Source organism: Rhizobiales bacterium NRL2 (genome assembly GCA_001664005.1).
Lineage (GTDB): Bacteria > Pseudomonadota > Alphaproteobacteria > Minwuiales > Minwuiaceae > Minwuia.
Window position 1 is genome coordinate 1372402 of sequence record CP016093.1, and the last position, 55279, is coordinate 1427680.

Below are 55279 nucleotides of genomic sequence, written 5' to 3' on the forward strand. Positions count from 1 at the left end.
CCGATATCCTCGCCAACGAAGAGGACGTCGATCTGGCCAAGGTTGCCGCGAAGCTCAATCAGCAGCAGGTGGCCCTGGAGGCCAGCCTGCGCATGATCGCCCAGATGCGCTCCATGAGCCTGCTCAACTTCCTCTGATCCGTCGCGCGGCGCGCCTCGCGAGAAGAAGGCTTAACCCGGGCCGCTCCGGCGTCCAGAATGGCTGCGGGAGCATGACGTCCTGGGGAGGAAGACTTGGCCGCTGTCGCATTCGAACTGCCCGACGAGGTGAGAGACGTCGTCGAGGGCCTGAAGGCCTTCGCGCGCAAGGAGGTGCTGACGCGCCACGAGAAGCACCGCGACCTGCTGGAAGACGGCCGCCGCAAATATGCCGACGATGGCCGGATCGCGCCGGAGGTGGTCGAACTGATCCGCGAAGTGCGCATGGCCGCCTCCGAAGCCGGCTACTACCAGATGTGCGTCCCCGAAGCCCTGGGCGGCGGCGGTCTCGGCATGCAGGCCTATTACGCCGGCTGGGAAGCGCTGTTCCACATGTGTGGGCCGCACAACTGGCTGATGGTCTACGCCATCAGTCACTGGGCCTTCGGTCCCAGCCGATTGCTGGAAAAGGTCACCGACCGGGCGCGGGACGAGATGCTGGAGCCGCTGATGTCGGGGCGCGCGGGCATGTGCTTCGGTCTCTCCGAGCCCGGCGCCGGCTCCGACGCTTCCATGATCCGCACCCGCGCGACGCCGGACGGCGACGGCTGGGTGATCGAGGGCCGCAAGATCTGGACGACGAACTCGCCGGTCGCCGACTACTGCATCGTCTTCGCGGTGACGGACCCGGAGCGGGCGAAAGCGAAGAAGGGCGGTATCTCCGCCTTTCTCGTCCCCACGGATGCGACCGGCTTCGAGGTGCAGCGGATCGTCAAGATGTTCGGTCAGATCGGCGGCGACGAAGCGGAGCTTCGCTTCGAGGGTTTGCGCGTCGAGCCCTGGCAGCTCGTCGGCGAACTGCACGAAGGTTTCGCCACCGCGCTCTACGGCGTCTCCCTGGGCCGGGTCTACAACTCGGCCCGCGCGGTCGGTACCGGCCGCTGGGCGCTGGAGCTGGCGATCGAATACAGCCAGGCGCGCGAGTCCTTCGGCAAGACCATCTCCGAGTATCAGGGCGTGACCTTCCCGCTGGCGAGTTCGGCGATGGAGCTGCACGCCGCCCATCTGATGGGCCTCAACGCCGCGAAACTGCTGGACTCCGGCGCACCGGCGGTGAAGGAACTGTCGATGACAAAGGCCTTTTCCGTGGAGATCGGCGTCAAGGCGGTCGACCGCGCCATGCAGACCCACGGCGCCATGGGCTTCACCAACGAGGTCGGTCTGTCGGAAGCCTGGCACAATCTCAGGATCATCAACGTCGCCGACGGCACCAACGAGATCCTGCGCCGGACCATCGTGCAGCGGCTGATGAAGGGCGATCTCGATCTGTAGGAGGGCGGGGCGATGGCGGACTGGCAGGTAACAGCGGCGGACGGCGTGCGGCTGGGCGGGCTGCGCTGGGACATCCCCGAACCGCGCGGTCTCGTCTACATCGCCCACGGTCTGGCCGAGCATGTCGGCCGCTATGACCGCTTCGCCCGGCATCTGAACGGACTGGGATTCTCGGTCGCCGGCCACGACCACCGCGGCCACGGGCGCAGCGTCGCGGGCGATGCCGAACCGGGGCACATCGCCGACCGTGACGGTTTCCACCTCATGGCGGACGATCTCGCCCGCGGCATGGATGCGTGGCGGGCGGAGCATGAGGGGCTGAAGCTCGCCCTCTTCGCCCATTCGATGGGCTCCTTCCTGGCGCAGATGGGAATGTGGCGCTGGCCGGAGAAAGTCGACGCCGTGGTCCTGTCGGGCTCCAACGGCCCGCCGCCGCCGATCGCGGGCGTGGGGCGGCTGATTGCGCGTATGGAACGGCTCCGGCTTGGCCGGCGCGGTCGCAGCCTGCTGATCCACGGCCTCGCCTTCGACGCCAACAACAAGGCCTTTGCGGCGGACGGTCCCACGAAACTGGAATGGCTGAGCCGGGACCGGGAAGAGGTGGACGCCTATGTTGCCGATCCCTGGTGCGGCTTCATCGCCACGACCGCGAGCTGGATCGCGCTGCTGGACGCGCTGCCGAAGCTGACGGCGAAGGGCAATGTCGACCGGATCCCGACGGATCTTCCGTTGCTGATCGCCTCGGGCGACCGGGATCCCATCGGCGATATGGGCCGGGGCGTCCGCCGCCTGCACGCCATCTACGCCGACCACGGCATGTCCGATCTGAGTTTGAAACTCTACGAGGGCGGCAGGCACGAGATGCTCAACGAGATCAACCGCGACGAGGTCATGGCCGATTTCGGCGACTGGCTGGCCGCGCGCCTTGTGACAGGCCGCGGCGGCGGGGCATAATCGGCGCCTCGGCCGAGCGGCCATTCAACCTCGAGGTGCAGCGTGGACGCGCCGGAACGCCTGTCGATTCTCGTCGCCGACGACAATCCTGCGGCGCGTACCCAGATCGTCCGCATCCTGGAGGAGCTGGGCCATGACACCACGGCGGTCGGGGACGGCGCCGAGGCGGTTTCGGCCATGGCGGCGCTGCGTTTCGACCTTGCGGTTCTCGACTTCGAGATGCCGGGACTGCGCGGCGACGAGGTCGCCCGCCGCGCCGGCGCCGACGGGCCGGCCTCGATCGGGCTTTCCTCGGCCGGTCTCGGCCGCGCCGAGTGGGGCGATGCGCCGATCGCCGAATGGCTCGCCAAGCCGGTCGACGCCAGGGCCCTGGCGGAGGCGGTCCGCCGCGCTGCCGCGCGGGGCCAGGACAGCGTGGCCGCCGCACCGCCGGTCGATCTCACCCATCTCGCCACCTACACGGACGGCGACGCTGCCCTGGAGCGGGAGCTGGCGGCGCTTTTCGCCGAGTCCTGCGAACGCTATGCCGGTCAGATGGCCCGTGCGGAGGACAGCCATCAGTGGCGGGACGCGGCGCATGGGCTGAAGGGCGCGGCGCGCGGCATCGGCGCCACCGAAGTCGCGCGGCTCGCGGCGTTCGCGGAAACCCTGCTGGGCCGCGGCGCGGAACAGCGCCGACAGGATGTGCTGGAACAGATCCGGGCGGCGGCGGACGACGTCAGCGCCTTCTTCGCCCGTCACCTGCAGGGAAGCTGATCAGGTGCGGATGCGCAGGTCGTCCATCGCCTTCAGCGCGGCGGTGTCGCCGACCTGATGACGCACGCGGGCGACAGTGTCGCGCAGGTTCTCGTCGACCCTGCCGGCGACTTCCTTCAGCACCTCCTCGCCATCGTCGACGAACAGCGCCTGCAGGCGCGCGATCGCCTGTTCGATCATCACGGTCTCGTCGTGGGGGGCGTGGGGAAAGTCGTCCTTGCTGCGGACGACGTCAGCGAGATTCTCGGCGAGAGCGTCGATCCTGTCCGCTTCGGCCAGGACGCGCCGCGCCCGGTCGGTGTCGAGCCCATCGGCGGCGGCCCGCAGCCGGGCGACGCCATCCCGGGCCTCGACGATCACCTCGTTGATGGCGACGACTTCGTCACTGCGGATCAGTTCCATGCCCGTGTTCTCCGGTCTCCATACTCGTCATTTAGTGGCGGGAACGAAAACCTCCAAGGCTTTCGGCAGCACGGAGAAATCGGCGGGCGTTTCGGCGATCACGTCGCCGTCGACATTGATCTCCTGCGTCGGCGTGGTCTCGACGCGCACGGCGGCGGCGCGGAGGGTGCGGACGTCCTGACGCCGCTTCAGGGCGCCGAACTTCAGATAGGGCAGCAGTTTGAGCATGCCCCATGGTCCGAGCGGCTTGACGTAGTAGACGTCCAGCCAGCCGTCATCGATGGCGGCGTCGTCGGCGATGGTGAGGCCGCCGCCGTAATGGACGCCATTGCCGACGGCGATCATGGTCGATTTCGTCTTCTTGGTGTCGCCGTTCCAGGTGATCCGGGCCTCGAACGGCGTCATATCCCGCTGGGCGTCGAGCCAGCTCAGCGGATAGCTCAGCAGTTTGAGGCGCTTCTTGCGTTCACCGGTGTGGTAGTTGGCGACCTTCACGCTGAACCCCATGCTGGCGACATTGAAGAAGGGCCGGCCGTTGACCATGCCAAGGTCGATGCGGCGCAGGCCGCCGCGCAGCACAACCCTGGCCGCGCGCTCCGGCTCGTGGGGAATGGCGAAGGTGCGCGCCAGATCGTTGGCCGTGCCGAGCGGTAGGATGCCGAAGGGACGTCCTGCATCCAGCAATGCTTCCGCCGAATGGCTGAAGGTGCCGTCGCCGCCGCCGAGGACGATACGGTCCGAATCGGGACCCAGGCTGCGGATCAGGCCGGAGATCTCTGCCGGGTCGTCGGGCAGGTGATAATCGACCCTGTCGCCCCCCGTTTCGAGCGTGCGGCAGGCCCTGCGGCCCGCGTCGGCCGCGTCGCCGCCGCCCGGATTGACGATCAACAGGGTTCTCTTGCCGCTCACTGTCAGCCCGCCCTTCCCGAAACGCCGTGCCGGGGAGGCTTATCCCGCCTCGTTCCCGGGTATGAAAGAATAGCGGCTGTCGCCGTCCTTCGGCACCTTCATGATTCCGTTGGCGCGCAGCACGATTTCGCCGTCTGCCTCCAGCCAGGCGTTGCAGAAGACCATGCGCGGCGTGGCCCGCACCAGTTCGGTCCGGCCCTGCACCCATTGGCCGAGTTTCGCCGGCGCCACGAAGTCGCAGGTGAGATTGACGGTGGGATAGAAGCGGCGCTGGCCATTCGCGACAGCGGCGCCGAAACCGATCTGCACATCGACAAGGGTCGCCAGCATGCCGCCATGGCAGGTGCCGACCGGATTGAGGTGCTTGCGTTCGACGCGGAAGCCGAGACTGGCCTGACCGTCGACGATGCGGCCGTAGATCGGTCCGACCAGGCCGAACAGGCCGTCACGGACGCCGAAGGGCTTGAAGCCCTCGGGTATGGCTGTCGCCTCGGATTCGCTCACGAAAATGCCGCCCTCGGATCGAATGTGCCGTACTCGCTGCCGCCCAGCTTGAAGATGCCGCTGGCGCGGGCCATCAGTTCCCCGTCGCCGCGCCGGATCCGGCAGTCGGCGAAGATCGTGCGCTTGCCGCGCCGCAGGATCTCCGTGCGGCCCTCGACCCAGTCGCCCTCGGCGGCCGGTGCGAGAAAATCGATGGTCGCGGCCATGGTGGGAATGAACTGGTCGGTGTCCAGTTGATAGCTGAGCGCGCAGTTGAGCTGCATGTCGACCAGCGTCATCAGCATGCCGCCATGCAGGTTGCCGGCCGTGTTCAGGTGCCGCTTCTCGACGCGGAAACCCAGGATCAGATCGCCGTCCGCGTCGCGCCAGTGGAAGGGGCCGCTTGCCTCGACGAACGGCGCAGGAATTCTTGCGGGGCGAAAGCCCTCCGGAATGTCGCTCATCAGGCCTTCGCGACCACGTCGGCCATGAACTGCTCCATCCGCCCGATGCTGTTCGCGGCGTCGCGGGCGGCCAGGTTGAGCATCAGGTGGTTGAAGCCGGCTTCCTTCAGGCGCGCCACATCCTCCGCCACGGTCGCCGCCGAGCCGGTCAGGATCATCCGTTCGCCGTCCTTGTTCTTCACTTCCTCGCCGATGGTGTTCCAGTGGCTCCAGTAGGCGAGGTCGATGGTCGACATGTCGCGGCCGGCCTCGTCGGCGAAGCCCTTCAGCCGATCCAGCCGCTTCGCGATCCGGGCATGCGTGTCCAGCGGGAATTTCGGGTTGTTGCCGATCGGGTACCAGCCGTCGCCATGGCTGACCACGCGCTTCAACGCCGGCGCGCTCTCGCCGCCGATCCAGAGCGGCGGATGCGGCTTCTGCACGGGCAGGGGACGGGTGCCGACATTGTCGAAGCGCACGTACTTGCCCTGGAAACTCGCCTGCTCGTTGGTCCAGACGGTGCGGAAGACCTCGAGATATTCGTCGGTCACCGCGCCGCGCTCGTCATAGGGCGGTACCTGCAGGGCTTCGAACTCCTCCTCCATCCAGCCGGCGCCGCAGCCGATGGTGATGCGGCCGTTGGAGAGCTGGTCGATGGTCGCGATGATCTTCGCCGTCAGCAGGGCGGGGCGGTGCGGCACCACCATCACCGATGTCAGCATCCGCAGCTTCGTCGTCGCCGCCATGGCGAAGGCGATGGCCGTGAGCTGGTCCATGCATTCGCCCGTCGCGGTGCCGGGGAAGGAGCCGTCGGGACTGTAGGGATAGGTGCTGTCGATCTGCGTCGGGATGACGACGTGATCGGGCACCAGCATGTAGCTGTAGCCGAGCCGCTCGCCGGCCGCCGCGAGGGTCTTCAGCCCGTCGGCGTTGGCCATCGGCCCGCGGGTAAACCAGGCGAAGCCGAAATCCATGACATCCTCCCCATGCGCACTATCCTCAGGGCCGAAGATAGCGGGCGTGGCGTCCGGGTCAAAAGGCATTGGTTGCGACATGATCTCGAACGAGGAGCGGGAATTCGTTCTGCGCCGGCCGCTGGGGCATCTGGGCACGGCGGACGCCGGAGCCGCGCCCCATGTCATGCCGGTCTGTTTCGCGCTGGAGGCGGAGGAGATATTCATCCCCATCGACGAGAAGCCGAAGGGGGGCGATATCCGCCGGCTGAAGCGGCTGCGCAACATCGCCGACAACCCGCGCGTCTGCCTGATGGTCGACCGCTACGATCCGGACTGGTCCGGGCTCGGCTGGGTCATGCTGCGGGGCGCCGCGGCGATCAAGGAGAGGGCGGCGGACCGCGCCGGTGCGATCGAGCTTCTCCGCGCGCGCTATGTGCAGTACCAGAGCATGGACTTGGAGACGCGGCCGCTGATCGTCATCCGGGTCGACAATGTCAGCAGTTGGGGCGACCTGAGCCGTTAGGGTCCGTCCGCCGGGGGGAGAAGCACGATGTACACGCCCGCGCATTTCGCCGTCGAGGACAGGGCCGCCTGTCACGACATCATTGATGCCAACGAGTTCGGGCTGCTGGTGACGGCTACCAGCGGCGCGCCCGAGGCCAGCCATCTGCCCTTCGTGCTGGATCGCGGCGAAGGCGAGCAGGGCGTGCTCTACGCCCATATGGCGCGCGCCAACCCGCAATGGCGCGATTTCGGCGACGCCGAGGCCCTCAGCATCTTCGCCGGTCCTCACGCCTATGTCTCACCGACCTGGTATCCCGGTGACGGTCCCGCCGTGCCGACCTGGAACTATACCGCCGTGCATTGCCATGGCCGACCGGAGATCATCGAGGATGCAGCGGAACGCGACCGCCTGATGGAGCGGCTGTCCGCGCGCTACGAGGGCGGTGGGCCCTGGTCCTATGGCGGCCTGCCCGAGAAGTTCCGCGCCGCGATGGTGAAGGGAATCGTGCCCTTCCGCATTCCCATCGCGCGCATGGAAGGCAAGGCGAAGCTGAGCCAAAACAAGTCCGCCGCCGACCGCGAGGCGCTGGCCCGCGGCCTGGCGGAAAGCGGGCGGGCCATGGAGGCCGAGATCGCCGCCGCGATGCGGGAAATCGAATGATCCGCCGGGCCAGGTGAAACGCCGCGCGGCCTCCGCTATCCTTTGCCGCGGCGCATTGCGGTCACAATTCGGGACGAAAAGTGCATGTCACCAATCGAACGGAGGCCGTCATGAACCGATTCCTGCTCGCCGGCGCCATGGCGCTGCTGCTGGCGCTGCCGGCGGCGGCCCAGAGCCAGAAGGCGGAAGACGGGCCGGCGGCGGATGCGAACCCGGCCCCGGAGATCATCAAGGTCTATGACGAGAACACGCTGAAGCCGGAGGATATCCGGGCCTGTCTGAAGAGCGACCTGGCCATCGCCGACATGGAGACCAGGGTCGCCGACTATGAGGATACGCTGACCAGTTTCCGCCAGCAGATCGCCGATCTCGGCGAAGACCTCGACCGCCGCCGCAAGCAGATCGACGGCACCGATCCGGAGGCGGTGGCCGAGTACAACCGCCGCGTCGACCGCCATGCGGATATGATCGACCGCTACAACGAGAAATTCGTACCCAACCTCACGGACCGGCGGAAACGGTTGAACGAGGCCATCGACACCTACAATCGTGACTGCGCGGAGAAGGCCTATTTCGAGGAAGACTGGCTGGAGGCGGTCGCGGAGCTCGGCATCGAGGATCCGCGCGCAACCGCCGGCGGCGGCAAGTAGACCGCGGCGCCAGCCGTCAGGGCATTCCGATGTCCGACGCAACCGCCCGGACTTGCCGCCCTTGGACTCGATCCAAGGGCCCAACCAACCGAAGAACCGAGACCTGGGTCCTGGGGTCAAGCCCCAGGACGCCAGGTGATTCCATCCCTTCCTGGAAGGATCCTAGGCCGCCAGCTGCTGCAGCCGTTCCTCGACCATCCAGAGGCGGTCGCCGCCCCAGAACAGCTCGCCGTCGATGGCGAAGGTGGGCACCCCGAACACGCCCATGTCGATGGCCAGCTGCCTTTCGCGTTCGTGACGCTCGGCCCCCTCGCCCGTGTACCAGTCGTCGAAGCCGGCGGTGTCCGCGCCGACTTCCGCCAGCACCGCCTTCACCTCCTCGACCACGCCCAGATCCAGCTCGCGGTGAAAGAACTTCTCGAAGGTGCGCCGCGCATAGGCGTGCAGCAGCCCCTGTTCCTCGGCGTAGGTCAGCCCGATTCCGGCGGGCCGGGAATCGAAGATCTTCTTCGGTCCCAGCACCGTCAGTCCCTTGCGGTTGGCCAGCCGGCGGGCGTCCATGTAGGCGTACTTCACCTTGCGCCATTCGTTCTCGGAGCGGGTTTCCACCGCGCCCAGGAATTCGGGGATGTGCAGCGTGAAGTGGACCCAGCGGAAGGTGACGCCGTAGCGCTCCTCCAGCGCGAGCAGGTCATCCATCACCAGATAGGCGAAGGGACTCTTCAGGTCGGTGAAATAGATCAGTTCCGCGTTCATGCGCCCCTCCCCAGGTGGCCGGTCTTGACATAGAGCAGGCAGCCGGTCTCCGACCGCGGCCGATGGCTCGAACCGTCCGGCAACCGCATCCACGTTCCCGCGCCATAGCGGCCGTTCTCGTCGGCCAGCTCGCCCGAGACCACGAAGACTTCCTCCCCGCCCTCATGGGTGTGATGCGGCGCTTCCGCGCCCGGCGCAAGTCTTGACAGGTAGATGCGTTCCGCATGGCCCGGCTCGTCGAACAGGTCGAAGACCTCCCGACCGGGCCAGGTGGCGTGCCAGCCTGCCGGATCGCTGGTGTCGATGCGGCGGGTGGGCCGGTCGGTTCCGGCGTACTGGCAGAGCTTCACGAACAGCGTGCAGCCGTGCTCGGTCCAGGGACGGTGGCGCGTGCCGGTGGGCAACAGGGTCATCGTTCCGGCCGGATACTCGCCGAATTCGTCTGCGAAGACGCCGTCCAGCACCAGCACCTCCTCGCCGAAGGGGTGGTCGTGTTCGGGGAAGCCGCAGCCGGGATCGAAACGCACGACCGAAGTCACCATGCCCTTTTCGGTATCGCCGATCAGTTCCAGGCGTTTGCGCCACACGCCGGGCGCGGGGCTCGCCTGCCAATCCATCTGGTTGGTGTCGATGACGACGGTCTTGCGGCGGTCGGCGTGCAGGTCGGACATGCGGCGGGCTCCTCTGGCTGGCGACGGGCTGGGAAGGTTCAGGCGCGCTCGAGAACCTGATCCGCCAATACGTGCCGAAGCACCTTGCCCGCGGCGTTCAGGGGCATCTCATCGACGAAGTATATCCGTTCCGGGCAGCGATAGCTCGCCAGGCGGGTCTTGCAATAGGCGATGATATCCTCGGGCGTCGCCTTCTCGTTTTCCGGGACGACGACTGCGGCGACGATCTCGCCCCAGGTTTCGTCCGGAAGACCGATGATCACGGCGTCGCGTACACCCGGCGCGTCCAGGAGGACCGGCTCCACCTCCGAGGGGTAGACGTTCTCACCGCCCCGGATGATCATGTGCTTCTTGCGTCCGGACAGATAGACATAACCGTCCGCGTCCTGACGGCCGAGATCTCCCGAATGCACCCAACCGTCCTTCAGGGTGGTTGCCGTTTCTTCGGCCATGTTCCAGTAGCCGCTGAACGCCGTCCCGCCCCGGGTCACGATCTCTCCGATCTCCCCCTGAGGCAACGGCTGGCCCTCGTCGTCGCAGATCATCAGATCGACCCCCTCAGAGGGCCGGCCGACCGATTCGAGTCGGTGATGGTGACCGGTCAGTGCGCTTCGATGGTCTTCCGGCGTCAGCACCGTCTGCGGGAGATCTTCGGTCTGGCCGAGAAACTGCACGAGTTCACCCTGGTAGACATCCATCAGTCGCCGCAACAGCGGCAGGCTCATCGGTGCGGCCGTGTACATGATCAGCCGCAGGCCCGAAAGCTGCTCGGGCCGGAAATCCTCGCGGGACAACGCCATGCTGAGAATGGTCGGCACCGTGTTGATGAATGTAACGTGGTGCTCGGCGATGGCTGCCATGGTGGTCGCGTAGTCGAACTGCGGCAGGATCACCTGGGTCGCGCCGCGCTGTATGGCTGCCAGACTGAGGATCAGGCAGGAGATGTGAAACATCGGCGTTGTCATGTGCATGACATCGTCGCTGCCCAGTCTGAGGTCGTACATCAACTTGATCGCGCGCACGTTCGCAGTGAACTGATCGATCATCGCGCCCTTCGGCCGGCCGGTCGTGCCGCTTGTGTAGCAGACGGCCAGCGTGCTCGCCGGATCGGGATCGCCAAGGCGGACCGGTGCGTCGCCGACACGCCCGGGCAGCCCCATCGCATCCGGTTGGTCGATCGGCAGCCAGCCAAGCTCAAGGACGTTCCGGAGTTCCTCGGCCTCCGACTCGTAGCGGCTGTCCGCGAGCAGTAGCACCGAGCCCGAATCCTCGATCTGAAAGCGGAATTCCGGCAGGCGCTGGCGATAGTTGAGCGGGACCGCCACGGCCTCGAGTGTTGCCAGTGCGCAAAGGGACTCGAGGAAATTCAGGCTGTTCACGTCGAGGATGGCGACCCGGTCGCCCCGCCGGACCCCCAGTTGCTCCAGGCGCCGGGCGATTGCCATCGTATCGGCGGCGAACTCGCGGAACGTGACAGTCCGCTCGGGCGCGATTGCGCAGATCTTGTCACCGAATCCGTTCGCCGCCGCCTGAACCAGCGCCGCAACGCTGTAGGCCGCCTGGTTGCTCATTGGAACGACATCCCGGCATGTGTCACGAGGAAACCGGTCATGTTCTCAGACCTCATAGAGTGATTGCGCCCACTTCACCGCGGCGGCGAAACCGTCACGGTCAAGACGCTGCATGAACTCGGTCTTCAGCTCATTCGGCGTGATATTGGTTGTCACGAAAGCTTCCTTGCCCATCTCCACGCAGGACTGGAAGCCCATGATTTCGTAGGATCGGTTCACCGCCGACTTGTTCAGATGCCAGGTTTCCGGGGCAAAACCCGAAAGACGTCTGGCCATGCGCCGGACCCTGTCTTCCAGCTTGCCGGTTTCGCAGACCTCGTTGACCAGGCCGTAGCGCAGAGCGGTATCCGCATCCACCAGTTCGCCGGTAAGCAGGATGTGCTTGGCGTGACGCATGCCCATGATCCAGGGACTGATCAGGAAGGGCGGGGCGTCAGAGAGCAGGATCTCGGGTTCGCCGAACCGGCCGCTGTCGTCCGTGAAGGAGAAGTCGCAGGCCATCGCCAGTTCGAAGGCCCCACCCAGGCAATAGCCCTGGACCATCGATATGACCGGCTTCTTCAGGTTCCATACGGCCCAGCACGTAGCGTTCCCCACGTCGACGTAGTCGCGGAAGGCGTTCGGCAATGGCTCGGCCAGATCGCCGCCAAGCGCTGCCGTGAGATCGTAGCCTGCCGAGAAGTTGCCGCCTGCGCCGCGCAGGGCGACAACACGGATCCCGTCATCTTCTGCTGCGTGGTCCAGAGCGGCCTTCACTTCCCGCCACTGGTCGAGACTGAAGGCGTTCAGAACCTTCGGACGGTTGAGTGTTATCCAGAACAGACCGTCTTCGTTGCTGGTTTCGATCGTTTGAAAGTTGGACATCTCGCCTCCCCCTGAGCGCCGCCTTGCCTCCCGCGCGGCTGCAGCTCCATCTCAATGCAGGTCGGATGGCAGCGCAAGTACCTCGGGCAGGTCGGGCCTGGCGAGCGCTGACACGTCAGGAGGTCCGGACGCTCCGGATCGCGGTCGACAATGTCGGCAGACGCCCCTTAGAGTCGAGGCAAACACGGCGCGTGCACGCGCCGTTCTCGGAGAGGACATGCCATGCCATATGCCGAAGGCCGCATCATCCACGATGCCGACAGCCACCTGATGGAGACGGCGGATTGCCTGGACCCGTACCTGGAAGAGCGCCTCAGGTTGCGTCTGCATGCGACGCCCGGCTATCTGAGGCGCAGGACCCAGCAGGAGGCGGCTGTCGAGGCCGCGAAGGCGAACCACGCCGATCCCGAGTTCCGCGCCGCCGCGAACGAGAACGTGATGCTGCGCAAGAACTACGACGCCCACGGCGCCTTCATCCGCAACGACCGCGGTGAGGCGCTGGACTACATGGGCTTCGCCAGCCAGCTTGTTTTCACCACCTTCTGCCTCGGCAATTTCGAACTCGACCAGTCCGGCGACATGGAGCTCTGCTACGCCGCCGCCAGCGCCCACAACAGGATGATGACGGATTTCTGTTCCGTCGACCGCCGGCTGCTGCCGACGGCCTATATCCCGCTGGAGGATTTCGAGCGCGCCCGCGCCTGCATGGCCGAGGCGATCGAACTGGGCGCGAAGGGCCTGATGGTGCCGTCGAAGTGCCCGCAGAACCACAGCCCCAGCCACATCGCTCTGGATCCGCTGTGGGCGATGGCCCAGGAAGCCGGCCTGCCGGTCCTGTTCCACGTCGGCGGCGAGCAGAAGCTGAACCCGGCCTACAAGGAGAACGGCCTGCCGCCGGTCAAGGACTTCCACGGCGGCGACGACAACTTCACCTCGGTCAGCTACATGCCGATCCCGGAGGCGGTGATGCAGACCGGCGCGACGCTGATCTTCGACGGCGTCTTCGACCGTTTCCCCGATCTGAGATGGGGTGCGATCGAACTGGGCGCCAACTGGGTGCCGGGCTGGATGCGGGCGATGGATTCGGCCGCGCACGCCTTCATCCGCAACGAGGAGCGGCTGCAGAAGCTGAGCGCGAAGCCCTCCGAGATCGTGCGCCGGCAGTTCCGCGCCGCGCCCTATCCGCACGAGGATGTGAGCTGGATCATCGCCAATGCGGGCGAAGAGGTGGCGGTGTTCTCGTCGGACTTTCCGCACATCGAAGGCGGCCGCAATCCGCTCAAGCGCTTCGGCGACTCGCTGGCCGACACGCCGAGGCGTGCGGTCGAGCGGTTCTACTGCGACAACTTCATCGATCTCATGGGGCGGGGCCTCGCGGAAGACCTGCGCCGTCCGGCGCAGATCTCGGCGGCCTGAACCGCGAGCGTCAGGCGACGCGTTCGTAGAGGGTCAGGATGTATCGGCGGTCTTCGGGGTCGAGTTCGCCGCGCTCCAGTTCCTCGCGGTGTTCGCGCAGGTCCTCGGCGGTGCCCTCGTAAAGGCCGGGACGCGCCAGCAGGGCGTCGATGGCCTTGAGAACCGACCTGTCGTCCTCGCCGATGTCGAGCTTCGGCGCGGCCTCGGCCTGCTGGCCCAGCTTCGGGTCGATGATCTCGTCCCAGCTCAGCTCGGCCGCCTCCAGCATCGACTGCGCCTCGCGCCCCGCCGCGGCGGCTGCCGCGTCATCGGCGTCGCCCATGCGCTCCAGCGCGTCGATCAGTGCATCGCGGTCGATAGCCATGTTGACGGTCTCCGGTTCTTCAGTTCACTTGGCGGCCGGACCGCGCCATATCACGAAGCGCGGGCGAAAGACAGTACATGCGGGACGGAAGCGTATGATCGACCTCTATTACTGGCCGACGCCGAACGGCTGGAAGATCTCCATCATGCTGGAGGAATGCAGACTGGACTATCGCATGGTCCCGGTGAACATCGGCGCGGGGGAGCAGTTCGAGCCGGATTTCCTGAAGATCAGCCCCAACAACCGCATGCCCGCCATCGTCGACAATGACGGCCCCGAAGGCGCGCCCTGGCACCTGATGGAATCGGGCGCGATCCTGATCTACCTGGCGGAGAAGACCGGCCGCTTCCTGCCCGCCGATCCCGGCGGCCGCTACCGCGCCATCGAGTGGCTGATGTGGCAGATGGGCGGCGTCGGCCCGATGTTCGGCCAGAACGGGCATTTCCGTCTCTACGCCACCGAGGACATTCCCTACGCGAAGCAGCGCTATCTGAACGAATCCAACCGCCTCTATGGCGTCCTCGACCGGCGTCTGGGCGAGGCGGAGTACGCCGCCGGCGACTATTCCATCGCCGACATGGCGCTGTTCCCGTGGTTCATGGTGCACCGCCAGCAGGGCGTGGCCATGGACGACTATCCGAATGTCCGCCGCTGGTACGAAGCGATCAAGCAGCGACCCGCGGTGCGCCGGGGCGTGGATCTCGGCCGGGAACTGCGCCGCAAGCCCGACGAGATGGGCGAGGCGGAGAAGAAGAACCTGTTCGGCGACAACCAGTTCGCCAAACGCGCATGAGCGGCGGTTCCGACAAGCCGGCGACCTACCTGGCCCAGGCGCTGGGTCATGTCGAGCCGACGAGCCGCGGTCTGGCGCCGGCGATCTATCCGGCCACGACCTACGAGCGCGACGCCGACCTGACCCTGCCCGGCGGGGCGGAATATGCCCGCGACGACAACCCCGGCTATACCCTGGCCGAGGAGATGCTGGCGAAGCTGGAGGGCGGCACGGAAGCCATGCTCTACGCCTCCGGCATGGCGGCGGCGGTGGCGCTGTTCCAGTCGCTGAGGTCGGGTGATTCCGTTATCGCGCCGGAGGTAATGTATTTCGGGCTGAAGGCCTGGCTGCAGGATTTCGGCGAACGCTTCGGCCTGGACGTCCGCTTCGTTGCCAACGACGCCGATGCCTACGCCGCGGCGCTGAAGGAACGGCCGGCGAAGCTGGTCTGGGCGGAGACGCCGGCCAACCCGCTCTGGCAGGTGACGGACCTCGCCGCGGTGGCCGAGGCCTGCCGCGCCTGCGGCGCGAAGCTGGGCGTCGACAACACCGTGCCCACGCCGCTGTTCACCCGACCGCTGGAGCTTGGCGCGGATTATGTCATGCATTCGGCGACGAAGTCGCTGAACGGCCATTCCGACGTGGTCGCCGGCGCGCTGGTGACCGGGAACGCCGATGACCCGCTCTGGCAGGGCGCGCATGTGCAGCGCCACAAGGGCGGCGCCATCGCCGGGCCGTTCGAGGCATGGCTGCTGGCCCGCGGCATGCGGACGCTCGCCGTCCGGGTCGAACGCGCCGCCGCCAACGCCATGCGCGTCGCCGAGGCTCTGGAGGTCCGCGGCGACGTCACGGTTCTCTATCCCGGGCTGCCAAGCCATCCGGGCCATGCGATCGCGAAGCGGCAGATGACCGGCGGTTTCGGATCGATGATGTCGGTGCTGACCGGCGGCGGGCGAGAGAGGGCGTATCGGGCGAAAGCGGGGCTCAGGCTGTTCCGCCGGGCGACGTCGCTGGGCGGGGTCGAGAGCCTGGTGGAACACCGCCGCATGGTGGAGGGGTCGACGTCGATGGCGCCGGACGACCTGCTGCGCCTCTCGGTCGGGATCGAGGACGCAGACGACCTGATCGCGGACCTGATGCAGGCGCTGGACGGCGCATAGAGGTAATAAGAAGGAGGGGGCGGAGCGATGATCGAACTCTACACCTGGGGTACGCCCAACGGTCGCAAGGTCTCCGTGATGCTGGAGGAATGCGGGCTCGACTATCAGGTCTATCCCGTGAACATCGCGAAGGACGAGCAGTTCGATCCGGACTTCCTGAAGATCAGCCCCAACAACAAGATTCCGGCGATCCTCGACAGCGACGGACCCGGGGGCGAATCGATCTCCGTCTTCGAGACCGGCGCCATCCTGATCTACCTGGCGCAGAAGACCGGCAGATTCCTGCCCGCCGAGCCGCGCGCCTTTCAAGAGACCATGCAGTGGCTGATGTGGCAGATGGGCGGCGTCGGGCCGATGATGGGCCAGGCCCACCATTTCCGCCGCTTCGCGCCCGAGAAGATTCCCTACGCCATCGACCGCTACACCAACGAGACGGCGCGGCTCTATGGCGTTCTCGACAAGCGGGTATCGGAGAGGGATTGGCTGGCGGCGGACCAGTACACCATCGCCGACATCGCCACCTTCCCCTGGATCGCGCGTCACGAATGGCAGGGAATGGAACTCACCGACTTTCCCAATCTGAAGCGCTGGTACGACCGCATCTGGGCGCGCGACGCGGTGAAGAAGGGCTTCGAGGTTCCCTGAGGCTGAGGCGATGAACCGTCTGCTCTTTGCTTTGGCCCTGTGGCTGGCGGTTATCGCACCGGCGGCCGCGGACGACATTGCGGCCCGGTTCGCAGGTCACGCCGGGGAGCAGACGCTGAAAATGGACTACGGCGTTTATGCCGGGATGCTGGCGAAGCACGTCGCCGAGGCACCGGACGGACTCGACACCTTCGACTACGCTGCCGTGGGCGCGGTCGAACGCCAGTCGCTGAAACGCCACATCGACACCATGGCGGCGATCGATCCGCTGACGCTGACGCGGGACCAGAAATTCGCCTACTGGGCCAATCTCTACAATGCGTTGACCCTCGACATCGTGCTCGACTCCTGGCCGGTGAACAGCATCCGCGATATCCGCCCTGACGAAGTCCCGCGCCGCATCGGCTCGGTCGGCTTTTTCGAGGGGCTTTCCGCGGCGGTGACCGGCGGGCCATGGAAGGCCAGGGTCGTCGAGGTCAATGGCGTCGCGCTGTCCCTCGACGACATCGAGCACCGGATCCTGCGTCCGATGGGCGACAACCGGGTGCATTACGCGGTCAACTGCGCCTCGGTCGGCTGCCCGGACCTGGGCGCCGAGCCCTGGCGGGCGGAGAGGCTGGACGCCGACCTGGACCGCGCCGCCGCCCAGTATGTCAATCATCCACGGGGCGTCCGGAGGCGGGCTGACGGGGGACTTGTCGTCTCCTCGATCTACGACTGGTTCGAGGAAGATTTCGGCGGCTCGGAGGCCGGCGTGCTGCAGCATCTGCGACGTCATGCCGATGCCGGAACGAAGGCGTTGCTCGACGGTGCCGAGGGCATCGAGGGATACGAATATGACTGGGCGGTCAATGCGCCCGGCGCGAGGGGAGAGGGGCGATGAGCGAGAAGCTGCTGCAACGCGAACCGGTGCAGCGGGTGCAGAACGCGCTGCGGGAGGCCGGGCTGGACACGGAGATTAGGGCGCTTTCGGAGACCGCGCGGACGGCGCAGGACGCGGCGCGCTCCCTCGATTGCGAACTGGGCGCGATCGTGAAGTCGCTGGTCTTCCGCGCCGGCGACAAGGCGGTCATGGCTCTGATCGCGGGCGACCGCACCTGCGACACCGATGCGCTGCGGGAAGTCCTGGACCTGCCCGACGGACTGGACCGGGCGACACCGGAGTTCGTCCGTGCCGAGACGGGCTTCACCATCGGCGGGGTCGCGCCTCTGGGTCATGTAAGTCGGGTTCCCATCGCCATCGATGCGTCGCTGGCCCGATTCGCGACGGTCTACGCCGCCGCCGGCCACCCGCACTGCGTCTTTCCGGCCACGTTCGACGATCTGGTGCGGGCGACCGGCGGGTCCGTCTCGGAAAAGATCGCGAATTAACCTTTCGGTGACGTTAGGAATACCGCGCGTTAACCTTTTCGGGCCCACGATCCTCCCGATGACGCGGCGGAAGCCGCATCGATCGGGAAGGAACCAACGACATGGGACGCTTTGATCCGAATCTCGCCGACGACCTGATGATCCGCGCCGAAACCGGTGACCGCGACGCGCAGTACCGACTGGGCCTCGTCTACGCTACCGAGAACGGCCCCGACGCGCTGGTCATGGCGCACAAGTGGTTCAATCTGGCCGCGATGTCGGGCGATACCCGCGCCCGCGCCGAGCGCCAGGAAATGGCCGAGATGATGAGCGCCGCCGAGATTGCCGAGGCCCAGCGCCGCGCCCGCGCCTGGATGGCCCGGCGCCAGAGCGCGCAGGCGGCCTGAAACAGACGGTTACCGGCCGGCGCTTGACCGGCCGCTGACATTGCCGCCTGATCGGCGGCATGAACGAATTCGTCGACGCCTATTGCGAGCGCACGGCCTACGGCTTCTGGAACGAACCGCTCAACGCCGTCACCAATCTCGCTTTCATCATTGCCGCCATATGGCTCTGGCGCATCGCCGGGCGGCGTGGCGCACGAAGCGATCCGTATTTCCTGATTCCCGCAGCCTTGCTGGTCGCGACCGGCGTCGGCAGCTTCCTGTGGCACACCACCGCCCAGGGCTGGGGCGGCGCCCTGGATACCGCGGCGCTCTCGCTCTGCCTCCTCGCCACCGTCTACGCCGGCGCGCGCCGGTGGCTGGGCATGCGCTGGTACACGGCGCTGGTCTGGCCGGCCTTCATGATCGCCGCCGCCATGGCGCTGGGACGGCTGCCGGCGCCCGGCGCGTTCTATCTCGGGCCCTTCGTCACCGGCCTGGCCCTGTCGTTCTGGCTCTGGCGGCGCGGTCATCCGGCCTGGGGTTGGATCGCCGCCGCGGTCGCCGTCTTCGTGCCGTCCTTCATCTTCCGCTCCATCGACGAGTCGGTCTGCCATCTCTGGCCTGTCGGAACCCACTTCCTTTGGCATATTCTGAACGGCGCGGTCCTCGGCCTGGCCATCGCGCCGCTGGCAAAGGGACTGAAACGGGGAGAGGGAGGACACAACGATGGCGCTGGTCGAGCGGACCGATGACGACGGTCTCTGCATACTCACGCTGAACCGGCCGGAGGCGCTGAACGCGCTCTCGCCGAAACTGGTCATGGAACTGCGCGCCCATGTCGACGCCCTGCACCGCCAGCAGGAAGAGATCGGCGTCGTCATCCTGCGCGCCGAAGGTCGCTCCTTCTGCGCCGGCAACGACCTGAAGGCGATCCAGTCGGGCGAGGAAGCGCCGGCGCCCAACTACCAGTCGGACACGGTCGACCTGCTCGAGACCCTGCCGCAGCCGGTGATCGGTGCGGTGCAGGGGCATTGCTACACCGGCGGGCTGGAACTCGTGCTGGCCGTCGACATCATCGTCGCCGGGTCGTCGGCGAAGTTCGCGGATACGCACGGAAAGTGGGGCATGACACCGCGCTGGGGCATGAGCCGCCGGTTGCCCGACCGCGTCGGCGTGCAGCGCGCCAAGGAGATGATGTACTCCGGCCGCGCGGTGGGCGCCGAGGAGGCCGTCCGGATCGGCCTCGCTGTCGAATGGGTGCCCGACGAGGAACTGCAGGATCACGCGGTGAAGATGGCCCGCGGCTTCCTGGCCAACTCCTGGCACACGCTGCGCGGCGACAAGATGCTGGTCAACGAGGGCCAGAACCGCGGCCACAGCGACGCGCTCGCCTTCGAGCGCGTGCACAGCCCGGGCCGGTCGCCGGACGTCGCCGAACGTGTGAAGAATTTCGGAAAGGGCTGAGCCATGGCGCTGCTCAAGGTTTCCATCAGCGTCGGCGGTTACGACCGCAGCGGCATGGGCGCGGTGGCCGAATTCGTGAAGGCGGCCGAATCCATGGGCGTCGACTGCGCCTGGTCGGCGGAGGCCTGGGGACAGGACGCCGCCACCTCGCTCGCCTATCTCGCCGCCCGGACCAGCCGGATCAGGCTCGGCACGGGCATCATGCAGATCAGCGCCCGCGTCCCCTCCATGACCGCGATGACCGCGCTTTCGCTCCACAGCCTGTCGGGCGGGCGCTTCATTCTGGGGCTGGGCGTCAGCGGCCCGCAGGTCGTCGAGGGCCTCCAGGGCCGGGACTACCGGAAGCCGCTCACCCGCCTGAAGGAAACGGTCGACGTGGTCCGCATGGCTTTCCGGGGCGAGAAGCTGAAATACGACGGCGAGACCATCACCCTGCCGCGACCCGGCGGGGAGGGGAAGGCGATCCGGCTCGACTTCCCGCCGACGGATATCCCGATCTATCTCGCCACCCTGGGGCCGAAATCGCTGGAGTATACGGGCGAGGCGGCGGACGGCTGGCTCGGCACGTCCTTCTCGCCGGACCATCCGGAAGCGCACCTGGCCTATATCCGCGAGGGCGCGGAACGCGCCGGGCGCAGCCTCGCCGACATTCACCTCAACGCGGCCTGCTCGGTCGGCATCGGCGAGGATGTCGAGGCGCTGATCGACGCCCGCCGGCCCGGCATCGCCTTCCAGATGGGCGCCATGGGATCGGCGCAGACCAATTTCTACAACGAGGCCTTTCAGCGTTCCGGTTTCGAGGACGAGGCGAAGGAGATCCAGCGGCTCTGGATCGAGGGCCGCCGCGACGAGGCGGCGAAGATCGTCCCCGACGCGATGATCACCGAGTTCGGCGCCGTCGGCACGCCCGAGATGGTGCGCCGCCGCTTCGAGACCTATGCCGCCGCCGGCGTGGGCGGCGTTACCGTCCGCTTCGATCCGAAACTCGACGCTGCCGGCCAGCTCGCCCAGCTCGAGAAGGTGATGGAACTGGTGGACTGAGGCTGGCCGACCCGGCACAGAACCCGTCATGGAAGCCCTGATCGTCTCCGCCGGCGTGGTCGCCCTGGCCGAGATCGGCGACAAGACCATGCTGCTGGCCCTGGTGCTCGCCGCGCGTTTCCGCGCGCCGGCGCCGGTGATCGCCGGCATCCTCGTCGCCACCCTCGCCAATCATGGTCTGGCCGCGCTGGTCGGCGTCTCGGTCGCCGAGCTGCTCGAAGGGTACTGGCTCAGGTGGATCGTCGGGCTCTCCTTTCTCGCCATGGCCGCCTGGACGCTGGTGCCCGACAGGGATGATGGCCTGGACGAGGCGCCGCGCCGCCGTTTCGGGCCGTTCCTCGCCACGACGATCGCCTTCTTCCTGGTCGAGATCGGCGACAAGACCCAGATCGCGACCGTGGTGCTGGCTGCGCGCTTCGATTCGATCCTGCTCGTCACGCTGGGGACCACGGCGGGCATGCTGGCGGTCAATGCGCCGACGGTGCTGCTGGGCGGGGCGCTGGCGGAGCGCTTGCCGCTGGGCGCCATCCGCGCCGCTGCGGCGGCGATCTTCGCCGTCCTCGGCGTCCTGACTCTCGCAGCGCCGGAGACGATCGGGGCGTAGCCGGACGTTGTTGTCATGGCGTGCTCGGGCTTGACAAGCCTGCCCCGGACCCCGTTCCGGGGAGCACCTGTGAAACGGAGACGACGCGGCACAGGCCCTCGGATCGAGTCCGAGGGCTGCAGGATACTCACCCCCGTCCGATCTCGAAGCGGGTCTCGTAGCCGCCGACCGTCTCGCGGATACGTTCCTCGGTTTCCGGCGGGCCATCCTTCACCGTGATGGCGGCGAGCGTGCCGTGGACCTTGTCCTGCCGGACCTCGACCATGATCTCGGCGCCCAGTTCGTTGGCGAGCACACCGATATCGCGGTCGAAGACGCGCTGCGCCGCCTCGATCCGGAGCGAGGGCTTGAAGATCTTGCCGACGCCGGTGAGCGGCATCTCCTCGATCGGGATGATCTCGACCGGGTTCGCCGCGCGTTCGGTGATGCGTTCGGCGACGAAGCCCTTCAGTTCGTCCTCCGTGGCCGAACGGCCCTTCGCGAACTGCACGAAGACGACGGGCAACTCGCCCACGCGCCGGTCGGGCCGGCCCACGGCCGCGGCCAGCTCGATGGCCGGGTGCTGGTAGAGGATGTCCTCGATTGTCGCCGGATCGATGTTGTGGCCGCCGCGGATGATCAGGTCCTTCGACCGGCCGGTCAGCCAGATATAGCCGTCGGCGTCGATGCGGCCCAGATCGCCGGTGTCGAACCATTCGCCGTCCAGCCAGGCCTTGCCGTCGTGGACCGGATCGAGATAGCCGCCGAAGATCTGCGGGCCGCGGCAGACGACCAGGCCGATCTCGTCGGTCTTGCAGTCGCCCTCGATATGGCCGTCATCGTCGGTGCGCACCACGCGGATCTCGTTGAAGGGCAGGCGGAAGCCGATCGAGCCCACGCGGACCTCGCCCTCGAACGGGTTCGAGGCCGAGAAGCCATGGGTCTCGGTCATGCCCCAGCCCTCGACCAGCGGGACGCCGAGCCTGCGGGTCGCGAGATTGGCGACCTCCACCGAGAGCGTCGAGCCGCCCACCGCGCCATAGCGCAGCGACGACAGGTCGTGCTCCTCGATCGGCTGCTGCAGCAGCATCGACCATATGGCCGGCACGACCGGGATCAAGTTCCACTTCAGCCGCGCGGCGTTGGCGAAGAAGTCGCGGGCCACGTTCGGGTTCCGGAACCCTTCCGCGCCCAGCAGGGTGATGGTGTGGCCCCACAGGAACGGCATCGCGCCCCAGGCGGTGGCGCCGCCCACATGAAACAGGGGCAGACCCATGGGTGCGTGCAGGTCATCCAGCGGGATGGCGTTGCCGTAGTTCCAGCTCTGCAGCATCAGACCCTTCTGGGTGTGCCGCGCCAGCTTGGGCACGCCGGTGGTGCCGCCGGTGTGGAACAGCGCCGCCGTGCCGTGCATGTCGAAATCGCGGGCAAAGGTCAGCCGCTCGGCCTCGACGCCATCCATGGCCTGCTCGTAGAGGATGACGTCCCCGTCGACATCGGCGCCCGTGCCGCCGACCTGGACCACCTTCAGGCCGGGGATTTCCTTCCGCACCGCCTCGATCCGCGGCCAGGGGTCGGGGCTGATCGAGGGATGGCAGCCAACGATCACCTTCGTGCCCGCCGCCTTGCAGATGGAGACGATGTGCTCCGGCTCCAGGAAGGGGTTCACCGGATTGACGATGCCTGCCGTCTCCGCGCCCCACAGCAGGTAGTGCGTTTCCGGTACGATCGGCATCAGCAGGGTGACGACGTCTTCCTCGCCGACGCCCAGGCCGCGCAGCATGTTGGCGGTCTGCGTCACGCGCCGGAACAGGTCGCGATAGGTGATCTTCTCGGGCTCGTCGGCCAGCTCGCCGCGCGCCAGGTTCCATATCGCAGGCCGGTCCGGATGGCGCTCGGCCGAGTGGCGGAGCGCAGCGTAGATGTTGTCGGCCGGCAGTAGTTCGGCGAACGGCGTCTTCTCGATCTCGACGACGTCCGCCAGCGTATTCGCGGGTTTCTTCTGCATCACGGTCCTCCCCGCGCAGGAGGTTAGAGCATTCCGGCGGGGAGTGAAATCGCGCCTGCGCCTACCATTCGAGCTGCGTCATGGCGGCGACGGGCCAGAGATCGGCCTCGGTACAGATGCGGGTCAGCGCCGCCTCGTCCAGCCGCCCTTCGGCCATCACTTCGCGGGCGTGGATGCCGCCGGTCACCAGCACGCCCTCGATGCCGGCGGCGGTGGCGCCGGCAATGTCGGTGCGCAGCGTGTCGCCGACGGCCAGGATCCGGTCCGGGGCGATATCGCCCAGTTCGTGGCGGCAGTAATCGTAGGCGACCCCGTAGGGCTTGCCGAACCAGTGCACCCTGCCGCCGATATCCTGATAGGCCTGCGCCAGCGCCCCCGCGCAGGGCAGCATCTCGTGGCCGCGCATCACCTCGTAGTCCGGATTGGCGCAGACCATGGGCAGGCCGCGGTCCTTCGCCTGGGTCAGCGCGTCGGCGTAGTCGCCGACGGTCTCGGTCTCGTCGTTGTTCAGCCCGCCGCAGAGGATGAAGTCGGCGTCTCCCAGGCTGTCCGTCTCCTCCAGTTCGAGCCCCTCGGTGATGGTGCGGTCCGGGCCCTTGCCCCAGTAGAGAAAGCGCCGGCCGACGTCGATCACGCCGCTTTCCAGCGCCGCCCGCACCAGGTCGCCGGAAGCCACCACGCGGTCGTAATGTTCCCGCGGGACGCCCATCCTGGCCAGGAAGGGATCGACCACGGTGCCGAGCCGGGGCGCGTTGGAGAGCAGCAGCACGCGTTTGTCCTGCGCCGTCAGCGCCGCCAGTGTGCGCAGCGCGCCGGGATAGGCCTCGATCCCGTTGTGGACCACGCCCCACAGGTCGAAGAGAAACGCGTCATGGCGCTCGGCCAGCGGCGCGATATGATCGATCACGTCAACAGTCATGGCCGCTCCGTTAGCCGAAGGCGGGGGGCGGTTCAACGAAGAACTCGGGGGAGGGGAAAGATGGATCTCGATCTCAAGGGAAAGACCGTGCTGATCACCGGCGCGAGCCGCGGGATCGGCTTCGCCTGCGCCGAGGTCTTCGCGCAGGAGGGCGCGAGCCTGCACCTCGTCTCGCAGGACCCGGACCGGCTGGCCGAGGCGAAGCGCATCATCGACATGACCTATCATGTCCCCGTGGCGACCAGTGCCCTCGACCTTTCCGACAGCGCCGCCATTGCCAAACTCGCGGCCGAGTGCCCCGAGCCGGACATCCTGATCAACAACGCCGGCGCCATTCCCGCGGGCACGCTGGATCGCGTCGACGAGGCGACCTGGCGCAAGGCCTGGGACCTGAAGGTCTTCGGCTACATCAACATGATCCGCGACTACTACGTCCGCTTCGCCGCGCGGGGCCGGGGCGTGATCGTCAACGTCATCGGCATGGCTGGCGAGAATCCGGATTCGTCCTATGTCGCCGGTTCGACCGGCAACGCGGCGCTGATGGCCTTCACGAAGACCATGGGCGGGACCAGCCTGGCCGACGGCATCCGCATCATTGGCGTCAATCCGGGCGCGGTATTGACCGAGCGTATCCGCACCATGCTGCGCACGGTCGCCGAGCAGGAGCTTGGCGACGCGGAACGCTGGGCCGAAATGATGGACAAGCTGCCGCTGGGGCGTGCCGCGACGGTCCGCGAGACGGCAGACGTGGTCGTCTTCCTCGCTTCGGCGCGGGCGTCCTACGTCTCGGGCACCATCGTCACCGTCGACGGCGGTCACGCGTCGAAGAACTCGAGCTTCCGGTAAAAGCCCGGCGCGGGGGGGGTGCTAGATCGTTCCACTGTTTGATTGAACCACCCGATATTGTTGCCCTCGGGCTTGACCCGAGGGCCTGTGCACTGATCCGCGCCACGACACAGGTCCTGGGGTCGAGCCCCAGGACTTCAATGGATTCAATGTACTCAAGGATTGCTCTAGGACTGGCTCGCGCGCCGACGGAATTCCGTCGGCGTGAGTCCGCCACGGCGGCAGGCGTTCTCGGTGTCGCCTACAGGAAGCGCCGGTAATCGTATTCGCCGACATGGCTGTCGGCGGCCGTCCCGGCCATGGCGCGCAGTCTCTCGTGCTGATCCGATTTCTCGCAGGCGGGGTCGGTCGCGGCGGCGTCCCCGGCGATGGCCAGCGCCTGGCAGCGGCAGCCGCCGAAGTCGATCTCGCGCCGGTCGCAGCTCCGGCAGGGCTCCGGCATCCAGTCCGTGCCGCGGAAGGCGTTGAAGGCCTGGCCGCCGCGCCAGATCTCCGCCAGCGGCTTTTCGCGGACGTTGTCGAATGTCAGCCCCGGGATCGTCTCGGCAGCGTGGCAGGGCAGCACCTTGCCCGAGGGCGTGACGTTCAGCGAGCGGCGGCCCCAGCCGCCGACGCAGGGCTTCGGCCGTTTCGCGTAGTAGTCGGGGACAACGGCGTCGATGACGATCTGGCCCTTCAGGCTCTCGCGCAGGTCATCGACGGTCGCCAGCGCCCGCTCGACCTGGGCGATAGTCGGCATCAGCGCGTTCCTGTTTCGCAGCGCCCAGCCGTAGTACTGCGCGTGGGCGATCTCGACCCGGCGTGCACCGAGGCCGACGGCGAAACGCACCATGTCGCCGACCAGATCGATATTGGCGCGGTGGATGACGGCATTGACTGTCAGCGGCAGGCCGAGCCGGACGACTTCTTCGGCCAGGGCGAGCTTGGCGCGGTGGGCGCCGTCCAGCCCGGCGATACGGTCCGCCGGGGCCTCGTGCACGCCTTCGAAGGATATCTGGACATGGTCCAGGCCGGCATCGGCCAGTTCCTCGAGACGTCCGGCCTTCACGCCGACGGCCGAGGTGATCAGGTTGGTGTAAAGACCGGCGGCGGCGCAGTGGGCGACCAGGTCGACGAGGTCGGTGCGGGCGGTGGGCTCGCCGCCGGACAGATGCACCTGGAGGACGCCGAGTTCCGCCGCCTCCGAGAAGACGCGGCGCCAGTCCTCGGTCGATAGCTCCGCCGAACGCCGGTCCAATTCCACCGGGTTCGAGCAATAGGGGCAGTGCAGCGGGCAGCGGTGGGTGAGTTCGGCCAGCAGGCCGATGGGCGGATCGATGTTTGTCCCGGCGTTCACAGGTCCAGGAACCGTTTCTCGGCCAGGCTGGCGAGCATGGCCTTCACGTCGGTGTCGATCCGCTCGCGCGGGGCGTCGAAGCTGGTGCAGAGGTCGTCGACGATGTCGGCGACGGAACGTTCACCGTTGACGCGCTCGAGGATCTCGACGGCGATCGGGTCCAGCTTGATCACGCGCTCCGGCGCCATCAGCGTCCAGCCGCCACGCGCCTTGTCCTCGCGCAGCTTCACGCCGCGGGGCAGCACGGGCACGGCGCTGTCGGCCGGCCCGTTCACCGTGCGCTGTCCGGCGTGAAGGCGTCGGGCGGGATCATGCCGGGCTCGACATAGGCGAAATACAGCGCGTCAAGCTGCGACCAGAGCACGTTGCACTTGAAGATCAGCGCCGCCAGCACGGCCTGCTGCTGGTCGGGGCGGACGGCATGGCGTTTGACGTAGTCGAGAGCGAAATCGGAATCCCGCGGCGCCTGGGTCAGACGCTTGTTGAAATAGGCCAGCGTCGCCTCGTCAACGAAGTCGTAGTTGGCCAGCATGCCGGAGACCCGTTCGGAGATGATTGTCGGCGAGAACAGTTCGGTCAGCGAACTGGCGATGGCTTCCAGCAGGGGCTGATCGCGCACGAAGTGGACATAGGCTTCCACGGCGAATCTCGTCGCTGGCAGGATGCCGCGCATGCTTTCGACATAACCACGGTCGAGCCCCAGCCCCCCGCAGAGGCCGAGCCAGCGCTCGATGCCGCCATCGCCTTCCGTCTCGCCGTCATGGTCGACGATCCGGCGGCGCCATTCGCGCCGCAGCGCCGCCGTCGGCAGGCGGGCCATCAGCGTCGCGTCCTTCGCCGGGATGTGCGCCTGATAGCAGTAGCGGTTCAGCGCCCAGGCCTGCACCTGCCCCTTGTTCAGCTCGCCGCCGTGCAGCAGCTTGTGGAACGGATGCAGGTTGTGATAGCGGCGGGCGCCGATATCGCGCAGCGCCGCCTCCAGGGCGTCAGGGGACATGGCCTCGTTCATGATCGGCTCGTTCCTGACGAAAATGGCCGGCCCGTCAGGACCGGCCGGCCATTCTCACTTCGACGATGTCGAAAGGTTCAGATCTCGGCGGGGAAGTAGCCGTTGATTTCCATGCCGATGCAGATTTCTTCGATGACGGGCGTCGTCCAGGCCATGGTTGCCTCCCATAGAGTTTCGTGACCGGTTTGTAACTCGGTGACGCAGCGTAACGAAGTTGCGCGAGCGGGCCAAATCTTTTTCGCGTCAGTCGCCTGCGTTGGGGAAGAAGAGTTGCTGACCCTGCACCCGGAATTCGGCGATGGCCTGCTGGCCTTCGGGGGAGAGCAGCCAGTCGATGAACGCCTGGCCCTGCTTCGCCTTGACGTGCGGGTGGCGCGCCGGGTTCACCAGCATCACCGCATACTGGTTGAACAGCGCGGGATCGCCCTCGACCAGGATTTCGTGTTCGCCGCGGTTGGCGAAGCTGATCCAGGTCGCGCGGTCGGAGAGGGTGTAGGCGCCCATGCTCACCGCCGCATTCAGCGTCGCGCCCATGCCGGAGCCCATCTCGCGATACCAGCTCTGGGTGCCGCCATGGGGCTCCTGTCCCGCCTTGCGCCAGAGTCCCCGCTCCGCCTTGTTGGTGCCGCTGTCGTCGCCGCGGGAGGCGAAGGGCGCCTCCGCGCCGGCGATCTTCGCCAGAGCCTCCCCCGCCTTGGTCATGCCGCGCACGCCTGCCGGGTCGGCGGCAGGGCCGACGATGACGAAATCGTTGTACATCACCTCGTGGCGCGCGACGCCGTGGCCGGCGGCCACGAATTTCTCCTCGCTCGGCTTGTGGTGGACGAACAGGACGTCTGCATCGCCATTGCTGGCCAGCCGGATGGCCTGGCCGGTGCCGACGGCGATGACGCGGACCTCGATCCCGCTCTTCGACGTGAATTTCGGCAGGATATGCCCGAACAGACCCGAATTCTCGGTCGATGTGGTCGAGGCGAGCGTGATGAAGCGGTCCGCGGCATTCGCCGCGCCGGCAACCAGCGTCATGGCGGCCGCCAGCCCGACTATCGTGCGCCGGATGGTCATGATCGGTCTCCTTGTCGTCACCAGAGAAGTTCGCCCGCGAGATAGGCCCGGGCTTCGGGGCTTTCGGGGGCGGCGAAGAAGTCGGCGGCGGGCCGCCGCTCCACAACGCGGCCGGCATGCAGGAAGATGACCTCGTCGGCCAGCCGCCTGGCCTGTGCGAGGTCGTGGGTCGTCATCACGATCTTGGCGCCGGATCGGTGGATCTCGTCGATGATCCGCTCCACGGCCCCGGTGGCGCCGGGATCGAGGCTCGCCGTCGGTTCGTCCAGGAACAGGATGTCGGGCCTCAGCGCCCAGGCCCGGGCAAGGGCGAGACGCTGCTGTTCGCCGCCGGAGAGCTGCCTGGCGGATTGTTCGGCGCGGTCGGCCAGTCCGGTGCGCTCCAGCGCCTCCCGGGTCCGTTCCCGGCGGTCGTCCGGCAGCAGGCGCCTCAGTTTCAGTCCGTACTCGACATTGGCGCGCACCGAGCGGCGCAGCATCACCGGCTTCTGGAACACCATCGCCTGCCGTCGCCGGGCCGCGCCGGCGTCCGGGCCCTTCCAGGCGGCCGTGCCCTCGAAGCCGCCCAGAAGCCCGTGGCAGATCCGGAGCAGCAGGCTCTTGCCCGCGCCATTGGGACCGAGGATGACGGTGCGCGGGCCTTCGCCGATCTCCAGCGAAATGCGGTCCAGCAGGGTCCGCCCGCCGGCGCGGAAGCTCACTTCGCTGAGTTCCAGCGGCAGCACGCCCATCGTTTCAGCCCCGTCCGTGTGCGGTCGCGCCGCCCAGCATCGCCACCGCCGCGTTCACGCCCAGTGCGATGGCCAGCAGAATGAAACCCAGCGCGAGCGCCAGGGCGAGATTGCCCTTGGAGGTCTCCAGCGCGATTGCGGTGGTCATCACGCGCGTCACGTGGGCGATGTTGCCGCCGACGATGAACACTGCGCCGACCTCCGCCGTCGCCCGGCCGAAGCCGGCCATCACCGCGGTCATGAGCGCCAGCCGGCCGTCCCACAGCAGGGTCCGCACCATCTGCGCCGGGCGGGCGCCGAGCGAGCAGAGCTGCTCGCGGTACTCCTCGAACAGGTCGCGGACGATCTGGCGGGCGAGGGCGGCGATGATCGGCGTGATCAGCACGGTCTGGGCGATTACCATGGCCGTCGGCGTGAACAGCAATCCCAGCGCCCCCAGCGGACCTGAGCGCGAAAGCACCAGATAAACCATCAGGCCGACGAACACCGGCGGCAGCCCCATCAGGGCGTTGAGCAGGATGACAACGCCGCGGCGGCCGGGAAAGCGGTAGACCGCGACCACCGCGCCGAGCGGCAGGCCGATCAGGGAGGCGAAGAAGACGGCGGTCAGGCTGACCTGCAGGGACCGGACGACGATGCCGACCAGTTCGGCGTCGAAGCCGAGCACCAGGCGGGCCGCAAGCAGCAGCGCTGAGCCGATGTCGGACATGTCGCCGGGCTCCGAACGACGGGGGCTCCGGCAGCGCACCCCGCGCCGCCGTTCTCAGGCCATCAACCCTATCGGCGCGCTAAAGGATTGCCCATCCGCGCCGGGCGACGCCCCGGCCCGCGACATGGGGCGGGCCGGGTGTCTGGCGAAGGGGTGGATCAGCCGGCGGCCTGCACCGCCCGGCGGGTCATCACGGTGACCAGATGCGCGCGGTAGTCGGCGCTGGCGTGGATGTCGGAGTTGAGGTCGTCCGCCGAGACCGCGCCCTCGGGGATCGCGTCGGCCGCGAAGTTCGACGACAGCGCTTCCTCGTAGGCCGGCACCCGGAAGACGCAGGGACCGGCGCCGATCACCGCGACGCGGACGCCGCCCGAGGTTCTGGCCACGAAGCTGCCGACCAGCGGATAGCGCGAGGCCGGGTTCTCGAACTTCTCGTAGCCCGCCTTCTCCGGGATGGGGAAGGAGACCTGCACGATGATCTCATCCTCCTCCAGCGCCGTGTCGAACATGGCGGTGAAGAAGTCTTCCGCGGCGATCTCGCGTTTCGTGGTCTTCACGGTCGCGCCCAGCGCCACCAGCGCCGCCGGGTAGTCGGCGGCCGGATCGTTGTTGGCGATGGAGCCACCGATGGTGCCGCGGTTGCGCACCTGCGGGTCGCCGATGCCGCCCACCAGCCTGGCCAGCGCGGGGATCGCCGACTTCACCTCGCCGGAGCCGGCGACGGCGGCGTGGGTCGTCATGGCGCCGACGACGATGTTGTCGCCTTCGCGCTTCACGCCCTTCAGGTCCGCAATGCCCCCGAGATCGATGACGTCGCTGGGGCTCGCCAGGCGCTGCTTCAGGGTCGGGATCAGGGTCATGCCGCCGGCCATGATCTTGCCGTCCTCGGCCGCCGCGATGGCCTTCGCGGCCTCGTCGACGCTGCTCGCCTTCCTGTATTCGAATTCGTACATGCTGATCCCCCTTATTCGGCCGCCGCGGCCATGCCGCCGTTCACGATCCGCCAGATTTTTGCCGGCGTGGCCGGCATGTCGATGTGGCTGACGCCATAGTCCTTCAAGGCGTCGACGATGGCGTTGATCACCGCCGGCGGGGAACCGATGGCCCCTGCCTCGCCGCAGCCCTTCACCCCCAGCGGATTGTGGGTGCAGGCCGTGACCTGATGGTCGACGGTGAAATTCGGGAAGTTGTATGCGCGCGGCATGCAGTAATCCATGTAGGTGCCGCTGACCAACTGCCCCTCATTGTCGTAGACGGTGTTTTCCAGCAGCGCCTGGCCGATGCCCTGGGCCAGACCGCCATGCACCTGACCTTCGACGATCATCGGATTGATGACGTTGCCGAAATCGTCGGAGGCGTGGAAGCTGACGATCTCCACCCGGCCGGTCTGCGGCTCGATCTCGACCTCGCAGACATAGGTGCCGGCCGGGAAGGTGAAGTTCTTCGGATCGTAGAAGGCGGTCTCTTCCAGACCCGGCTCCAGCTCGTCCAGCGGGTAGTTGTGCGGCACATAGGCCGTCAGGGCCACGTCGCCGAAGGCCACCTGCTTGTCGGTGCCGGTGACCTTGAAGCTGCCGTTCTCGAAGACGACGTCGTCGGCCGAGGCTTCCATGAGGTGAGCAGCGATCTTCGTCGCCTTGTTGACGATCTTGTCGCAGGCGTTCGACAGCGCGGCGCCGCCGACGGCGATCGAGCGCGAGCCGTAGGTCCCCATGCCGAAGGGAATCTTGTTGGTGTCGCCATGCACGATGTCGATCTGGTCGAGGCCGATGCCGAGGCGGTCGGCCACCACCTGCGCGAAGGTGGTCTCATGGCCCTGGCCATGGCTGTGGCTGCCGGTCATCACCTGGATCGATCCGGTGGGATTGACGCGGACGGTGGCGCATTCATACAGCCCCGCCCGGGCGCCCAGCGCGCCGGCGATGTTCGACGGCGCGATGCCGCAGGCCTCGATGTAGCAGGCGATGCCGATGCCGCGCAGCTTGCCCTGGCGTTTCGCTTCCTCGCGCCGCGTTTCGAAGCCGTCCCAGTCCGCCGCCTTCAGCGCCGCGGTCAGCGTGGCCTCGTAGTCCCCCGTGTCATAGGTCAGCGCCACCGGCGTGGCGTAGGGGAACTGGTCGGGCTGAATGAAATTCTTCCGCCGGATCTCGACCGGGTCCATGCCCATTTCGTCGGCGGCGAGGTCGATCACCCGTTCCAGCAGATACGTCGCTTCCGGGCGGCCCGCGCCGCGATAGGCGTCGACGGGGACGGTATTGGTGAAGACCGCCTTCACCTCGGCCAGGATCGCCGGCGTGGTGTACTGGCCCGCCAGCAGCGTGGCGTGCAGATAGGTCGGGATCGACGGCGCGAAGGTCGACAGATAGGCGCCCATGTTCGCCAGCGTGTGCTCGCGCAGCGCCAGGAACCTGCCTTCCTTGTCCATGGCCAGTTCGACCTTCGTGACGTGGTCGCGGCCGTGGGCGTCGGAGATGAAGGCTTCCGTGCGGTCGGAGGTCCATTTCACCGGCCGGCCCAGCACCTTGGCGGCGACCGTGACGATCGCCTCCTCGGCGTAGTGATAGATCTTGGAGCCGAAGCCGCCGCCGACGTCCGGGGAGTAGACCCGGAGCTTGTGCTCCGGAATCTGCAGCACGAAGGCGCCCATCAGCAGGCGGATGACATGCGGGTTCTGGCTGGAGGTGTAGAGCGTGTGTTCGCCCGAGGCGTCGTCGAAGTCGCCGATGGCGCAGCGGGGCTCCATGGCGTTCGGCACCAGCCGGTTGTTGATCAGTTCCAGGGTGGTGACGTGGTCGGCCTTCCGGAACGCGGCCTCTACCGCGTCGCGGTCGCCCAGTTCCCAGTCGTAGCAGAGATTGTCGCCGGCCTCGTCATGGACCGAGGCGCCGCCCTCCAGGGCCGACCGCATGTCGACCACCGCCGGCAGCGGCTCGTAGTCGATGTCGACCAGTTCCGCCGCGTCGCGGGCCTGCGCGCGGCTCTCCGCGATCACGACGGCGACCGGGTCCCCGACATGCCGGACCTTGCCCTCGGCCAGGATCGGGTGCTTGGGCTCGATCATCGGCTGTTCGTTCTTGCCGGTGACCTGCCAGCCGCAGGGCAGTCCGCCGAAGGCCGCGAAATCCTCGGCCGTCAGCACGCCGACGACGCCCGGCGCGGCCTTGGCCGCCGAGGTGTCGATGCGGTTGATCTTCGCGTGCGCGTGCGGCGAGCGCACGATCGCCGCATAGCTCATGTCCTGCAGCACGATGTCGTCGGTGTACTTGCCGCGCCCCTTGATGAAGCGGAGGTCTTCCTTGCGGCGTACGCTGGCCCCGATACCCTGGTCCGTCATGACGTTTCCTCCCTGAAAATCGCCGACGTTGATGGGAACTCCGTCAGCCGCGCATCGCCTCGGCGCCGGCTTTGATCGACTTCACGATGTTGTGGTAGCCGGTGCAGCGGCAGATGTTGCCTTCCAGCCAGTCCCGGATCTCCTTTTCGCTGGGGTCCGGATTGGTCCTGGCCAGATCCACCGCCGACATGATCATGCCGGGCGTGCAGAAGCCGCACTGCAGACCGTGGTTCTCGCGGAAGGCCTCCTGCATCGGGTGCAGCTTGTCGCCCTGGGCCAGACCCTCGATCGTCTTGACCTCGGCGCCGTCGGCCTGGACCGCCAGCATGGTGCAGGCCTTCACCGACTCGCCGTCGACGTGCACGACGCAGGCCCCGCACTGGCTGGTGTCGCAGCCCACATGGGTGCCGGTCAGGCGCAGCTTTTCCCGCAGATATTCGACCAGCAAGGTGCGGCCTTCGACGTCGCCGCTCACGGCCTTCCCGTTCACCGTCATCGAGACGCTTGGCATGTCCCCCCGTCCTCCCTGTCTGGAACATTGGCAATTGGGCGCATCCTGCGCCGGGTATGGCGTTAACTCAAGAGACGAGCGCAATGAGCACCAGAATCAGTGCGACCGCGCCGATGAACCAGACCCAGACCGGCAGGGCGCCGGCGGCGCCGGCCCTCTCGTCGCCTGCGGGCGCGGGCTTGGGCGGGATCGCGTGGGCCGCCTCGGGTGCGACGCTCGCCGCCGCGGCGGCGTTGCCGCGCGCCTCTTCCTTTTCTTCGACGCTCTCGTCCACGGTCTTCGCCTCCGCGTCGGCCGACGGCGCGGCGCGCTTCTCGGCGATGGACGGATCCTGGGTGCCTTCAGCCTCGTCGATCCGCACGCCGCCGTCCGCTTCGGAACTGACCGGCGACTCGCCGGCGGGCACGCCCGCGCCCTCGGTCGAGGGCGGCGCATCCTTGTCGTGCGGCGGCATTGCCGTCTCGGCGGCCGCGGTCTTCGTCTCCCCGGCCGAGGATTCCTCGACCGTGCTGCCCGGCGCCGCGGGTTCCTGCGGGGTGGCGCGCGCGGCCTCGGCGCTGCTGCTCTCCACATGGTCGCGGAACCTGGCGAAGAACTGGTCGGCCATCTTCCTGGCCGTGCCGTCGATCAGCCGTCCGCCGACCTGCGCCAGCTTGCCCCCGACCTGAGCGTCCGCCTCGTAGGTCAGCAAGGTGCCGCCGTCGTCCTTCTCCTCCAGGCTGACATCGGCGCCGCCCTTGGCGAAGCCCGCCGCGCCGCCCTTGCCGCTGCCCTCGATGCGATAGGAGGAAGGGGGATTGAGATCCTTCAGCTCGACCGAACCGTTGAACTTGGCCTTCACCGGACCGACCTTCGCGGTCACTGCGGCGGTGAGTTCGTTCTCGCCGGTCATTTCCAGGCTCTCGCAGCCCGGAATGCAGTCCTTGAGCACCTCGGGATCGTTCAGCGCCTTCCAGACCGTCTCGCGGTCCGCGTTGATGTCGTAACTGCCGGTAATCTTCATCTGAAAGGCACTCCCGCGGATGTTGGCGCGCCGGGCAGTAGCAGCCGGCCGCCACTTCTTGATCCTCGTCCAAGCTAGCGCCTGGCGCGCCACGACCCAAATTGACAGGTGGGTTTTGCGTCCCTATGCCGCAGAAATCAGGGGGAAACGCAGTCGATGGAAAATCGTGACGAAAGGCTGATAGGCGTCGTTGGCGCGGGCGCCTGGGGCGCGGCGCTGGCGCAGTGCGCCGCCCAGGCGGGTCATCCGGTCGTGCTCTGGGGCCGCGATCCCGCGCGGATGGCCGCCATGGCGGAAAGCCGCCGCCATCCCCGTCTCGAGGGGATGCGTCTGGATCGCCGGGTCGAATGCGTCGCCGACAGGTCGGCGCTCGCGCCCGCCGCAGCTGTGGTGCTGGCTGTTCCCGCGCAGACGCTGCGCCCGGTGCTGGCGGCGCTCGCCGGGGTGCTGCGGCCGGATGCGCCCGCGGTCATCGCCGCCAAGGGGATCGAACGCGAGAGCGCGATGACGATGCCGGAGGTGGTTTCGGACCTCGATCCCCGCCGGCCGGTCGCGGTTCTCTCCGGGCCCACCTTCGCCGGCGAACTGGCGCGCGGCCTGCCGGCGGCGGCGACGCTCGCCTGCCGCGACATCGCGCTGGCGGAGGAACTGGCCGCGGTCTTTCACGGCGTCAATCTCAGGCTCTACGCCAGCGACGACGTCACGGGCGCGGCCCTGGGGGGGGCGGTGAAGAACGTGCTGGCGATCGCCGCCGGCGCCGTCATCGGCGCGGGGCTGGGCTCGAACGCCCGCGCCGGGGTGATCGCCCGCGGCCTCGCCGAGATGACGCGCCTGGGCGAGGCGATGGGCGCGCGCACCGACACGCTCGCCGGCCTGTCCGGCCTCGGCGATCTGGTGCTGAGCTGCACCGACAGCCAGTCCCGCAACTTCTCCTTCGGCCACGCCCTGGCGCGCGGCGAGACGCCGGACGGCCAGCTGGTCGAGGGCGCGTTGACCGTCGGTCCGCTGCTGGCCCGGGCGGCGCGCCACGGCGTCGACATGCCCATAGCCGAAGCCGTCGACGCGGTCGTCAATCATGGCGCGCCGCTGGACAGGGTGATCGCCCGCCTGCTCGCCCGCCCGGGCCGGCGGGAATCGGCTAGCGAATGACGATCCGGGGCCCGCTGGAGGTCTTTCCCAGGGCCGCGTCGATCTTCGCGGCCACCTTCTCCGCCACGGCGATGTAGGCCTTCGCGTACTCGCTGTCCGGAGCCGATGCGACGATGGGATTGCCGGCGTCGGAGGTCTCCCGGATGGTCATGTGCAGCGGGATCTCGCCAAGGAAATCGGTCCCCAGCTCCTGAGCCGTCGCGCGCGCGCCGCCATGGCCGAAGATCTCCGATCGCTCGCCGCAGCTCGGACACAGGAAGTAGCTCATGTTCTCGACGATGCCGAAGACCGGCACGTCCACCTTGCGGAACATGGCCAGTCCCTTGCGGGCGTCGATCAGCGCGATGTCCTGCGGCGTCGAGACGATCACTGCGCCGGTGAGCGGCACGCGCTGGGCCATGGTGAGCTGCGCGTCGCCGGTGCCCGGCGGCATGTCGACCACCAGCACGTCGAGCTCGCTCCAGTTGACCTCGCGCATCAGCTGTTCCAGCGCGCTCATCACCATCGGCCCGCGCCAGATCATCGGCGTGTCGCCTTCGATCAGGAAGCCGATGGACATGCATTCGATACCGTGCGCGCGCATCGGATCGATGGACTTGCCGTCGGGCGAGTTCGGTTTGCCCTCCAGCCCCATCAGGCGCGGCACCGACGGGCCGTAGATGTCGGCGTCCAGCAGGCCGACCTTGCGGCCGGTCTGCGCCAGCGCCACGGCCAGGTTGATCGCCGTCGTCGACTTGCCCACGCCGCCCTTGGCCGAGGCCACCGCGACGATCGACTTCACGCCGGGAATGTCGGCGCGCTGATTCGCGCGGGCCTGGCCGCCGGGCGGGCCCGCGGGCCGCTGCTGCGCCTGTCCGCCGGGGGATTCCCGGTGGGCGGTCAGCACGGCTGTCACCGATGTCACGCCCGGCAGGGCCTGCACGGCATCCTCGCAGGCCCGGCGGAGCGGCTCCTTGGCCGCGCCCTGCTTCGGATCGACCTCGACCGCGAAGCCCACATTGCTGCCCTTGATCACCAGGCCGGAGACCATGCCGGCCGACACCACGTCGCGGCCCAGGTCCGGGTCCACCACCTGCGCAAGCGCAGCCAGGACGTCCTTTTCCTCGATCTCAGCCATTTGATGAATACTCCACGTCCGCCCCCGATATGATTGCTCTTCAGCACGTCCGCCCGGCTGTGTTTGATCCGGGAGGGCCATCGTCATATAATGCGCAGTCGGGACGGTCGAAAGGCAGCGGGCGCCCGGCGTGCGCATTTCTCGTAGGATCGAAGGACACTTCATGCCCTGGAACAGTCAAGGCGGCGGATGGCAAGGCGGTAACGGGGGCGGCGGCGGACGCGGCCCCTGGGGACAGGGTCCCTCTGGCGGTGGCGGTCCGGGCGGACCGCAGGGGCCGGACTTCGAGGATCTGATCCGGCGCGGGCAGGATCGCTTCCGTAACCTGATGCCGGGCGGCGGCGGCAATCGCAGCGTCATCCTCATCGTGGCTGTGATCCTGATCGCCCTGTTCGCCGTCTGGCAGATGAGCTACCGGGTCTCGCCGTCGCAGCAGGGCATCGTGCTCCGCTTCGGCGAATATGTGCGCACCACCCAGCCGGGCCTGAATTTCAAGCTGCCGGCCCCGATCGAGACCGTGCTGCTGCCCGAGGTCACCAAGGTCCAGCAGACCGACATCGGCTTCCGCAGGCTCGGCCCCGACCGCAAGAGCGAGATCAAGGACGAGAGCCTGATGCTCACCGGCGACGAGAACATCGTCGACGTGGAGTTCGCGGTGCAATGGCGCATCGCCGACGCGGGCAAGTTCCTGTTCGAGATCGAGAATCCGCAGGCCACGCTTAAGGCCGTGGCGGAAAGCGCGATGCGGGAGATCGTCGGCCGTACGCCGATCCAGGCGGTGCTGACCACCGACAAGAGCCGTATCGAGCAGACGGTGCAGGAACTCGTCCAGCGCACGCTGGACGACTACAACGCCGGCATCAACATCCTCGAGGCGAAGCTGCAGAAGGTGGACCCGCCGGGCAACGTGATCGACGCCTTCCGCGACGTCCAGCGCGCCAAGGCCGACCGGGAGCGCAAGAAGAACGAGGCCGACGCCTACGCCAACTCGATCGTTCCGGTCGCCCGAGGCGAGGCCGCGAAGATGCTGGAGGAGGCCGAGGCCTACAAGCAGCAGACCATCGCGTTCGCTGAAGGCGAGGCGAGCCGCTTCCTGGCCATCGCCAGGGAATATGCGCAGAACACCGCCATCACCAGCCGCCGGCTCTATCTGGAAACGATGGAGGAGGTCATGAGCGGCATGGACAAGGTGATCATCAATCAGAAAGGCGGCTCGGGCGTGGTGCCCTATCTGCCGCTCAACGAACTGACCGGCAAGAACAGGAGCGGGGGCAACGCGCAATGAAAACTGCCGGCATCATACTCGGCGTGATCGTGCTCATCGTCGGCATCGTCGCTTGGAGCTCGATCTTCACCGTCCATCAGACGCAGCGCGCGATCGTGCTGCAGTTCGGCAATCCGGTGCGTATCGTCAATGACCCGGGCATCGACTTCAAGGTGCCCTTCGTCCAGGACGTGGTCTTCGTCGAGAAGCGGATTCTCTCGCTCGATGCGGACCCGGAAGAAATCATCACCCAGGACCAGAAGCGCATGGTCGTCGACGTCTTCACGCGCTATCGGATCACCGACCCGCTGGAGTTCATCAAGGCCTATACCAACATGCTGGCCTTGGAGGACCGGCTTGACACCATCGTCCGCTCGACCCTGCGCGATATCCTGGGCGATCAGCCGTTCACCTCGCTGCTCAGCGGCGAGCGGAGCGTATTGATGTCACGGCTGAGCCGGCGCGTGAACGACCAGATGTCCCAGAACGGTGTCGAGATCGTCGACGTGCGGATCAAGCGCGCCGATCTGCCCGAACAGAACAAGGAAGCGATCTTCAACCGGATGCGCACCGAACGCGAACGCGAGGCTCGGGAGGAACGCGCGCTGGGCGACGAGGAAGCGCAGCGCATCCGTGCGAAGGCGGACCGCGACAAGACCGTCCTGCTGGCCGAGGCGCGCAAGCAGTCGGAAATCCTGCGTGGTGAGGGCGACGGAACCAGGGCGGCGATCTTCAACTCCACCGCCGAGCAGTACCCGGATTTCTACGCCTTCTACCGCTCGCTGCAGGCTTATCGCCAATCCCTGAAGGGTGACGACACCACCATGGTGCTGAGCCCGACGTCGGAATTCTTCCGCTATTTCGAGGACATTTCGGTCGTCGATCCGGATGCGCCGCCGCCGGCGGTCACTCCGGGTGGCGGGATTGCGGGCCCGAGGGGCGCGCAGCCGCAACAGCAGCAGCCGGCGCAGCAGGAGCCCGCGCAGGCGCCCGCCGCAGACTGATCCCGGTCGCCGCCGATGCATGATCTGCTGGTGGCGCTGGCGTTGATGGTGGCCATCGAGGGCGCAGCCTATGCGTTGTTCCCCGATGGCATGCGCCGCGCCCTGGCGGTCCTGCTGGACCAGCCGGCGGAGCGAATCCGCCTGACCGGCCTTGTCGCCTGCATCGTGGGCGTCGGGCTGGTCTGGCTGCTGCGGGCGTCCTGAGCGTGGCGTGGTGTCCTGGGGCTTGACCCCTGGACCCAGTCCCTTGGTTGAGACTGGGCCCTTGGATCAGGCCTGCCCCGGACGTCGATCCGGGGTCCAGGGGCAACAAGCCTGTGCGGTTCCGTCAGACATTGGAACGATCTAGTAAAGCCGGCCGCCGTTCGGGATCTTCCGCTCCGGGCCGATCAGGATCACCTCGCCGTTCTCGCCGGGAAAGCCGAGGGTGAGGCATTCGGACATGAACTTGCCGATCTGCTTCTTGGGGAAGTTGACGACCGCCGCGACCTGGCGGCCCAGCAGTTCGTCGGGTTCGTAGTTCGTTACCTGCGCCGAGGTCTTGCGCGTGCCGATTTCCGGCCCGAAGTCGATCCACAGCTTCCAGGCGGGATTGCGCGCCTCCGGGAAAGGCTGAACGTTCGTGATCGTGCCGACGCGGATCTCGACGCGCCGGAACTCCTCGTAGGTCAGATCTCCGCTCAATCGAACCTCCTGAACTCGACCAGCCCGTCCCGCTCCACCTGGGCCACCAGTCCGACTTCCCATGTGAGGTAGTCCTCCATGGCCTGCCGGACGCCGCCCTGGTGGTCATAGGGTTTCCACCAGACGTCGTCCACCTGGGTCGTGGTCTTGCCGTCCAGCCCCTTTTCCAGCTCCCGCCCGCTCGCAATCCAGGCATCGGTGCCGCCGGCCAGGACGCGCACGACGAGGTCGGGGCGCGCCTGCGCCAGCTCGGCCGCGGCGTAGTGCGCAAGCCGGCCGTCGGGGGAAGTCAGCATCACCATGCCCACGGGCAGGGAGGCCACGCACTTCCCGATCCGGGAACGGACGCCCCAGAGCGCGCCGGGCACGTGGCCGCGTCGGAATGCGAGGCTGTCGGCGAGGTCGATCACGGCCACCGGCTCGCCCGAGTCCTGCACCGCCTGCATCTCGTCGGCCGTGAGCGTCGCCCAGGGGCGGAACAGCGCCGGTTCGGTCCTGGCGGAGCCCGTCTCCGGCGTTTCCGGCGCCTCGGTCAGCACGTGGACGTCGTCACGCCCCATCTGGATCAGCCAGCTCGCCGTCATCGTTGCGCGCACGCCGTCGGCCGAATCGCAGAGAACGATCCGCGCGCCCAGCACGCCGACATGTTCGTCTGTCGCCTGGACGAGCTGGCCGCCGGGCGCATGACGCGCGCCCGGCCAGTGGCCGGCTTCGAATTCCTCGGCGGTGCGCACGTCCAGCAGGAACGTCGTGCGGTCGGTCTCGCCGAGCCAGCCGCGTACCGTGCGAGCATCGGCTCGCCGGACGCCGAAGCGCGCGACCACGGCTTGCGCGCGCGCCTTCGCCTGTTCCAGCGCCTCACCTTCGGGGGCGGGCGCATGAACCGTCTCGCCGCGTGCGCATTCGAAGCCGGCCAGTTCCCAGCCCATGGTGCCATCCTTCAGCGCCAGCACGCGGTTGGGGATGCCGGCGTTGATCAACGACTGCGAGCCGATGATGGAGCGCGTGCGGCCGGCGCAATTGACCACGACCGTGGTCGAAGGTTCGGGCGCCATCGTGGCGACGCGGTAGGCCAGTTCGGCCCCGGGGCAGTCGACGCCGCCCGGGATCGACATGCGGTGGAACTCCGGCATCGGCCGGCTGTCCAGGATCACCAGATCCTCGCCCCTTCGCTTCAGTTCGGCCAGTTCGGCGGCGGTGATGCGCGGTGTGTCGTAGTGATGCTCGACGAACTCTCCGAAGGCCTTGGAGGGCACGTTGACGCCGGAAAAGACCTCGAAACCCTCGGCGCGCCACCCGGCGACGCCCCCGGTGAGCACCGCGACGTCCGCATAGCCCATCTCGCCCAGCCGTGCGGCGGCGCGGGCGGCCAGTCCCTCGTCCCGCGGTCCGCCGTCGGCGACAACCACCGGCGCCGTCCTTCGCGGTATCAGCGCGGGCGCCAGGAACTCCAGCCGGCTGAGCGGCACACAACTGCCCAGGAAGATGTGCTCCTTCGAGAAGGCGCCTTCCTCGCGCGCGTCGATCAGCGCGATCTCGCCGCCCGAGGTCAGCAGGCGGCGGAGTTCCCTGGCGTCGATCTCCCTCATGCCGGCTCCGGCAGGTCCTGGATGGCGTCCGAGGCCGGGAAATGCTTCCAGTCGTGGGTTTCGGGCCGGTAGTAGCGGCGGCCGTGGAGCTGTTCCAGGCCCAGGCCGTACATGTGGAAATTGAGCACCGGCGTCTCGCCGTGAATGTGGATGGAGTGCAGGTCTTCGGGCATCAGCGCGACGCCCTGACCCTGTTTCACCAACACCTGCCCGCGCTCCTGAACGCCGCCTTCGGCGTGGTCGTAGAGCCGGTTCAGTTCCTCGCCCTCGATTCCGACGATCACCGCCCAGGTGGTGTGATCGTGCGCCGGCGAGTCGGTGCCGCCGGTCGACATCTGGGCATAGAGGGCGAAGCGGTTGTCGTCGTCCTCGTGCAGGCGATAGAGCGCGTTGTTGCGCTTCGATCCGGGCGCCGGCGGCGGGAAGTCCTCGAGCGGAAAAAGCTCCCGCTTCGCGGCCAGATCGACCAGCACCGCCTTGATGTCCTCCAGCGAGCGCCGCGTCACCCCCTGCGCCGTCTCGATGGCGCGGATGCGCATGACCGCCTCTTGCACCGCCTGCTTTCGCGCGTCCGAACGTGCCATTGCGTCCATCGGTCTACCTCCCCAGCCGAGCGACCGCCTCGACGAAGCGGTCCACTTCTTCGAGCGTATTGTAATAGTGAACCGAGGCGCGGACGAGGTCCGGCAGATTCCTTTTCGTCATGTCGATCAGGGTCGAGCCTGCGTCGCTGACGGAAAGATTGATTCCCTGTGCTCCGAGCGTGGATCTGACTTCGCCGGCGGGCATCGAGTCATGGGTGAACGTGACGATGCCGCAGCGCCGGCGGCCGAGGTCGCGGACCGTCACGCCGGCGATCCCGTCGAGCCGCTCCCGGAGGACGCGCGCCAGTTCCGTCACGCGCGCCTCGATACGTTCGATCCCCGTTTCCAGCATCAGGTCGACCGCGACCCCGAGGCCGATCTTGCCGGCCTGGTAATTCTCCCAGTTCTCGAAGCGGCCGGCGTCGTCGCGCCAGCGGTAACGGTCGGGCGCGGTCCAGGCCGCCGCCCTGAGGTCGATCACGGGCGGGGCATAGCGTTCCATGGCGCGGCGGCTGGCGTAGAGAAACCCCGTTCCCCGTGGCCCCCGCAGATACTTCCGGCCGGTGGCGGAGAGGAAGTCGCAGCCGATCCGTTCGACGTCCAGCGCCATCTGGCCGGCGGACTGGCAGGCATCCAGCAGGTAGGTCACGCCGGCGGTGCGGGCGACGCGGCCGATTTCCTCGGCCGGATTGACCAGCCCGCCGTTGGTCGGGACATGGGTGACGGCGATCAGCCTGACGCGGTCGTCGATCATCGCCTCCAACCGGGCGACATCCAGCGCGCCGTCGCCGTCGCTCGGCACCACGTCGACGCTGACGCCCCGGTCCGCGGCCGCCTTCAGGAAGGAGAGGTAGTTGGATGCGTATTCGGCTTCGGCAGTGAGGATCCGGTCGCCGGGCGACATGCTGTCAAGCACGGCGAAGAAGGCCTGGTTCCATGCCACGGTCGCGTTTTCCACCAACGCGATCTCGTCGCGGCCGCAATTCAGGTAGGCGGCGATCGCGTCATACGGCCGGGCGAGTTCCGCTTCCCGCAGCGCAGAGGCCTCGTAGCCGCCGGCTTCCGCCTCCAGGTCCAGATGCGCCTTGACCGCTTCCAGCACCGCGCGAGGCATCAGTCCCGCACCGGCATTGTTGAAGTGAAGAACCTTGTCCGCCCCGGGCGTCTCCGCCCTGAGCCGCGCGATCTCCGTTTCCGTGAGCATCCGGTGACCCCCCTGCGACCAGCGGCGGCAAGGCTAGACGGAATTGGCGGCGCATACCATCTGTCAGGCAACCCGCCCACAGAGCGAGGGAGAACGAGAAGATGACCATGTCCCGATCGATCCTGCGTCCGCTCGGCATTCTGCTGGCGACGCTCACCCTGTCCACCGGCGCCGGCGCGGCGATCGGCGGACAGTCCACCCAGGACTATGTGCTGATCCACAAGAGCGAGGGCGAAGCGCCCGTGGTGTCCTGCCGTCTGGCCAACCGCTGGAGCGTGCGCGAACTGTCGGTGCTGCTTGACGAGCCCTTCCGCATCGACCGCAGCTCGCCGGAGTGCAACAGGCCTGCGGCCGGCCCGCTGTTCGCCCTCGAACCCCGGGATGAGCCCGCGCCGGGCGTCGCGGCCCCGCCGGAGGTGCCCAATATCGCCAGCTATTGCGTCTGCGACTACGAGTTCCTGGAAGGACTGCAGGATCGTTTCGCGCCGATCTATCGCCGCAGGCAGATTGCCGAAGAAATGGCGACGCAGGTGGCGCTGGAGGCGCGGCCGCGCCGCGACGACCTGTTCTGGTTCCGGCAGATCAACCCCGGCGCCAACATCGTCGGCACCGACGAGCGCGGCGAGGGCTGATCGCCGGGGTGACAGACCTGGCCGATCACAGCAGCGGCAGTACTTCCCTGCCCATGCGCTCCAGATTGCGCATCGCCCTGTCGAGAGGCAGGCCGGGGGGCTTGGGTTGCCAGATCAGATGCCGGAGGCCGAGTTTCGGCGCCCATTCGCGGATTCGGGCCGCCACTGTCTCCGGCGGCCCGACGAACCAGCGTTCTTCCATGAACGCCTGCGACAGGTAATAGGGATCGTCGGAGGTCAGCTTGCGGCGTTCGCCGGTCTCGGGATCCTTGACCGAGAGGCCCGTCCGCTCCGGCGCGTATTGCTGGCGGTAGACCAGGTCCAGGCTGTCGCGATGGGCCTCGACCGCTTCCTCGAAGCTGTCGCCGATCATGATCTCCCGCATCAGTGCGTGCGGCAGCGGGCCGACACCCGCGGCGCGGGTCTGTTCGTCGAAATCCGCGAACTGGCGCGCTGCATGGCGCAACTCGATCAGCGGGGCGACGATCAGGCCGGCGCGGTTGCGGATGACCCGGTCGCGCGCCTTCGGCGCCGCCGCACCGATCCAGAGCGGCGGCCGGCCGGGATTGACCGGCGCGGGCCTGAGCGCGCCGTCCTTCACCCGATAGACGTCGCCGTCATAGTCGAAGCGCTCGCCCGTCCAGGCGCGGTGCAGCACCTCCAGCGTTTCCTCGAAGGCGCGGGTGCGGCGGCGGTAGTCGAAGCCATAGGCGTCGAACTCGGCGGGCCGGTAGCCCTGGCCCAGCCCGATCTCCAGCCGGCCGCCGGAAATGTTGTCCAGCACCGCAAGGTCTTCCGCCAGCCGCAGCGGGTGGCCATAGAGCGGTGCGATGGCAATGCCCTGACCGATGCGGCAGTTCGGCGCCGCCCGCGAGAGCGCCGCGCCGGCAACGATGGGGGAGGGGCAGTAGCCGTCCTCCTCGCCGTGATGTTCGCTGACCCAGATGGCGCGCATGCCCAGCCGGTCGGCCTCGGCCGCCAGCGCCAGGGCCTCGCCATAGACCCTGTCCCAGGTCTCGCCCAGGGCCTCGTGGCGCTGGAAACTGATGGTGATGCCGACCTCCAGGCGGTCGACTCCTGTCTTCTCGTCGGTCACGGCGTCCTCCCCGGTCTGCCGATTCTACCGGTCCGCCGCCGGCCCCTCCCGCCAGCGCTGCACCAGTGCGGCCATCAGGATGCCGTACAGGGCGAAGATGAGAAAGGCCCAGAACCCCGGCTCCAGCGAGGTGCCGTTCGTGGTCAGGACTTCCAGCGGCCGTTCCGCTGCCGCAAGCTTTCCGAGCTGATCGCCGACCAGGCCGCGCATGCCGATATAGGCCATGAACATGGCGACGACGAAGACATCGGCCATGGCCCATTTGCTGGCGTGCCAGGCGAAGAAGCGCAACAAGGGACTGGGCGCCCGCGACCCCGGACGGAAGGCGAGCAGCGCGGTGGCGATGATCTTCGCCAGCGGGAAGCCGATGGAGAACAGCGCGATCAGACCGCCCACCAGCAGCATGTCAGGCTGCCCGGTGCGCGCCAGCACCTCGACCACTTCCAGGATGCTTTTCGACTGGAAATAGATGACCTGGTTCTCGAAATTCACGGCGGCGCCCATCAGGTGGAAGCGCATCTCGGCCAGCCGCGCGTCGATCTGGATCATGGGGGCGCCGACGCCGGCATAGAGCAGCGCCGCGGCGGCGATGCAGAGCAGCGCGGCGGTGAACCGCGGCTGCGACCGGAAGCGCACGAACGCCAGCAGCACCAGCATCAGCGACGCCGCCACCATCGCCGCCAGCAGAAGCGTCGCTCGCCGGTCCGCGTTCTCGATCCGGACGCCCAGCGCGTCGCGGCAGGCAGCAGGCGAGGCGCAGCCATAGGCCGCCTCGATGCGGCGGAGCGGGCTGCGGTCGACTTCTGCGAAAGTGTCGCGGGCGACGCTCTCCAGCGCCCCGTGCAGCATGTAGACGAGTTCCTTCTTCGTCTCCGGCTGCTGCAGTTCGTCGATCAGGGCGTCGGCGATCTCGGGCGCCTTTCCCCGCAGCCCCGAGGCCTCGACCAGCAACTCGACCGTACGGTTCGCCGTGGAGCCGAACAGGCGTTCCACCAGGTTGTCGCCGCCATCCTCCAGCGAGGTCATGATGCGCGGCACCTCGACGATCAGCCTGTCCACCAGCCGTGTCAGCAGCGCCTTGATATGCGGGCGGTTTTCCGGCGTGACCTCGAATTCGTCGATCTCGCGCGCCGCGACGGTGGTCAGCCGTGCGACCCATTCGTCGGCGTCCAGGGCGCCGTAGCGGATGTCGTCCAGCTCGGCTCGTTGCGTTTCCCAATGGCTCAGCCGTCCGGCCTCGCCGACCAGGAGGATGGACGCGGCCATGATGGCGGCGACGAGCAGCGCGCCGAAGACGGGATGGAGGGCGTGTGCGAGGGCGGGGCGCATGGCGCTTGATCTAGATCAAATCTGCACGGCGCGAAACATCCGTCACGCTCCGCGCTGGTTTCGTTAACGCTCCTTTATGGTTCCTGAACCCATAAGGATCGGGAACATCCTGTCCCTCATTCCAGTGGAAAACATCATGTCCGACAAGGATCGTATCGAGGCCGACGAGCGCCTCCGCTTCATGGGCATCACGGACGAGGTCCGCGAGACGATGCGCGCCGCCTGGCCGGTGATCGAGCCGCAGCTCGATGGGCTGCTGGGCGATTTCTACGCCCACCTGATGAGCCAGCCGCACCTGGCGCAGATGATCGGTGGCGACGCCGGCGTCGAGCGCCTGCGGAAGGCGCAGTACGCCCACTGGCGGCACCTGCTGTCGGGCGACTTCGATGCCGAGTACTTCGAGCGCGTGCGCCGCATCGGCGTGGCACACCAGCGTATCGGCCTGGAGCCGCGCTGGTATCTCTCCGGCTACGGCTTCATCCTTTCCCGTCTCAGCCAGATCCTGCTGGGCCGCGCCAGCCGTTTCAGCAACCGCCGCAACGCCGCCGAGATGGTCGATGCGGTGACCAGGGCGCTGTTCCTCGACATGGACCTGGCCGTCACGGTCTACTGGGACGAAGTCCGCGCCGCCGCGGCGCAGACGACCGCCCGTCACGCAGACGCCTTCGAGAAGGACGTGGTCGGCCTGGTCGAATCGCTGGCGGAGGCGGCTGGCAACATGCGGGTTACGTCCGAGACCCTGCGCGGCGGCGTCACGCAGTCGATCGACAACAGCACGCTGGTTGCCTCCGCGTCCGAACAGGCGACATCGAACGTCCGCAATGTCGCGACCGCCGCCGAGGAGCTTGCAGCCTCCCTCTCCGAAGTCACCCGCCAGGTCAGCGAATCGACCCAGGTGACCCTGGGTGCGGTGGAACAGGTCAACCAGGTCAGCGGCCGCGTGAAAGGCCTGTCGGAGGCGGCGGAGAAGATCGGCTCCGTGGTCGGGCTGATCAACGAGATCGCCAGCCAGACCAACCTGCTGGCGCTGAACGCGACCATCGAGGCGGCGCGGGCCGGCGAGGCCGGCAAGGGCTTCGCCGTGGTCTCGTCGGAGGTCAAGAGCCTCGCCAGCCAGACGGCGAAGGCCACCGACGAAATCTCCCAGCAGGTGAAGGGCATCCAGGAGGCGACGGCCGATTCGGTGCGCGCTATCGCCGAGATCCAGGCGACGATCGATCAGGTGAACACCATCGCCAACACCATCGCGGCCGCGGTCGAGGAACAGAACGCCGCGACCCGCGACATCTCCCAGAACGTCCAACAGGCCGCGGTCGGTACCCAGGACGTGACCGCGCGCATCGCGGAAGTCTCGACGGCCTCCCACCAGACCGGCCAGTCGGCCGACGAGGTCGGCGTCGCCGCCACGGAGCTCGCGGAGCGGGCCGAGCACCTGCGTCAGTCCGTGGGCGGCTTCCTGCGCAAGGTGCGGTCCGCCGCCTGAAGCCGGAATGCGGGCGCGTCTTCGGCCGCGCCTGCTGCGGGTCAACGAAAACGGGCCGGCCGGAGTCTTCTCCGGCCGGCCCGTCTCTGTTCCGGGGGGGTGCCGCCGCGGCTTCTACCAGCCGCCGTAGCGCATGAAGTTCTGGGCGATGAACGGGTAGAGCTTGGAGAGGCCGCTGCGCATGGAGCGGCGGTCCTCGAAATCCATCTCCTTCCAGATCGGTTCGATCTCGGCCCAGATCAGCGTGTCGCGGTGCAGGTCGTCGCGCACATTGCGGACGAAGTCGATGACGTTGGGCACGTTGCGCAGAACCGACGCCATGTCCTGGAACTGGGCGTCCACGTTCTGGAACATGTCGCGGTACTGCTTGATCGGTCCGGCGGCGAGCTGGTTGACGCGGATCGCGCTTTCCAGGCTCTGGCGGTCCTCCTTCAACAGCGCCTGCATGGTGCGGATATGGCCGGGAATGCGCAGGATCCAGTCGTAGTAGCTGCGCAGGGCCTCGATATAGGCCATTTCGCGGCCGATCTGCTCGACCATCTGGACGACCTCGTCGCGGGTTTTCAGGCCCAGCTCCTCGGCCGCCTTCTGGAAGCCCTGCTGGACGTGTTTCTGGACTTCCGGCGTCTGCAGCAGCTCCTGTATCTCCAGCGGGTCGAGAACCCTGAAATCGCGCTGGGCCGCCCAGGCGGCAAGGCGGATGCTGAGGCGGTTCCTGGCGGTTTCGTAGTGCTGTTCCTCGATGGGCCAGGAGGCCGTCCCGTCCAGAATCTCGGTCGGGATCTGGTCGCCGGGGACGATGTACTTGACGTGGCTGAGGGCGCTCTCGGCGAGCTGCAGCAGTTCGTAATCATGGGAGTCCGGCTCGATCCCGAACTCGCGTCTCAGGCTGTCCATCTCCAACGCCGCGCGCAGATCGCCGAGCTCGACGCTCAGCATCGGCTTGCGGTCGACGCCTTCCCCGAAGATGTAGACGCCGGGGACGCTGAAGACCCTGTTCTTGAAATCGAACTTGGTTAGTTCCATTCCCGCGTTCGCTCCGTGACGGTCGCCGACGACCGGCCCAGGCCGACCGTCTCTCGTTGGACGTGCTGTATAGCGCTGGTTGCCTTAATTCTTTCTGAACTCCCTCTGTTCATCATCGCCGTCAACCTGTCGCGAGGCGCGGGTCCGGTCCCGGCCACACGCTTTGTTAAGACATATGATTAACACTCAGGCTCGAACCCGAGCGCCGGTCGAGCGGCTAGAACTGGAGGAGTATTGATGGCTGGTATGGACTTCGTCCCCTCAGTCCTCGTGGTGGACGACTTTCTTACGATGCGCCGCATCGTGCGTAATCAGCTCGAGGAAATCGGCTTCCGCGACATCGACGACGCCGAGGACGGCGAATCGGCGCTTCGCAAGCTGCGCAGCAAGGACTTCCATCTGATCATTTCCGACTGGAACATGCAGCCCATGACGGGGCTGGAGTTTCTGAAGGAGGTCCGTTCGGACCGCCGGCTGAAGAAGCTGCCCTTCATCATGGTCACCGCGGAATCGAAGATCGAGAACGTCCAGGCCGCGCGCGAGGCCGGCGTGACCAACTACATCATCAAGCCGTTCACGGCGGAGGTCCTGCGCAAGAAGATCGCGGCGTCCTTCGCGGCGGCCTGAACCCGCGCGGCGGCGACAAAGACACCCCCCAGGCGTAATCCGGAGACAACAAATGGATGAACTGATCAGCGAGTTCATCGAAGAGACGCTGGAACAGCTCTCGGAGATCGAGCAGGACCTCGTCCACCTGGAGCAGGAGCCGAACCAGCCCGGCACCATCGACCAGCTTTTCCGCGTCGTGCATACCATCAAGGGCACCTGCAGCTTCATCAACCTGCACCGCCTGGGAACCGTCGCCCATGCCGCCGAGAACGTGCTTGGCCTGGTGCGAGAGAAGTCGCTGGAGCCGACGCCGGACGTGATTTCCGCCGTGCTGGAGGCGATGGACCAGATCCAGCGCCTGCTGGACGAGATCCAGGCCACCGGCGAGGAGCCGGACGTGGACGTCTCGGCCCTGATCGCGAAGCTGGAAGCCTTCGTCGACGCGCCGCAGGCGACCATCAGCAACGAGGATGATTTCGCGGACGCAGCGGCCGCCGAAGCCGAGGAGCCGATCGCGCTGGTCGAGACCGCCGAAAATGACGCCGCCGAGAGCGAGCCCGGCGACAACCCGCTGTTCGCCACCCTGGCGGAGATACTCCAGGGCGCCGGCGGCGATGATGACGACGCGGAAGACGAAGCGCCGGTGGCCGAAGCTGCCCCCCAGCCTGCCACGCCCGTTGCCCCCGCAGCCCCCGAGCTTGCCGCGCCCGCCGCCGCAGCGCCTGCCGCGTCGGTCGCCGAGGATGAGGAGGAAGCCGAGGAGGCCTCGGCCCGCAACAGTTCCGCCCCCCGCGCCGCCACGCAGGGGCTGCGCGTCAGCGTGGACCTGCTGGAGCAGCTGATGAACCTGGTGAGCGAACTGGTGCTGACCCGCAACCAGTTGCTGCAGCTCGTCCGTGGCCAGTCCGACAGCGTCTTCCACCTGCCGCTGCAGCGCCTCAGCCAGGTTACCAGCGAATTGCAGGAAGGGGTCATGAAGACCCGGATGCAGCCGATCGGCAATGCGTGGAACAAGCTTCCGCGCATCGTCCGCGACCTTGGCCTGGAGCTCGGCAAGAAGATCGAGCTGCACATGGAGGGCGCGGAAACCGAACTCGACCGCCAGGTCCTCGACATGATCAAGGACCCGCTGACCCACATGGTCCGCAATTCCGCCGACCACGGCATCGAAAGCCGCGAGGCCCGCAAGGCCGCCGGCAAGGCCGAGACCGGCAACATCTATCTCTCCGCGCGCCACGAGGGCGGTCACATCGTCATCGAACTGCGCGACGACGGGGCCGGCCTCAACGCCGAGGCCATCCGCCGACGCATCGTGGAGCGCGGCCTGGTCAGCGCCAGCGAGGCCGAGGGCATGAACAGCCAGCGCCTCCACCAGTTCATCTTCGCGCCAGGCTTCTCGACCGCCGAGACCGTTTCGGCCGTCTCCGGCCGTGGCGTCGGCATGGACGTGGTGCGCACCAACATCGAGAAGATCGGCGGCTCCATCGATCTGCATTCGGCGCCGGGTCAGGGAACGGGCCTGATCATCAAGATCCCGCTGACGCTGGCCATCGTCTCGGCCCTGATCGTCGAGAGCGCGGGCGAGCGTTTCGCCATCCCGCAGATTTCGGTGCAGGAACTGGTGCGGGTCAACGGCACCGCCGAGCAGCAGATCGAGGAGATCGACGGCGCCTGCCTGCTCCGGCTGCGCGAGCGGCTGCTGCCGCTGCTCTATCTGGGCGAGGTGCTGAAACTCAACGACAAGGGCCTGCACGACGTGCTGGAACGCAAGGAGCTGTTCGTCGTCGTCGCCCAGATCGGCTCGCAGCAGTTCGGCATCATCGTCGACAAGGTCTTCGACACCGAGGAGATCGTGGTCAAGCCCGTGGCGCCCATCCTGCGCGACATCCGCATGTTCTCCGGCAACACCATCCTGGGAGACGGCTCGGTCATCATGATCCTGGATCCGAACGGCCTGGCCACCACGATGAGCGCGAAGCAGGTGGAGCAGGACGACCGGGACGACGCCGCCGCCCTGGCGGCGGCGCAGCGCAAGATCGACCTGCTGATCTTCGAGATGCAGGACCAGACGCCGAAGGCGGTGCCGCTGTCGCTGGTGGACCGGCTGGAGGAGTTCGATGCCGAGCGCATCGAGACCATCGATCGCCGCAAGGTCGTGCAGTACCGCAATGCGCTGATGCCGATCGTCGGGATGGACTGCCAGCTGCCGAATATCCGCGAACGCCAGCAGGTGATCGTGTTCTCCGATCACCAGTCCCATCTGGGCCTGGCGGTGGACCGCATCGTCGACATCGGCGCGGCGGAGATCAGCGTCGACCTCGACGCCATGGGCGAGGGCTGCCTCGGCACCGCGATCGTCGGCGGCCGCGCGATGGAAGTCCTCGATGTCTCCCACTACCTGCGCAAGGCCTATCCGGATCGCTTCGGCGAGAACCAGAAGCCCTATGAGGGCGAGGAGCCGGCCTATGCCTGGGAACTGCTGCTGGTCGACGATTCGGCGTTCTTCCGCAACATCGTCGGTCCGCTGCTGCGCAGCCACGGCTATCACCTGACCGTTGCGGAGCATCCCGATCAGGTGCTGGAGCTGCTGGACAACGGCGCGCGCTATGACGTCATCGTCAGCGATATCGAGATGCCCGGCATGGACGGCTACAAGCTGCTGCAGGAGCTGAAGCGCCATCCGCAGTCCTCGGGCACCCCGGTGATCGCACTGAGCAGCCACAGCACGGAGGCCGACCGTCAGCGGGGCCGCCAGGCCGGCTTCCACGCCTACATCGCCAAGCTGGACAAGAACAACCTCATCGCCGCGATCGACGAGGCGATGAAGAAGCAGGAGATCGCCGCATGAAGAAGTCGAAGGACGTGCGCGTCGGCCTGTCCGAAAGCCGGAGCATCGTGACCAGCTTTCTGGGCAGCCAGATGTTCGGACTGCCGATCCTGTCGGTCAACGACATCATCCGGTCTCAGGCCCTGACACGCGTGCCGCTCGCGCCGCCGGAGGTCGCGGGGGTCCTGAACCTGCGGGGACGGGTCGTGACCGCCATCGACATGCGCCGCCGCTTCGGCATGCCGCCGTCCGAATCCAGGGACAAGATCAGCATCGTCGCGGTCCACAATGGCGAATGGTACAGCCTGCTGTTCGACCGCGTTGGCGAAGTGGTGCCGGTCGACAGGGTGGTGTTCGAACCCAATCCGCCGACGCTGAAGCCGCAACTCGCCGAACTGTCGACCTGCGTCGCCAAGCTGCCCGATGCGCTGATGGTCATTCTCGACATCGGAAAGGTTCTGTCGATCGGCAGCGACCTTCCCGTACTGTCCGAAGCCTGAGGGCCCCGACATGGCCGGGGTGACAACCGAATTGGCGCCACCCCGGTCGGATGGCGCCGGCGATCTCCATGTTCTGGTGGTCGACGATTCCGTCTTCGCCCGCGCGATGATCGCGAAGTGGGTTGAGGAGGAGCGCCTCGGCACCGTGGCGACCGCCGCGGATGGCGAGCAGGCCCTGAAGAAGCTGGCGGTATTTCCGGCCGACGTCGTGACGCTGGATCTGGAGATGCCGGTTCTTTCCGGCTACGAGGCGGTGCCGCGCATCCTGGCGATGCGTCCGGACATCCGCATCGTCGTGGTGTCCGGTCAGTCCGAAGCCGCCGCGCGCAAGACCTTCCGGGCGCTCGACCTGGGCGCCGTGGATTTCGTCTCCAAGCCCGGCCCGGGAGACAAGGACGCCTTCCGCCACCAGATCGTCGAGCGCGTGCGTGCGCTGGGCGAGCGCCACGGATCGCGGCGGACGAGGGATGCCGCCGCCAGGTTGCCGTCATCTGCGCCGGTGGCGGCGAAACCGCCTGTCCGTGTGCCGGAACCCCGCGGCGAGCGGCCCGCCATCCTGGCGATCGGCGCTTCGACGGGGGGGCCGGACGCCCTGGCGCGGCTGCTGAAGGCGGTCGGGCCCCGGATCAACGTGCCGGTGGTCCTCTGCCAGCACATGCCGGCGAAGTTCACCTCCATCCTGGCGGCCAACCTGACCCGCCAGACAGGGCTCGAATGCCGCGAGGGCGAGGACGGCGAACAACTGCTGCCGGGACGGGTCTATGTCGCGCCCGGCGACCGGCACATGCTGGTGCGCCGCAAGGGGGCGACCCATCATATCCAGCTCTCGAGCGATCCGCCCGAGCATTTCTGCCGTCCCTCGGTGGATCCGATGTTCCGTTCGCTGGCCGAGGCCTATGGCCCCCGGGTGCTTGCCCTGGTGCTGACCGGCATGGGCACGGACGGGGCGAAGGGCGCGGCGGCGCTGTCCGCCGGCGGCGCCAGCATCGCCGTTCAGGACGAGGAAAGCAGCGTGGTGTGGGGCATGCCCGGCGCCGTGGTCAAGGCGGGCGTCGCCACGACCGTTCTGCCTGTCGAAGCTTTGGCCGAACTGGTCAGAAAGAGTTGCGTCGCATGAGGATGAGCAAGGAAAGCTTCAGAGTGTTCCGGGACGTCCTGAACCGGCATACCGGCAATATCCTGAGCGACGACAAGGAGTATCTGGTGCGCTCCCGGCTCGCGCCGCTGGCGACCCAGCTCGGGCTGCCGGACCTGGACGCCCTGGCCGCCCGGATGCACGGCCCGGCCTCCAATGAGGCGGTGGGCGGCCTGATCGACCGGATGACGACGCACGAGACCTCGTTCTTCCGCGACGTTGCGCCCTTCGAACGGCTGGCTTCGACGATCCTGCCCGAGCTCCTGCCCCGGCTGGGCATGGACAAGACCCTGCGCATCTGGAGCGCTGCCTGCTCCACGGGCCAGGAACCCTACAGTCTAGCCATCACGCTCAGCAGCTTCTTCCGCAGCCATCCGGGCTATCGCTACGAGATCACCGCCACCGATGTCTCGCAGCAGTCGATCGAACTGGCCAAGCGGGGAATCTATACCGATTTCGAGGCCCGCCGGGGCATCGGCGAGACCGACCTTCAGCGCTACATGGAGCCGCATGGCGACGGCAGCTGGCGGGTTCGGAACGAGATCCGACAGCACATCGCCTTCCGCACCGACAACCTGCTGTCGCCGGCGGTGCCCGCCAATCGTTTCGACATCATCTTCTGCCGCAACGTGCTGATCTATTTCGACCGCGATGCCAAGCGCCAGATCCTGGAGCGCCTGCCGCGCTATTTCCGCAATGGCGACGGATATCTGGTGCTGGGCGCGGCGGAATCGACGCTGGGCATCACCGACCTCTACCAACGCCCGGCCGGCCTCGCCTTCGGGGTGTTCACCCTGGCGCAGCCCGGGACCGCCGGCTCGACGGTCCGGCCGGCGGCGCCGTCACGCATGCCGCTGGCCAGTGGCGGCTGACTGACGCCGCCGTCCGCGGCGCGTGGTGGTGCGCCGCCAGGGCAGGATACCTGTCCGATCGCTTCCGATGACGATTTCCGGAGAGTAGCCCGCGGAAGCCCGCGGAGGCGCGGCGGGCTGCGTCAGTCGTTGAGCAGGGCGTCGATGGCGGCCTGATCCATGGCTTCCTTGCCGGTGCTGGGGCCGTGAAGCAGGGCGTCGTCGGCATGGGGTTCGCGCGCCGCCGTGGCGTTCAGGGAGGTGCGGGTGCCGTTGGATCCGGCGGTTTCGCTGAGGTGCTGACGGACGATCAGCAGGCGCTGGCTGACCAGATCCTGGAACCCGCAGGCCGTCAGCATGTCCATGCACCGCTGGCGCACGGCCGCGTCGGTTCCGGCGTCCTTCATGACCGTCTCGGCAGCGTTCATGATGTCGACGGCGGCCTGGGCAATGGTCTGGAGGCTCTCGTCGATCTGGGCGAGGCATTGCGTCTTC

General features: G+C 67.5%; 61 protein-coding genes (2 of these 61 running past the window's edge). 30 read left to right on the forward strand and 31 right to left on the reverse strand.

Going from position 1 to position 55279, the window contains the following annotated elements:
• The 4 genes from TEF_06265 to TEF_06280 form a co-directional block, all read left to right on the forward strand.
• Positions 1-137, forward strand: the end of a protein-coding gene (locus TEF_06265; protein ANK80442.1) for a hypothetical protein. It extends 820 nt beyond the left edge of the window; 137 of the gene's 957 nt are visible here — the last part of the coding sequence; the start codon falls outside the window, past its left edge; it ends in the stop codon at positions 135-137.
• 96 nt (positions 138-233) lie between these two features.
• Complete coding sequence (locus TEF_06270) at positions 234-1469, forward strand: hypothetical protein (GenBank protein ANK80443.1); 1236 nt, start codon at positions 234-236, stop codon at positions 1467-1469.
• 12 nt (positions 1470-1481) lie between these two features.
• Positions 1482-2423: a hypothetical protein gene (locus TEF_06275; protein ID ANK80444.1), complete on the forward strand. Its 942-nt coding sequence runs from the start codon at positions 1482-1484 to the stop codon at positions 2421-2423.
• Between the two features lie 42 nt (positions 2424-2465).
• Positions 2466-3179: a hypothetical protein gene (locus TEF_06280; GenBank protein ID ANK80445.1), complete on the forward strand. Its 714-nt coding sequence runs from the start codon at positions 2466-2468 to the stop codon at positions 3177-3179.
• Here the strand turns inward: TEF_06280 and TEF_06285 are convergent, their stop codons facing one another.
• From TEF_06285 to TEF_06305, 5 genes are read right to left on the reverse strand one after another with little or no spacing between them, the layout of a single operon-like run.
• A complete protein-coding gene (locus TEF_06285; GenBank protein ID ANK80446.1) occupies positions 3180-3581 on the reverse strand; it encodes a hypothetical protein in 402 nt (133 codons plus the stop codon).
• Between the two features lie 27 nt (positions 3582-3608).
• Entirely contained in the window at positions 3609-4496 is an 888-nt protein-coding gene (locus TEF_06290; GenBank protein ID ANK80447.1) for a hypothetical protein, read from the reverse strand.
• A gap of 33 nt (positions 4497-4529) precedes the next feature.
• Positions 4530-4994 (reverse strand): hypothetical protein, encoded by a 465-nt coding sequence (locus TEF_06295; protein ID ANK80448.1) that lies wholly within the window; start codon positions 4992-4994, stop codon positions 4530-4532.
• Positions 4991-5437: a hypothetical protein gene (locus tag TEF_06300; GenBank protein ID ANK80449.1), complete on the reverse strand. Its 447-nt coding sequence runs from the start codon at positions 5435-5437 to the stop codon at positions 4991-4993. The genes TEF_06295 and TEF_06300 overlap by 4 nt, the downstream gene beginning before the upstream one ends.
• A complete protein-coding gene (locus TEF_06305) occupies positions 5437-6390 on the reverse strand; it encodes a hypothetical protein (protein ID ANK80450.1) in 954 nt (317 codons plus the stop codon). The genes TEF_06300 and TEF_06305 overlap by 1 nt, the downstream gene beginning before the upstream one ends.
• Before the next feature lie 79 nt (positions 6391-6469).
• Between TEF_06305 and TEF_06310 the strand changes: the two genes are divergently transcribed.
• The 3 genes from TEF_06310 to TEF_06320 all read left to right on the forward strand — a co-directional run bounded on the left by TEF_06310 (position 6470) and on the right by TEF_06320 (position 8187).
• The gene (locus TEF_06310; GenBank protein ID ANK80451.1) at positions 6470-6895 is read left to right on the forward strand and encodes a PPOX class F420-dependent oxidoreductase; all 426 of its coding nucleotides are present in this window, start codon (positions 6470-6472) and stop codon (positions 6893-6895) included.
• A 27-nt stretch (positions 6896-6922) separates the two neighbouring features.
• Positions 6923-7537, forward strand: a complete 615-nt coding sequence (locus tag TEF_06315; protein ID ANK80452.1) for a hypothetical protein — start codon at positions 6923-6925, stop codon at positions 7535-7537.
• Positions 7538-7647: 110 nt separating this feature from the next.
• Positions 7648-8187, forward strand: coding sequence for a hypothetical protein (locus tag TEF_06320; GenBank protein ANK80453.1), 540 nt, complete (start codon positions 7648-7650; stop codon positions 8185-8187).
• Between the two features lie 162 nt (positions 8188-8349).
• Here TEF_06320 and TEF_06325 read toward each other — a convergent pair whose 3' ends face one another.
• The 4 genes from TEF_06325 to TEF_06340 are packed head-to-tail and all read right to left on the reverse strand — an operon-like array spanning position 8350 to position 12049.
• Positions 8350-8943: a hypothetical protein gene (locus TEF_06325; protein ID ANK80454.1), complete on the reverse strand. Its 594-nt coding sequence runs from the start codon at positions 8941-8943 to the stop codon at positions 8350-8352.
• Positions 8940-9614: a hypothetical protein gene (locus TEF_06330; GenBank protein ID ANK80455.1), complete on the reverse strand. Its 675-nt coding sequence runs from the start codon at positions 9612-9614 to the stop codon at positions 8940-8942. Before TEF_06330 ends, TEF_06325 begins: the two co-directional genes overlap by 4 nt.
• Positions 9615-9652: 38 nt before the next feature.
• Positions 9653-11185 carry a hypothetical protein gene (locus TEF_06335; GenBank protein ID ANK80456.1) on the reverse strand — a complete coding sequence of 511 codons (1533 nt, stop codon included), beginning with the start codon at positions 11183-11185 and terminating at the stop codon, positions 9653-9655.
• 45 nt (positions 11186-11230) lie between these two features.
• Positions 11231-12049, reverse strand: a complete 819-nt coding sequence (locus tag TEF_06340) for a hypothetical protein (GenBank protein ID ANK80457.1) — start codon at positions 12047-12049, stop codon at positions 11231-11233.
• A gap of 222 nt (positions 12050-12271) precedes the next feature.
• On the opposite strand from TEF_06340, the gene TEF_06345 reads away from it, so the two are divergent.
• Positions 12272-13465, forward strand: coding sequence for an amidohydrolase (locus tag TEF_06345; GenBank protein ID ANK80458.1), 1194 nt, complete (start codon positions 12272-12274; stop codon positions 13463-13465).
• Between the two features lie 10 nt (positions 13466-13475).
• Here TEF_06345 and TEF_06350 read toward each other — a convergent pair whose 3' ends face one another.
• Positions 13476-13829: a hypothetical protein gene (locus TEF_06350; protein ANK80459.1), complete on the reverse strand. Its 354-nt coding sequence runs from the start codon at positions 13827-13829 to the stop codon at positions 13476-13478.
• Positions 13830-13923: 94 nt separating this feature from the next.
• Between TEF_06350 and TEF_06355 the strand changes: the two genes are divergently transcribed.
• The 10 genes from TEF_06355 to TEF_06400 all read left to right on the forward strand — a co-directional run bounded on the left by TEF_06355 (position 13924) and on the right by TEF_06400 (position 21251).
• Complete coding sequence (locus TEF_06355; GenBank protein ANK80460.1) at positions 13924-14622, forward strand: hypothetical protein; 699 nt, start codon at positions 13924-13926, stop codon at positions 14620-14622.
• Positions 14619-15761 (forward strand): cystathionine gamma-synthase, encoded by a 1143-nt coding sequence (locus TEF_06360; protein ANK80461.1) that lies wholly within the window; start codon positions 14619-14621, stop codon positions 15759-15761. The genes TEF_06355 and TEF_06360 overlap by 4 nt, the downstream gene beginning before the upstream one ends.
• 27 nt (positions 15762-15788) lie before the next feature.
• Entirely contained in the window at positions 15789-16406 is a 618-nt protein-coding gene (locus TEF_06365) for a glutathione S-transferase (GenBank protein ANK80462.1), read from the forward strand.
• A 10-nt stretch (positions 16407-16416) separates the two neighbouring features.
• Positions 16417-17289 (forward strand): hypothetical protein, encoded by an 873-nt coding sequence (locus TEF_06370; protein ANK80463.1) that lies wholly within the window; start codon positions 16417-16419, stop codon positions 17287-17289.
• Positions 17286-17777, forward strand: a complete 492-nt coding sequence (locus TEF_06375) for a hypothetical protein (protein ANK80464.1) — start codon at positions 17286-17288, stop codon at positions 17775-17777. Before TEF_06370 ends, TEF_06375 begins: the two co-directional genes overlap by 4 nt.
• Positions 17778-17878: 101 nt before the next feature.
• Positions 17879-18163: a hypothetical protein gene (locus TEF_06380; GenBank protein ID ANK80465.1), complete on the forward strand. Its 285-nt coding sequence runs from the start codon at positions 17879-17881 to the stop codon at positions 18161-18163.
• A 59-nt stretch (positions 18164-18222) separates the two neighbouring features.
• Positions 18223-18894: a hypothetical protein gene (locus tag TEF_06385; GenBank protein ANK80466.1), complete on the forward strand. Its 672-nt coding sequence runs from the start codon at positions 18223-18225 to the stop codon at positions 18892-18894.
• Positions 18869-19606, forward strand: coding sequence for a hypothetical protein (locus tag TEF_06390; GenBank protein ID ANK80467.1), 738 nt, complete (start codon positions 18869-18871; stop codon positions 19604-19606). The genes TEF_06385 and TEF_06390 overlap by 26 nt, the downstream gene beginning before the upstream one ends.
• A gap of 54 nt (positions 19607-19660) precedes the next feature.
• Positions 19661-20647 carry a F420-dependent methylene-tetrahydromethanopterin reductase gene (locus TEF_06395; protein ID ANK83313.1) on the forward strand — a complete coding sequence of 329 codons (987 nt, stop codon included), beginning with the start codon at positions 19661-19663 and terminating at the stop codon, positions 20645-20647.
• A 28-nt stretch (positions 20648-20675) separates the two neighbouring features.
• Positions 20676-21251: a hypothetical protein gene (locus tag TEF_06400; protein ID ANK80468.1), complete on the forward strand. Its 576-nt coding sequence runs from the start codon at positions 20676-20678 to the stop codon at positions 21249-21251.
• A gap of 127 nt (positions 21252-21378) precedes the next feature.
• Here the strand turns inward: TEF_06400 and TEF_06405 are convergent, their stop codons facing one another.
• Together TEF_06405 and TEF_06410 are read right to left on the reverse strand one after the other, a co-directional pair.
• Positions 21379-23238 carry a hypothetical protein gene (locus TEF_06405; protein ANK80469.1) on the reverse strand — a complete coding sequence of 620 codons (1860 nt, stop codon included), beginning with the start codon at positions 23236-23238 and terminating at the stop codon, positions 21379-21381.
• Between the two features lie 61 nt (positions 23239-23299).
• Complete coding sequence (locus TEF_06410; GenBank protein ANK80470.1) at positions 23300-24157, reverse strand: hypothetical protein; 858 nt, start codon at positions 24155-24157, stop codon at positions 23300-23302.
• 60 nt (positions 24158-24217) lie between these two features.
• On the opposite strand from TEF_06410, the gene TEF_06415 reads away from it, so the two are divergent.
• On the forward strand, positions 24218-25003 hold the full coding sequence (locus TEF_06415; GenBank protein ID ANK80471.1) for a short-chain dehydrogenase: 786 nt from the start codon (positions 24218-24220) through the stop codon (positions 25001-25003).
• A 241-nt stretch (positions 25004-25244) separates the two neighbouring features.
• Here the strand turns inward: TEF_06415 and TEF_06420 are convergent, their stop codons facing one another.
• From TEF_06420 to TEF_06465, 10 genes are all read right to left on the reverse strand, one after another.
• A complete protein-coding gene (locus TEF_06420) occupies positions 25245-26339 on the reverse strand; it encodes a pyrroloquinoline quinone biosynthesis protein PqqE (protein ANK80472.1) in 1095 nt (364 codons plus the stop codon).
• The gene (locus tag TEF_06425; GenBank protein ID ANK80473.1) at positions 26336-26614 is read right to left on the reverse strand and encodes a pyrroloquinoline quinone biosynthesis protein PqqD; all 279 of its coding nucleotides are present in this window, start codon (positions 26612-26614) and stop codon (positions 26336-26338) included. The genes TEF_06420 and TEF_06425 overlap by 4 nt, the downstream gene beginning before the upstream one ends.
• On the reverse strand, positions 26611-27348 hold the full coding sequence (locus TEF_06430; GenBank protein ANK80474.1) for a pyrroloquinoline quinone biosynthesis protein PqqC: 738 nt from the start codon (positions 27346-27348) through the stop codon (positions 26611-26613). The genes TEF_06425 and TEF_06430 overlap by 4 nt, the downstream gene beginning before the upstream one ends.
• A 243-nt stretch (positions 27349-27591) precedes the next feature.
• Positions 27592-28413: a sulfate transporter gene (locus TEF_06435; GenBank protein ANK80475.1), complete on the reverse strand. Its 822-nt coding sequence runs from the start codon at positions 28411-28413 to the stop codon at positions 27592-27594.
• Positions 28414-28430: 17 nt separating this feature from the next.
• On the reverse strand, positions 28431-29144 hold the full coding sequence (locus tag TEF_06440; protein ID ANK80476.1) for an ABC transporter ATP-binding protein: 714 nt from the start codon (positions 29142-29144) through the stop codon (positions 28431-28433).
• Positions 29145-29148: 4 nt separating this feature from the next.
• Positions 29149-29853: an ABC transporter permease gene (locus tag TEF_06445; protein ANK80477.1), complete on the reverse strand. Its 705-nt coding sequence runs from the start codon at positions 29851-29853 to the stop codon at positions 29149-29151.
• Between the two features lie 158 nt (positions 29854-30011).
• Entirely contained in the window at positions 30012-30806 is a 795-nt protein-coding gene (locus TEF_06450; protein ID ANK80478.1) for a carbon monoxide dehydrogenase, read from the reverse strand.
• An 11-nt stretch (positions 30807-30817) separates the two neighbouring features.
• On the reverse strand, positions 30818-33187 hold the full coding sequence (locus TEF_06455; protein ID ANK80479.1) for a carbon monoxide dehydrogenase: 2370 nt from the start codon (positions 33185-33187) through the stop codon (positions 30818-30820).
• A 43-nt stretch (positions 33188-33230) separates the two neighbouring features.
• Positions 33231-33698 carry a carbon monoxide dehydrogenase gene (locus TEF_06460; protein ID ANK80480.1) on the reverse strand — a complete coding sequence of 156 codons (468 nt, stop codon included), beginning with the start codon at positions 33696-33698 and terminating at the stop codon, positions 33231-33233.
• Positions 33699-33765: 67 nt separating this feature from the next.
• Positions 33766-34701, reverse strand: a complete 936-nt coding sequence (locus TEF_06465; GenBank protein ANK80481.1) for a hypothetical protein — start codon at positions 34699-34701, stop codon at positions 33766-33768.
• A 156-nt stretch (positions 34702-34857) separates the two neighbouring features.
• Between TEF_06465 and TEF_06470 the strand changes: the two genes are divergently transcribed.
• Positions 34858-35850 carry a hypothetical protein gene (locus tag TEF_06470; GenBank protein ID ANK80482.1) on the forward strand — a complete coding sequence of 331 codons (993 nt, stop codon included), beginning with the start codon at positions 34858-34860 and terminating at the stop codon, positions 35848-35850.
• Here the strand turns inward: TEF_06470 and TEF_06475 are convergent.
• A complete protein-coding gene (locus tag TEF_06475) occupies positions 35840-36967 on the reverse strand; it encodes a hypothetical protein (GenBank protein ANK80483.1) in 1128 nt (375 codons plus the stop codon). The two genes, TEF_06470 and TEF_06475, sit on opposite strands and share 11 nt — an antisense overlap.
• A gap of 163 nt (positions 36968-37130) precedes the next feature.
• Here TEF_06475 and TEF_06480 point away from each other — a divergent pair, with 163 nt between their 5' ends.
• From TEF_06480 to TEF_06490, 3 genes are read left to right on the forward strand one after another with little or no spacing between them, the layout of a single operon-like run.
• Positions 37131-38252, forward strand: a complete 1122-nt coding sequence (locus TEF_06480; protein ID ANK80484.1) for an HflK protein — start codon at positions 37131-37133, stop codon at positions 38250-38252.
• Entirely contained in the window at positions 38249-39235 is a 987-nt protein-coding gene (locus tag TEF_06485; protein ANK80485.1) for an HflC protein, read from the forward strand. Before TEF_06480 ends, TEF_06485 begins: the two co-directional genes overlap by 4 nt.
• Positions 39236-39250: 15 nt before the next feature.
• On the forward strand, positions 39251-39439 hold the full coding sequence (locus TEF_06490) for a hypothetical protein (protein ANK80486.1): 189 nt from the start codon (positions 39251-39253) through the stop codon (positions 39437-39439).
• Positions 39440-39580: 141 nt separating this feature from the next.
• Here the strand turns inward: TEF_06490 and TEF_06495 are convergent, their stop codons facing one another.
• The 4 genes from TEF_06495 to TEF_06510 are packed head-to-tail and all read right to left on the reverse strand — an operon-like array spanning position 39581 to position 43296.
• The gene (locus tag TEF_06495; GenBank protein ANK80487.1) at positions 39581-39919 is read right to left on the reverse strand and encodes a tRNA-binding protein; all 339 of its coding nucleotides are present in this window, start codon (positions 39917-39919) and stop codon (positions 39581-39583) included.
• Positions 39916-41508, reverse strand: a complete 1593-nt coding sequence (locus TEF_06500) for a hypothetical protein (protein ID ANK80488.1) — start codon at positions 41506-41508, stop codon at positions 39916-39918. The genes TEF_06495 and TEF_06500 overlap by 4 nt, the downstream gene beginning before the upstream one ends.
• Positions 41505-42101 carry a hypothetical protein gene (locus TEF_06505; protein ID ANK80489.1) on the reverse strand — a complete coding sequence of 199 codons (597 nt, stop codon included), beginning with the start codon at positions 42099-42101 and terminating at the stop codon, positions 41505-41507. Before TEF_06505 ends, TEF_06500 begins: the two co-directional genes overlap by 4 nt.
• A gap of 4 nt (positions 42102-42105) precedes the next feature.
• Positions 42106-43296, reverse strand: a complete 1191-nt coding sequence (locus TEF_06510; protein ANK80490.1) for an aminotransferase class V — start codon at positions 43294-43296, stop codon at positions 42106-42108.
• 101 nt (positions 43297-43397) lie between these two features.
• Here TEF_06510 and TEF_06515 point away from each other — a divergent pair, with 101 nt between their 5' ends.
• Positions 43398-43928: a hypothetical protein gene (locus TEF_06515; protein ID ANK80491.1), complete on the forward strand. Its 531-nt coding sequence runs from the start codon at positions 43398-43400 to the stop codon at positions 43926-43928.
• A gap of 25 nt (positions 43929-43953) precedes the next feature.
• Here the strand turns inward: TEF_06515 and TEF_06520 are convergent, their stop codons facing one another.
• Together TEF_06520 and TEF_06525 are read right to left on the reverse strand one after the other, a co-directional pair.
• On the reverse strand, positions 43954-45024 hold the full coding sequence (locus TEF_06520) for a hypothetical protein (protein ANK80492.1): 1071 nt from the start codon (positions 45022-45024) through the stop codon (positions 43954-43956).
• 24 nt (positions 45025-45048) lie between these two features.
• Positions 45049-46353 (reverse strand): hypothetical protein, encoded by a 1305-nt coding sequence (locus TEF_06525; GenBank protein ID ANK80493.1) that lies wholly within the window; start codon positions 46351-46353, stop codon positions 45049-45051.
• 136 nt (positions 46354-46489) lie between these two features.
• Here TEF_06525 and TEF_06530 point away from each other — a divergent pair, with 136 nt between their 5' ends.
• Positions 46490-47836, forward strand: a complete 1347-nt coding sequence (locus tag TEF_06530) for a hypothetical protein (protein ID ANK83314.1) — start codon at positions 46490-46492, stop codon at positions 47834-47836.
• A 114-nt stretch (positions 47837-47950) separates the two neighbouring features.
• Here the strand turns inward: TEF_06530 and TEF_06535 are convergent, their stop codons facing one another.
• On the reverse strand, positions 47951-48862 hold the full coding sequence (locus TEF_06535) for a hypothetical protein (GenBank protein ANK80494.1): 912 nt from the start codon (positions 48860-48862) through the stop codon (positions 47951-47953).
• A 246-nt stretch (positions 48863-49108) separates the two neighbouring features.
• On the opposite strand from TEF_06535, the gene TEF_06540 reads away from it, so the two are divergent.
• The 5 genes from TEF_06540 to TEF_06560 are packed head-to-tail and all read left to right on the forward strand — an operon-like array spanning position 49109 to position 54805.
• Complete coding sequence (locus tag TEF_06540; GenBank protein ANK80495.1) at positions 49109-49489, forward strand: two-component system response regulator; 381 nt, start codon at positions 49109-49111, stop codon at positions 49487-49489.
• Between the two features lie 52 nt (positions 49490-49541).
• Complete coding sequence (locus tag TEF_06545; protein ANK80496.1) at positions 49542-52319, forward strand: hypothetical protein; 2778 nt, start codon at positions 49542-49544, stop codon at positions 52317-52319.
• Positions 52316-52798: a hypothetical protein gene (locus TEF_06550; protein ID ANK80497.1), complete on the forward strand. Its 483-nt coding sequence runs from the start codon at positions 52316-52318 to the stop codon at positions 52796-52798. The genes TEF_06545 and TEF_06550 overlap by 4 nt, the downstream gene beginning before the upstream one ends.
• A gap of 10 nt (positions 52799-52808) precedes the next feature.
• Complete coding sequence (locus TEF_06555; GenBank protein ANK80498.1) at positions 52809-53915, forward strand: hypothetical protein; 1107 nt, start codon at positions 52809-52811, stop codon at positions 53913-53915.
• A 2-nt stretch (positions 53916-53917) separates the two neighbouring features.
• Entirely contained in the window at positions 53918-54805 is an 888-nt protein-coding gene (locus TEF_06560; protein ANK80499.1) for a hypothetical protein, read from the forward strand.
• A gap of 122 nt (positions 54806-54927) precedes the next feature.
• On the opposite strand, the gene TEF_06565 is transcribed toward TEF_06560, so the two are convergent.
• Positions 54928-55279 carry the 3' portion of a hypothetical protein gene (locus tag TEF_06565; GenBank protein ANK80500.1) on the reverse strand. The gene runs 155 nt beyond the window's last position, so the window shows 352 of its 507 coding nt (coding positions 156-507); its start codon lies beyond the right edge, outside the window — the gene reads right to left on this strand; it ends in the stop codon at positions 54928-54930.

Coding starts and splice junctions, on each gene's coding strand:
- TEF_06275 (ANK80444.1), top strand. CDS start 1,482: ATGGCGGACTGGCAGGTAACAGCGGCGGACGGCGTGCGGCTGGGCGGG.
- TEF_06285 (ANK80446.1), bottom strand. CDS start 3,581: ATGGAACTGATCCGCAGTGACGAAGTCGTCGCCATCAACGAGGTGATC.
- TEF_06300 (ANK80449.1), bottom strand. CDS start 5,437: ATGAGCGACATTCCGGAGGGCTTTCGCCCCGCAAGAATTCCTGCGCCG.
- TEF_06305 (ANK80450.1), bottom strand. CDS start 6,390: ATGGATTTCGGCTTCGCCTGGTTTACCCGCGGGCCGATGGCCAACGCC.
- TEF_06310 (ANK80451.1), top strand. CDS start 6,470: ATGATCTCGAACGAGGAGCGGGAATTCGTTCTGCGCCGGCCGCTGGGG.
- TEF_06315 (ANK80452.1), top strand. CDS start 6,923: ATGTACACGCCCGCGCATTTCGCCGTCGAGGACAGGGCCGCCTGTCAC.
- TEF_06320 (ANK80453.1), top strand. CDS start 7,648: ATGAACCGATTCCTGCTCGCCGGCGCCATGGCGCTGCTGCTGGCGCTG.
- TEF_06325 (ANK80454.1), bottom strand. CDS start 8,943: ATGAACGCGGAACTGATCTATTTCACCGACCTGAAGAGTCCCTTCGCC.
- TEF_06330 (ANK80455.1), bottom strand. CDS start 9,614: ATGTCCGACCTGCACGCCGACCGCCGCAAGACCGTCGTCATCGACACC.
- TEF_06335 (ANK80456.1), bottom strand. CDS start 11,185: ATGAGCAACCAGGCGGCCTACAGCGTTGCGGCGCTGGTTCAGGCGGCG.
- TEF_06340 (ANK80457.1), bottom strand. CDS start 12,049: ATGTCCAACTTTCAAACGATCGAAACCAGCAACGAAGACGGTCTGTTC.
- TEF_06345 (ANK80458.1), top strand. CDS start 12,272: ATGCCATATGCCGAAGGCCGCATCATCCACGATGCCGACAGCCACCTG.
- TEF_06350 (ANK80459.1), bottom strand. CDS start 13,829: ATGGCTATCGACCGCGATGCACTGATCGACGCGCTGGAGCGCATGGGC.
- TEF_06355 (ANK80460.1), top strand. CDS start 13,924: ATGATCGACCTCTATTACTGGCCGACGCCGAACGGCTGGAAGATCTCC.
- TEF_06360 (ANK80461.1), top strand. CDS start 14,619: ATGAGCGGCGGTTCCGACAAGCCGGCGACCTACCTGGCCCAGGCGCTG.
- TEF_06365 (ANK80462.1), top strand. CDS start 15,789: ATGATCGAACTCTACACCTGGGGTACGCCCAACGGTCGCAAGGTCTCC.
- TEF_06370 (ANK80463.1), top strand. CDS start 16,417: ATGAACCGTCTGCTCTTTGCTTTGGCCCTGTGGCTGGCGGTTATCGCA.
- TEF_06375 (ANK80464.1), top strand. CDS start 17,286: ATGAGCGAGAAGCTGCTGCAACGCGAACCGGTGCAGCGGGTGCAGAAC.
- TEF_06380 (ANK80465.1), top strand. CDS start 17,879: ATGGGACGCTTTGATCCGAATCTCGCCGACGACCTGATGATCCGCGCC.
- TEF_06385 (ANK80466.1), top strand. CDS start 18,223: ATGAACGAATTCGTCGACGCCTATTGCGAGCGCACGGCCTACGGCTTC.
- TEF_06390 (ANK80467.1), top strand. CDS start 18,869: ATGGCGCTGGTCGAGCGGACCGATGACGACGGTCTCTGCATACTCACG.
- TEF_06395 (ANK83313.1), top strand. CDS start 19,661: ATGGGCGCGGTGGCCGAATTCGTGAAGGCGGCCGAATCCATGGGCGTC.
- TEF_06400 (ANK80468.1), top strand. CDS start 20,676: ATGGAAGCCCTGATCGTCTCCGCCGGCGTGGTCGCCCTGGCCGAGATC.
- TEF_06405 (ANK80469.1), bottom strand. CDS start 23,238: ATGCAGAAGAAACCCGCGAATACGCTGGCGGACGTCGTCGAGATCGAG.
- TEF_06410 (ANK80470.1), bottom strand. CDS start 24,157: ATGACTGTTGACGTGATCGATCATATCGCGCCGCTGGCCGAGCGCCAT.
- TEF_06415 (ANK80471.1), top strand. CDS start 24,218: ATGGATCTCGATCTCAAGGGAAAGACCGTGCTGATCACCGGCGCGAGC.
- TEF_06430 (ANK80474.1), bottom strand. CDS start 27,348: ATGAACGAGGCCATGTCCCCTGACGCCCTGGAGGCGGCGCTGCGCGAT.
- TEF_06435 (ANK80475.1), bottom strand. CDS start 28,413: ATGACCATCCGGCGCACGATAGTCGGGCTGGCGGCCGCCATGACGCTG.
- TEF_06440 (ANK80476.1), bottom strand. CDS start 29,144: ATGGGCGTGCTGCCGCTGGAACTCAGCGAAGTGAGCTTCCGCGCCGGC.
- TEF_06445 (ANK80477.1), bottom strand. CDS start 29,853: ATGTCCGACATCGGCTCAGCGCTGCTGCTTGCGGCCCGCCTGGTGCTC.
- TEF_06450 (ANK80478.1), bottom strand. CDS start 30,806: ATGTACGAATTCGAATACAGGAAGGCGAGCAGCGTCGACGAGGCCGCG.
- TEF_06455 (ANK80479.1), bottom strand. CDS start 33,187: ATGACGGACCAGGGTATCGGGGCCAGCGTACGCCGCAAGGAAGACCTC.
- TEF_06460 (ANK80480.1), bottom strand. CDS start 33,698: ATGCCAAGCGTCTCGATGACGGTGAACGGGAAGGCCGTGAGCGGCGAC.
- TEF_06465 (ANK80481.1), bottom strand. CDS start 34,701: ATGAAGATTACCGGCAGTTACGACATCAACGCGGACCGCGAGACGGTC.
- TEF_06470 (ANK80482.1), top strand. CDS start 34,858: ATGGAAAATCGTGACGAAAGGCTGATAGGCGTCGTTGGCGCGGGCGCC.
- TEF_06475 (ANK80483.1), bottom strand. CDS start 36,967: ATGGCTGAGATCGAGGAAAAGGACGTCCTGGCTGCGCTTGCGCAGGTG.
- TEF_06480 (ANK80484.1), top strand. CDS start 37,131: ATGCCCTGGAACAGTCAAGGCGGCGGATGGCAAGGCGGTAACGGGGGC.
- TEF_06485 (ANK80485.1), top strand. CDS start 38,249: ATGAAAACTGCCGGCATCATACTCGGCGTGATCGTGCTCATCGTCGGC.
- TEF_06490 (ANK80486.1), top strand. CDS start 39,251: ATGCATGATCTGCTGGTGGCGCTGGCGTTGATGGTGGCCATCGAGGGC.
- TEF_06500 (ANK80488.1), bottom strand. CDS start 41,508: ATGAGGGAGATCGACGCCAGGGAACTCCGCCGCCTGCTGACCTCGGGC.
- TEF_06505 (ANK80489.1), bottom strand. CDS start 42,101: ATGGACGCAATGGCACGTTCGGACGCGCGAAAGCAGGCGGTGCAAGAG.
- TEF_06510 (ANK80490.1), bottom strand. CDS start 43,296: ATGCTCACGGAAACGGAGATCGCGCGGCTCAGGGCGGAGACGCCCGGG.
- TEF_06515 (ANK80491.1), top strand. CDS start 43,398: ATGACCATGTCCCGATCGATCCTGCGTCCGCTCGGCATTCTGCTGGCG.
- TEF_06525 (ANK80493.1), bottom strand. CDS start 46,353: ATGCGCCCCGCCCTCGCACACGCCCTCCATCCCGTCTTCGGCGCGCTG.
- TEF_06530 (ANK83314.1), top strand. CDS start 46,490: ATGTCCGACAAGGATCGTATCGAGGCCGACGAGCGCCTCCGCTTCATG.
- TEF_06535 (ANK80494.1), bottom strand. CDS start 48,862: ATGGAACTAACCAAGTTCGATTTCAAGAACAGGGTCTTCAGCGTCCCC.
- TEF_06540 (ANK80495.1), top strand. CDS start 49,109: ATGGACTTCGTCCCCTCAGTCCTCGTGGTGGACGACTTTCTTACGATG.
- TEF_06545 (ANK80496.1), top strand. CDS start 49,542: ATGGATGAACTGATCAGCGAGTTCATCGAAGAGACGCTGGAACAGCTC.
- TEF_06550 (ANK80497.1), top strand. CDS start 52,316: ATGAAGAAGTCGAAGGACGTGCGCGTCGGCCTGTCCGAAAGCCGGAGC.
- TEF_06555 (ANK80498.1), top strand. CDS start 52,809: ATGGCCGGGGTGACAACCGAATTGGCGCCACCCCGGTCGGATGGCGCC.
- TEF_06560 (ANK80499.1), top strand. CDS start 53,918: ATGAGCAAGGAAAGCTTCAGAGTGTTCCGGGACGTCCTGAACCGGCAT.